Source organism: Jatrophihabitans sp. YIM 134969 (genome assembly GCF_054456675.1).
Window position 1 is genome coordinate 55,678 of sequence record NZ_JBTJEQ010000010.1, and the last position, 56,181, is coordinate 111,858.

The following is a 56,181-nucleotide window of genomic DNA, read 5'->3' on the forward strand; positions in this document are numbered from 1 at the left end:
CGCGGGCGCCGAGCACGTTGCCGAGGAAGTTGCCCGCGCCCGCGCCGACCACGACGCCGCCGAGCTCGAGCGCCGCCTGCGCCCCGTGCGCGGTGGTCTGCACGTAGAAGGCGAGGTACAGCGTGAGGAAACCCGTGAGGAACCGCAGCCCGCACGTCGCCTGCATCGCGATGGTCAACGCCGCGGAGAACCCACGCCCGGCCCAGGCGGCGAGCCGCTGGTTCCACGGCGGGCGCGGACCGCGCTGCGCGCGCGGCACCCGCTCGGCGCGGGGCGGCCGGATCGAGGAGACGGCGTCGACCTGGCGCGGCAACCGCAACGCGTAGTAGGCGCAGGCGCCGAACGCGAGCGCCGTGATCACCAGCGCGGCCTGGTACGAACCGGTGACCTTGATGACCGCGCCGACCAGACCACCGCCGACCAGGCTCGCGCCGAGCGCGAACAGCGAGAGTCTCGAGTTGGCCTCGACGAGCGTCATCCCGGCGGGGACCAGACGCGGCGCTGCGGCCGCGCGCACCACCGAGTAGGCCTTCGACAGCACCAGTGAACCCAGCGCGCACGGGAACAGCACCAGCAGGTTGGTGAAGTGGGTGGCCATGATCAACGCCAGCACCGCGCGACCGACACCGGTGGCCGCCATGGCGATGCGCCGGCCGTGCTGCAGCCGGTCCATGGCCGGGCCGATGACCGGGGCGATGAGCGCGAACGGCGCCATCGTCACCAGCAGGTACTCCAGGACGTTGCCGCGTTGGGCGTCGGCCGAGGCGCCGAAGAACACGGTGCCGGCGAGGGCCACCGTGATCATGGCGTCGGCGCCGAACGAGAGCACCTGGTTCCAGATCAACGCGGTGAGCCCGGACTCGCGCGCGCCGCGCGGCGCACTCGCGGTGATGAGCTTCGAGGCGACGTAGGAGATGCCCCGGGCCCCGCCGCGGGCTGCTCCCTTGCCGGCCGCCGCGGCGCCCCGTCCGGCGCGCCGCAGGTTCTCGTGCTGGGGCGGCGGACCGCCCGGGTGGGGCACCTGACCGTGGCCGGGCGGCGGGGGAGGTGGGGCCGGCGGCGGTGGCGGCGCGGCCGGATGCCACGACGCGTGAGGATCCGGCGCGGCCACGGGCCCATCCTGCCGCAGCGAAGCGGCCGTCGAACGCCCCGACGCGGCGGTCCGCACGCCCGTGACGGCAGAATGGCGGTGTGCCGAGCCCGTCGCCGTCCCGTTCCGCCAGCCGTGCCCCGCGTGTCGACGCCGCTCTGGCCGCCGCGGTCGAGCTCGCCCGCGAGGCCGCGGTCGAGACCGGAGGCGAATCGGTCGGCGAGCACCTCGGTGTCCGCGCCGAGGGGGAGCGGCTCGCGACCCACGCGTTCGCGGCCGACCTGCCGGGCTACCGGGGGTGGCACTGGTCGGTGACGCTCGCGCGGGCGCCCCGCGCCAAGGTCGTCACCGTCGACGAGGTCGTGCTGTTGCCGGGCGACGGCGCCGTCCTCGCGCCGGCGTGGGTGCCGTGGTCCGAGCGTGTGCAGGCGGGCGACCTTCGCCCCGGAGACCTGCTGCCCGCCGCTCCCGACGACCCCCGGCTGGTCCCGGCGTACGCCGAGGAGACCGGGCTGAACCGCCCCGAACCCGAGATCGCGCAGGAGCGCGAGGTCGCCTGGGAACTGGGCCTCGGCCGCGCCCGGGTGCTGTCGCGCTTCGGCCGCGAGGACGCCGCCGCCCGCTGGGCCGACGGCGACGGCGGTCCGGACACCCCGATGGCCAAGCAGGCACCGGGGCCGTGCGGGACCTGCGGCTTCTACCTACCGCTGTCCGGGTCGCTCGCGGTGATGGTCGGCGTGTGCGGCAACGAGGTCACCGACACCGACGGCCGGGTCGTCACCGCCGACCACGGCTGCGGCGCCCACTCCGAGGCGGCGGCCGCGGCGGAGGACCTCGCCCACCAGGCGGAGGTCGTGGCGGTCGTGTTCGACGACGGCGAGGTCATGGTCTGACCGCGCGGTAGGTGCCCCTGAAGTCTGCCCGCGCGGACGTTCTCCGGGGGGCCCCGGGCCAGTAGTCTGCCGCGGTGACCGCACCGGTGCTGCGTGTCGTCACCCCGACCTCCCCCACCCCGGGCGGCGCGGAACGACTGCTCACTCCCTCCCGCGCCTGGACCGTCGGGCGCGCCCCCGACGCCGACGTCGTCGTCGACGACGGCCTGGTCTCCCGCCACCACCTCGTCCTCGAACCCGCCGGCCCCGGCTGGACGGTCCGTGACGTCAGCTCCAACGGCAGCTGGCTGAACGGCGGCCGCATCCCACCCGCCGGGTACGGCGTGCCGCCGGGCGCCACGGCCGTCGTCCACCTCGGCGCACCGACCGGTCCGGCCATCACCCTCGGCGGTGCACCCGGGGGCTTCCCGGGCGACCGCACCGCCGGCCCGGCGTTCACCCCGGCCCGGCCGGCGCGCCGCCGTCGCCGGGGACTCCGCGGGCTCGTCATCGCGCTCGTCGTGCTGGCCGTGCTGCTGGTCGTCGGCGACCGGGTCGCCGCGGCGGTCGCCGGGGACCAGGCGGTGAAGCAGATCGTGCAGCAGAGCCAGGGGCTGACCTCCGAGCCGTCGGTCTCGTTCCGCGGCTTCCCGTTCCTCACCCAGGTCGCCAGCGGGACCTACTCCGACATCCGCGTACGGGTCAGGGACATCGCCGCGCCCGACGCCCCGCGCATCGCCTCGATCGAGGCCGACCTGCGCGGCGCGCACGTGCCGTTGTCGTCGGTGCTGGACAACACGCTGTCCTCGGTCCCCGTCGACCGGGTCGACGCCACCGTGCGGCTCGGCTTCGACGACCTCAACGCCTACCTCGCGGACCAGGTCGGCGGGTTGGTGCTGAAGCCGACGGGCAACGGCGCGATCGCGGTGTCCGGCACGGTCGACCTCGACGGCAGCACGGTGTCGATCACCGGCACGGCCACGGTCGGTGCCCGGGACGGCGGACTGCTCGTGACCCCTGGCGACGTGCAGGTCCAGGGCGGGGACCTCGGCCCGCTCGCCGACCTCGCCAGTGGCCTGGGCTCGCTGCTGCCGCCGATCCCCGTCCCGCTCGACGGTCTCCCGTTCGACCTCGCCGTCACCTCCGTCGACGTCGACGCGGACGGCATCACCGGCTCGGCGCAGGCGCGCGGCGTGACCCTGGAGGTGCCGCAGTGAGCGGAGACGGCGCGGCCGTGCGGGTGCGGGTGCTGTCGCTCGGCTGGGACGCGACCCCCGGCGCCGCCGGCGGTCAGGCGGTCGTGTCGGTCGACCGGCCCCGGGTGGTCGGACGGTCGTCGGTGTCCGACGTCGTCCTGGAGGATCCCCGGGTCTCGCGGCGGCACCTGGTCGTCGAGGACGACCGCGGCACCGTGCGGGTCCGCGACGTCAGCACCGGCGGCACGTGGCACCGCGGGGTGCCCCTGGACGCGAACGGCCTCGTGGTGCCGCCGGGCGCCGAGGTCCGGCTGCGGCTCGGCGCGCCCGACGGCCCCGACCTCGTCCTCACCGACCGCACCCCGGTCGTCGCCGCCGCCGCCCCGCCGCCGCTGGCCCCCGACATCGGCGCGACCGTGCTGCCGCACCGGCCGCTCGGGGAGGGGAACGCCGTGGCCGCCGGGGTGTCCAGCACCCACGTCGAGCAGCAGGCCCGCACGCGGCACCCGTTGTTCGCGGGCCGGATGACGATCGGGCGCGAGGTCGGCAACGACATCACGCTGCCCGACCTGCTGGTCTCCCGTCACCACGCCGAGTTGCGGATCGGCAGCCACGGCGCGGAGATCGTCGACCTCGACTCGCCCAACGGCACGTTCGTCAACGGGCGTCGGATCGACCGCGCCGACCTCTACCAGGGCGACGTGGTCGCGGTCGGTCACCACCTCCTGCAGGTCGACGGTTCGGCGCTGGTCGAGTACCTCGACTCGGGCGACGTCAGCTTCCAGGCCGAGGGCCTGTCGGTGTTCGCCGGCGACAAGCAACTCATGCACGACGTGGGTTTCCGTCTTCCGGCGCGCACGTTGCTCGCCGTGGTCGGGCCGTCGGGCGCGGGGAAGTCGACGCTGCTGGGCGCCCTCACCGGGTTCCGCCCGGCCGACCAGGGCACCGTGCGGTACGCCGGTCGCGACCTCTACACCGAGTACGACGAGCTGCGGCGGCGCATCGGGTACGTGCCGCAGGACGACCTGCTGCACACCTCGCTCACGGTGCGCAAGGCGCTCGACTACGGCGCGGAACTGCGTTTCCCGCCCGACGTCTCGGCCGCCGAGCGCCGGTCGCGGGTCGACGAGGTGCTCGCCACCCTCGGCCTCACCCAGCACGCCGACACGGTCGTGAGTCGGCTGTCCGGCGGCCAGCGGAAACGCACGAGCGTGGCGCTGGAACTGCTGACCAAACCGTCGTTGCTGTACCTCGACGAACCGACCTCGGGCCTCGACCCGGGGTTGGACAAGTCGGTGATGCACACGCTGCGCGAACTGGCCGACGACGGCCGCACGGTCGTGGTCGTCACCCACAGCGTGGCCAACCTCGACGTCTGCGACCTGGTGCTGATGCTCGCGCCGGGCGGGCACGTCGCCTACCTCGGCCCGCCGCGCGAGGCGCTCGGCTACTTCGGCAAGTCCGACTTCGCCGACGTGTTCCTCGCCCTGGAGTCCGAGCCGGGCGCCGAGTGGGGCCGTCGGTTCCGCGCGTCGCCGTTCTACGTGCCGGCCGCGGTCGGCGCACCGTCGGCCGCGCGGACGGCGGAAGACCTCCCCGACATCCGGCAGCAACCGGTGCGTTCGCAACTGTGGACGCTCGTGCGCCGGTACCTCAGTGTGATCGTGGCCGACCGGTCGTACCTGCGGCTGATCATCGCGTTCCCGTTGCTGCTCGGCATCATCCCGCGCGTCATCCCGGCCAAGAACGGGCTGTCGATCCTGCCCGAGCAACCCAACCGCGACGCCCCGACCGTGCTGCTGGTGCTGATCCTCTGCGCCTGCTTCATGGGGATGGCGAACTCGGTGCGCGAGGTCGTGAAGGAACGCACGATCTACCGCCGCGAACGGGCGATCGGGCTCTCGCTGCCGGCGTACCTCGGGTCGAAGGTCATCGTGCTGTCGGTGCTGACCGCGCCGCAGGCGGTGGTGTTCACCCTCATCGGGGTGCTGGGCCGCACCCCCGACCGCAGCGCGTTGCTCGGGTCGTCGCTGGTCGAGACGCTGATCGCGCTGGTGATGACGGCGCTGGCGTCGGTGATGCTCGGTCTGTTGGTGTCGACACTGGTCAACTCCGCCGACAAGACCATGCCGTTGCTGGTGCTGATCACCATGGCGCAGTTGGTGCTCTCGGGCGGGCTGATCCCGGTGGCGGGCAAGGTCGGCCTGGAACAGGTCGCGTGGCTGTCGCCGGCCCGGTGGGGGTACGCCGCGGTGTCGTCGTCGATCGACATGAACGCAGTCCTGAAGACCGACCAGCCCGCGTTCAAGACCGGCCCGCCCGACCCGCTCTGGGACCCCACCGCCGCCACCTACCTCACCGACCTCGGTGCCGGCGTGGCGTTGGGGGCGGCCGCGATCGTGATCTGCGCGCTGCTGTTGCGGCGCGGTGACCCGAAACCCCGGAGACTGCGCACGTGACCTCACAGGCACCGACCCCACCCGGCCGCCCGCTCGGGCCGCACGATCCCGTCGCGCTCGGCGAGTACGCGCTGATCAGCCGGCTCGGCGAGGGCGGCATGGGCGCGGTCTACCTCGGTCGGTCGCGCGCCGGCCGGATGGTGGCGGTCAAGGTCATCCGGCGCGAGTTCGCCCAGATCGACGAGTTCCGCGTGCGGTTCCAGCGCGAGACCGCGAACGCCCAGCGGGTGGCCCGGTTCTGCACCGCCGAGGTCCTCGACGTCGACGCCGAGGGCGAGATGCCCTACCTGGTCACCGAATTCGTCGAGGGCGAGACCCTCGCCGAGGTCGTCGCCGACTCCGGGCCGTTGTCCGCGGCCAACCTCGAACGGCTCGCGGTCGGCGTGGCCGCAGCGCTGACGGCGATCCACGGCGCCGGGGTCGTCCACCGCGACCTCAAGCCCGGCAACGTCATGCTGTCGCCGTTCGGGCCGCGGGTGATCGACTTCGGCATCGCACGGGCGTCCGACGCCGCGGCCGGCCTCACCCAGATCCGGGTGGGCACCCCCGCCTTCATGGCTCCGGAGCAGGTGCTCGGCGAGCCGCTGACCGCCGCGCTCGACGTGTTCGCGTGGGGCGCGGTCGTCGCGTTCGCCGGTACCGGGCGGCTGCCGTTCGGCGGGGAGATGCCGAGCATCTTCTACAAGATCGTCAACGAGCCGCCGGACCTGAACGGTCTGCAGGACAACGGTTTCCTCATGCCGATCATCGAACGGGCGATGAGCAAGAACCCCGCCGACCGGCCGGCGTCGAACGAGTTGCTGCTGAGCCTGCTCGGTGGCGCCGGCAGCGGCGCGAGCGTGCTGGGTGACCCCGAGGGGGCGGTGACGCGCGCGATGGTCGGTTGGTCCCCGCCGCTCGACGAGCCCGCGACGCAGTTGCCCGGACACTCCACGCGCACCGCAGCCGTGCCGCCGCCGATCGTCGCCTCGGCCCCGCCCGCGAAGCCCGCCACGACCGCGCCGGTTGCCGACCGGCGCGACGACCCGCAGCAGACGCCGTTCCACCCGCCGACCGCCGCGACCCGACTGCCGAACTGGCAGCAGCCGAGTGGCCCGGACCCGTACCGCCCACCGTCCGGTCACCTCGGCTGGGACGACCGCGCCCCCGCCGCGCCGCCGGTCCGCCGTGACGACGACGTGCCGCCGCCGTCGTGGGATCCGGGTGGCCCGCCCGCTCCGGACCGCGCGCGTGGACGTGGCCGCGGGGTGCTCGTCGCGGTCGTGGCGGCGGTCGTCGTGGCCGCACTCGTCGTCGGCGGGATCTTCCTGTTCGGTGGGAAGAAGGACGACGACAAGCCGGCCGCGGACGGGTCGAGCAGCAGCGGGCTCCCGAGTCCGTCGACCGCGCCCACCGTGGCGGTACCGGCCGCACTGCCGAAGTCGGCGACGCTTCCCGTGACGTCCATGGTGATCGAACTGACCGATGGGTCCGACCACCAGATCACCACGTTGGGCATCGATGGCACCGCCGGGCGGACCCTCGGACCGGGCCTGGTCAACGCGCAACCTCAGCTGTCACCCGACCGTCGCACGATCGCCTACACGGCTGACGGCGTCTGGCAGCTCATGGCGGTCGACGGTTCCGGCATCCGCCCCCTACTCGTCGGCGCGGCGGCCCGTCTGAAGCCTTGCCCGGGGCAACGCGTCGCCTGGAACCCGAGCGGGAGCGCGGTCGCGCTGTGCGCGAGCGGGTCGGGTGGCCAGGGTCTGTACGTGGTCGATCCCGTCGCGGGCACCGTGCAGGACCTCCCGTCGCAGGCGAAGGTGGGCGACGTGACCTGGACCCCCGATGGCGCCGACATCGTCTACTGGAGCGGGGATTCCGCCGACGGCGGGCCGCTGTTCGAACTCGCCGCCGACGGCGCGTCGCGACCCCGTCAGCTCACCGACGGCGTCGACTCGCAGCCGGTGTTCGCGCCGAACGGGCAGCACCTGACGTTCCGACGCAAGACCGCCGACGGCGGGTTCGACGTCGTGGGCACGCGGGCCGACGGCTCGGCGTCGTCGTTCTACGACTTCACCCAGGGGTCGGCGGCGGACGACGGCAACCCGTCGTACAAGCCGAACCAGTTCGGCGGCGAGACCATCGTGTTCGTCAGCGACCGCGACGGCGCCCCCCGGCTCTACACCTTCGATCCGGCCGGGCGTCCGCCCACACCGGTCGAGGTGCCGGGCCAGTCCGCGGGGGCCGCGAACGTCTCCTGGTCGACCGGTGCGGTCTTCTCGGCGTGAACCTCAGCTCGCCGCGGTCCAGCCGCTCATCTCGCGCTCGGTGACCTCGGTGGTCTGCTCGCCGAGCACCGGGTGCAGTTCGAGCGCGGGGGAGTAGCGGCTCGCGGGCGTCTCGCGTCCGAGGGCCTCGGCCATGGCCCGCACGTGGTGCGGCGCGCCACCGCAGCAGATCCCGACGTACCCCACGCCGGCGTCCGCCGCGGCCTTCGCGTAGTCGGCCATCTCGAAGCGGGTGTGGGCGACGCTCTCGAGCTGGATGGGGAACAGCCGCCGACCACTGGCGTCGGTGAGGGCCTCGAACGACGGGTTGGCGGCGTCGGTGCGGTACGGCACCGGTTGACCCGCGACCGCCACGCTGTCGTCGACGGTGGCCCGGAGCTCGGACAGCATCGGCAGCATCATGGCGGGGCCGCGGGAGCAGTTGAAGCCGACCACGGCGGCGCCGGCGTCGGCGACCCGGCGGGCGGCCTCGATGTAGCCGAAGCCGTCGTAGGTCCCGTGCGGCTGCACGCTCGCGAACGTCACCATCGCGGGCAGGCCGAGTTCCTGGCAGACCTTGAGGCCGATCAGGGCCTCGCCGAGGTAGTCGTTGGTCTCGCTGATGACGAAGTCGACGCCCTCCTCCTTCGCCCAGCCGAGCTGCTCGCGGTACTGCTCGCGGACGACCGCGCCGGACTCCACCGGGTTGGCCGGGTCGTAGCACCAGGTGTTGCAGATGTTGCCCGCGACCAGCGCGCCGCCCTCGGCGGCGATCTCGTTGGCGATGCGGACGGCCTGCCGGTTCATGGCCTCGAGGTCGCCGTCGCGGCCGACGTCACGCAGCTTCTCGCGGTGCGCGTAGTAGGTCAGCGCGACCATGACGTCGGCGCCGGCGCGCAGGAACTCGCGGTGCAACTGCCGGAGGGCGTCGGGGGCGTCGAGGATGACCTCGGGGACGTAAGGCCCGGCCTTGACGTAGCCGCGGCGTTCGAGTTCGAAGACGTACCCCTCGGCGCCGACGAGCGGGCCGTCGGCCAGCCGCTCGGCGAAGGTGCGCGTGGACGGTCGGCTCATGCGGTGGCCTCCTGGTCGTGGTGCGTGGGGTCCGCAACGACGGCGGTGCGGGTGAAGCGGGCGGGATCGAACCTGCTGATGTCGTCGGTGGTGGCTGCACCGGCGGCGAGTTCGGCCATCGTGCGGCCGACCCACGGGGAGAACTTGTAGCCGGTGCCGCGCCAGCCGACGCCGACGAACACCGTCGGGTGACCGGGCACGGCGCCCATGACGAAGTCGTCGTCGGCGACGAGGTCGTAGTCGCAGCCGTCGGTGTCACGGACGTCCTCGGACGGCACGCCCGAGAGCCCCGGCATGCACTGGGCGACGAAGTCGGCGATGTTCGCGACTCCGGTGCGGCCGCGGGGGATGTCCGGCGGGTTGTAGTAGCCGACCTTCACGTGGTCGACCACGCCCTCGACGATGGGGTGCACGTACACGCCGGTGTCGAGGTAGGCGATGACCGGCATGACGTCAGAGGTGAACAGGTGCCGGCGGTCGGCCGGTGGGTCGAAGTACTTGGCCTCGCTTGGCCGGTCGCGGCTGAGGGGGACCTCGAGGGCGCCGTCGTCGAGCAGCGCCAGCACGTCGTTGGTGCCGTGTCCGGCCGTCACCACCACGGTGTCGGCTCGGAACGAACCGTTGCTGGATGCAACGACGACGTGGTCGCCCTCGTCGGAGACGTCCGTGATCTCGACCTGCTCGTGCACGGCGACGCCGCGCTCGGCCAAGACCCGGGTGAGCGTGGCCGCCACCGTGCGCAGGTCGACCAGGCCCGCTTCCGGGTCGAGGTGGGCGACGTCGGCGGTGAGGTAGGGGAAACGCTCGGCGATGCCCGCGGTGTCGAACTTCTCCTCGACGAAACCGAGGGATTCGGTGACGTTCGTGGCGAGGCGCGCGTACGTCTGGTCCAGCTCGGGGGTGACGGCCGCGGTGGCGATGTTCATGCAGCCGCACCGCACCAGGGCCGTCGTGTCGGTCTCCTTCTCGAACTCGGTCCACAACGTCATCGCGGTGTCGGCGAGCCGGACGTACAGCGGGTCGAGGTAGTCACGCCGGTAGGAACGGGTGCGCCCGAACGAGGCCGTCATGGGATCGCCGATGCGCCCGCGTTCCAGCACCGTCACCGAACGCCCGGCGGCCGAGGCGTGGTAGGCGGTGAACAGCCCCATCACACCCCCGCCGATGACGAGCAGGTCGGTGGTCGCGGGTCCGGTCACGAGGCGCTCCCGCCGTCGGTGGTGGGGTCGAGCGGGCCCAATTCGAGCGGGCGCAGTTCGAGCGGGCGCAGTTCGTCGGCGTACGAGACCGACAGTCGGTGCAGGACGCCGACGGTGTCGACGGTGTACTGACCCATCCGCCACAACGGGGGTGAGTAGGCGTGCACGCTGACGCTCTCGGTCGCGTGGCCGGTGAGCCGGTGGATGTGGTCCGGACCGAAGCTGAAGACCCGGCCGTCGGGGACCTCGGTGGGGACGCCGCCCTCGCCGATGGCGAGCGCGTGCTCGACCAGTCGCCCGCTGACCACCGCGACGGCACCGGAGGAGACGTCGTGGTCGTGCCAGCCGGTGTCGTTGACCGGTGTCCAGCAGAGCAGCCAGACGTCGACGGCGGCATCGCGGTAGAGGCAGACGTAGTGCCGTTGCTCGTCGTCGAACGCGACGTGCTCCCGCCAGAGCTCCGGCTGCGCCGCGACCGAGGCCGCGAGTTCCAGCAGCTCGGGCTGGGTCAGCTCCCGGTCCGGGACGTCGGCGTAACCCATCCCGGAGGCGAGCTCGGCGATCGGGCGGGCCGCCCGGGCGGGGGCGCCGGTGGCCGCCGGGGTGGTGGGAGCGGTGGCCGCGTCCATCAGCTGCGTCCTTCCATGGTGCTGCCGTCCAGCAGTCGTCTCGGGTTCGTCACGGTGATCGCGCGGTGGGCCGCGTCGCCCAGGCAGGGATCGGGAGGTTCGGCGTAGGGCCGGTCGCTGCCCATCACCAGCACGTCGATGCCGAGCGCGCGGGCGAGGGCGTCGACCGCCTGCCGGCCGTAGGAGGAGATGTCGACGAAGACGTCGGGGTCGACCACGAACCGTTGCCCACCGCGCACTGCGAAGCGTTCGTGGTGCAACGGTGCGAGGCCCGCACCGGCGGCGAAACACACGCGCAGGTCGGGCAGCAGCGCGCGGCCGGCGGTGTGCCACGTCCACCACGCGGCCTGCAGTTGCGCGGGGTAGTCGACGACCGCGGGCCACCAGCCGGGCCCGGCGGTCGCGCCCGTGCCGGTGGGGCCGGGGTGGACCAGCACCGGCCGGTCGAGTTCCTCGCAGACGCGCAGGACCGCGGCGTGCGACTCCAGCAGCTCCGGGGTCGCCCAGGTCGTGGCCGAGACCTGGAGCCCGACGAAGTCGGTGGCGAGCAGCTTCGCGAGCGCGTCGAGGTCGGGGTCGACCTCGCTCACCGCGGCCCAGGCGCGGTAACCCGCCGGCAGGTCGACCGCGCCGGCGTGCCAGGCGTCGAGCAGCGGGGTCGCCTCGACCGCGGGCATGGCCTCGATCCCGAGCGGGGTCGACAGTGACACCAGGACCTGGGTGCCGGGCGTCTCCCGGTCGCGGCGGGCGACGGGGTCGTGGTCGTCCGGGCGGACGGGGTAGGGCGGTTCGCCCGCGGTGTGCAGGGTCCAGCCGTCGAGCCGCGGGACGCTCGAGCGGGTCCGCAGCGCCTCGAGCAGCGGGGTGGCCACAGGTGCTGGTGCACGTCGACCGGGCCCGCGAGCGGCACTGCGCACCCCCTCCGAACCGTGAGGTGAACCGCTTCACCCCGGTGAACCGGTTCACTGTAGCGGTTCACCGGCCCCGCACGGGAGTCGCGCACGTCAACTCCTCGTTACAGTCGTCGCGTGCGCGAGCGGCCGAAGCGGGTGACCCTGCGCGACGTCGCGCAGGAGTCCGGTCTCTCGACCGCCACCGTCTCCTACGCCCTGCGCGGCCTGCACGTCCCGACCGAGACCCAGGAACGGGTTCGCGACGTCGCCGACCGCCTCGGGTACCAGGTCGACCCGATCGCCCGCGCCCTGGCGTCCGGTCGGACCGGGTACGTCGGGGTGCTGTGCGGCTCGCTCGAGGACGGCTGGCAGCAGGGCGTCGCCGCCGCGCTCGGCCGCGGGCTGTTGGACGCCGGCCGGCACGCCCTCATCGTCGACGCGTCGAACGACCCCGGCCTGGAGGCCATGCTCGCCGCACAACTCGTCGACCAGCGGGTCGACGCCCTGATGGTGCTGTGGGTCGACCCGGGCGGGGCCCACTGGGCCGACCTCGCCGAGCGGACCGTGCTGGTCTCGATCGGCGACGGCCTCGCCGGCGCCGCCACGGCCGTGGAGGTCGTCTTCGACAACGACGCGGGAGCGGCCGCGGCGCTCGAGCAGTTGGCCGCCGCGGGTCACCGCCGGATCGCGATCCTCACGCCGTCGTCGCGCAGCACTCCCGAGCGTCCGGCCGAGATCGCCGCGCGGCGAGTGGCGGGCGAGCTGGGGCTGTCGTTGTCGTTCCACATGTCGCCGCACGACCTCGACGGCGCCGCGGACGTCGCGGCGCAGGTGCTCGAGGTCGACGACCCCCCGACGGCCGTGTTCTGCCTCGCCGACTCGATGGCCTACGGCGTGTACGCCGCGGCCCGGCGACTCGGACTGCGGATCCCCGACGACGTCTCCGTGCTCGGCTACGACGACCACCCGGTGTCGCGACTGCTCTCGCCGCCACTGTCGAACTACCGGTGGCCGGTCGACGCCCTGGTCTCGCACGCCGTGAGCCGCACCGTGCGGGCCATCGAGCAGGACACCCGGTCGCGTCGCAAACTGCTGACCCCGGTGGCGCAGGTGCGCGGTTCGGTCGGGCCCGCCCGCCGCTGACCGCGGAGGTCAGCGGGTGCGGCCCAGGCGCCGGTGACGCCCGACCAGCACCTGCCCGATGAGCCCGAGCACCACGCCCGCCAGGGCGATCCAGAGCCAGTCGGGGTGGTCACGGGTCCAGTCCGGGGCGCTGAAGCGCAGGACCAGCAACACGACGAACGCCACACCGAACGCGGCCGTGCCGGTGGTGACGATCCGGCCGGTGTCGGTCTCGACCGGGCGCAGGATCACCGGCTCCGGCTCCGGCTCACGGTGGTCGTCGGTCACGGGCGTCAGGCTAGTGGCGGACACGGCGGCGGCTACGCTCCCGGGCGTGCCAGCGGACGACGCGGCGGACGCGGACCACGACGCCGCCCTCGCCCACGACCTGCGCAGCGCCGTGCTCCGTCTCGCGCGCCGGATCCGGGCCAACCGGGTCGACACGTCGCTGTCGCTCTCGCAGCTGTCGGCGCTGGCGGTGCTCGCCGTGGCCGGGCCGATGAGCGCGGGTGACCTCGCCGCCGTCGAGTCGGTGCAGCCGCCGACCATGACCAAGGTGCTCGCGGCGCTCGTCGAGCGCGGCCTCATCACCCGCGAGGCCGACGCCTCGGACAAGCGGGCGGTCCGGCTCGCCGTCACCGAGGCCGGAGCCGCGGTGGTCGACGCCGAACGTCGCGCCCGCGACGCCTGGTTGTCGCAGGTGCTCGACCAACTCGACGCGGACCAACTCGCCGCGCTCACCGCGGCGCTGCCCGTCCTCGACCGGATGGCGACCCCGGACCCGTGGTGAGGAGTTCGGTGGCCGAACGGCCGTCGAAACCCCTGAGAGTGTGTCGTCCCACCCGTCACAACCCCGGTGCGGCGGCGCCCGAACCGATCTAGCCTTGTGCGATGAGCCTGTCCGGCTCCTGGTCACGGGGGCGGTTGCGCCGGTTCGCCGGCCGATCCGTCGATGCGTTGCGTCCGGTCGGACGCGCCCGCACCCTCACCGTCCGTCGGGTCACGCGCGACTTCGTGATGTGGGAAGCCGAGTGCGCCGGCCACGTCGCCACCCCGACCGCCACCATGACCACCGTCGTCGGCGCCACGGTCGTGCGGGTTCCGCTCGGCGGCCGCCCGATCCAGGAGGTCGCCCACCACCTGCGGCGGCTGCGGTCGGTCATCGACGCGATGTCCGACGACGTGTCGTTCGTGCGGTGGGAGGGCGTCATGCGCGCCTACGACGACTACCTGTTCACCGCCTGCCACGAACTCAGCGTGCCGACCGACCTGCTGACGATCGGGTTCGGTCGTCACCGCGACGAGGAGCGTTGCCGCCTCGAGCGGTTGCTGCACGAGGCGGGTCTGCCGGTCCGCTGACGCCGCGTGGTCCAGTGGTGTCATGCCGCTGATCCCGGTCACCGACCCCGCCGACCCCCGGTTGGCCGACTTCCGCGACCTCACCGACGCCGACGTCCGACCCGACCGCCGCGGGGTGGTCATCGCCGAGGGGTGGTCGACGGTCGAGCGGTTGCTCGACTCGCCGTACCAGCCGCGCGCGGTGTTCGGGGTGCCGTCACGGGTCGAGGCGCTCGCCCCGGTGCTGGAGCAGGTGCCGGACCTGCCGGTGTACGTCGCGGACAAGTGGCTGCTGTCGGAGGTCGTGGGGTTCCGCGTCACCCGTGGGGTGCTGGCCTCGGCCGACCGCGGGTTGCCGCTGGAACCGGCCGCGGTGCTGACGACGGCGCGGCGCGTCGTGGTGCTGGAGGGGCTCAACGACTTCGAGAACCTCGGCGCGGTGTTCCGCAACGCCGCGGCGTTCGGCCTCGACTCCGTGCTGCTCGATCCCACCTGCGCCGACCCGCTCTACCGCCGCAGCGTGCGGGTCTCGATGGGGCACGTGCTGCGGGTGCCGTTCGCCGTCGCCGACGACCCCGTCGCCACCGCCCGCGCCGCGGGCCTGACGACGGTCGCGCTGACGCCCCGCGCCGAGGCCGTCGCGATCCGTTCCTTCACCCCGCCCGCGCGGTGGGCGGTGGTGCTGGGGGCGGAGGGGCCGGGACTGCCGGACGCCAGCATCGACGCGGCCGACGTGGCGGTGCGGATCCCGATGGCACCGGGCGTGGACTCGCTGAACGTGGCGACGGCCGGGGCGGTGGCCTTCGCCATGCTGGCCCTTTGAACGTGTTCAAAACGCGCTACGGTGGGTCCCATGCGGATCGTCGTTCCCGGCGGCACCGGGCAGGTGGGTGGCATCCTGCGGCGCGCGTTCGCGGCGCAGGGCCACGACGTGGTGGTCCTGAGCCGGAGCCCGCGCCCGCTCGAACCCGGTGTCCGATCGGTGGCGTGGGACGCCCGCACGCTCGGTGACTGGCGCGACGAGGTCGACGGCGCCGACGTCGTGGTCAACCTCGCCGGCCGGTCGGTCAACTGCCGCTACACCGACGCCCACCTGCGGGAGATGATGTGGTCGCGGGTCGAGTCGACCCGGGTGGTCGGCGAGGCCATGGCCCGCGCGGCGCGTCCGCCCGCGGTGTGGCTGCAGGCGAGCACCGCGACGATCTACGCCGACAGCCGCGGCCGCGAGCAGGACGAGGCCACCGGGGTGATCGGCGGCGACGAGCCCGGGGTGCCGCTGTCGTGGGAGTACAGCGTGCGGATCGCCCGGCGGTGGGAGGCCGCGCTCCAGGCTCCGGACCTGCCGCACACCCGTCGGGTCGCGATGCGGACCGCGATCGTCATGAGCCCGGACCGCGGCGGGGCGTTCGACGCGCTGTCGATGCTGACCCGGGTCGGCGCCGGCGGCGCGGTGGCGGGCGGCGGGCAGTACGTGTCGTGGCTGCACGACCACGACCTGGTCCGCGCGGTCGACTTCCTCATCCACCACGACGACCTGGACGGGCCGGTCAACCTGACCGCGCCCGAACCGTTGCTGCAAGCAACGTTCCAGCGAGAGCTGCGGAGGGCGTGGGACGTGCGGCTCGGGCTCCCTGCGACGGCCGGAATGGTCCGGCTCGGCGCGTGGGCACTGCGCACCGAGCCCGAGTTGCTGCGCAAGAGCCGTCGGGTCGTGCCCGGTCGGCTGCTCGGGGCGGGCCTCGAGTTCGCGTTCCCGTCGTGGTCACTCGCCGTCGACGACCTGGTCGCCCGGACGCGGACGCGACCCGAGGGCACGGCGCTCATGCCGACGGTCCGCGCGATGGCCAACGTCTGAGGGCGGCCTCAGAAGTCGTCGGGCGGGGCGGACTGACTGACGGTGAACACCGCGCCCTGCGGGTCTCGCAACAGGGCCGTCCTGGTCCAGCCGTCCTCGGCCCGGCCGAGCACGTCCGCCCCGAGACCCTCGGCGCGGGCGGCGGTGTCGTCGCGGTCGACCACGGTGATCATGACGTTCCAGCGCTGTCCGCCGTCGGCGTTCGGGCCCTGCACCGCCGCGACGACGTCCTCGAAACCGTCGGGTGCGTTGGCCTGCCGCTCGAGGATGTCGGGGTCGACGGTGGTGCGCAGGTGTTCGCCGTGACCCGGCACCTGCAGCATCAGGCCGTCGTCGCCACCGAGCCGTCGCCACCCGAACACCGCCTCGTAGAACTCGAGCGCCGGATCGGCCGCGTGCAGGTTGCTGAAGTTCCACGCGTTCGGGACGTTCGTGACCTGCGCCCCGAGTCGTAGGCCGGCTTGCCAGGGTCGGAACGGCATGCCGGTCGGGTCGGTGCAACTCGCGCTGCGTCCGGCCGGCCCGGTGTCGTCCGGTCCGGACGTCACCGTGCCGCCCGCGGCCGTGACCGCCGCCGCTGACGCCTCGACGTCGTCGACCGCGACGTACGTGCTCCACCTCGCTTCACCGGCGTCGAGCCCCGCCGCGTCCGCGCCGTCGAGCCGGGCGATCGCGTACGGCGGCGCACCTGGCGGGGTGACGGTCTCGAAGATCCACCCGAACAGCCCGCCGTAGAACTTCTTCGCCGCCTCCGGGTAGGGCGCCTTCAGACCGCTCCAGCTCGGTACACCCTGCGGGTAGGTGTGGGGCACGTCAGCAATGCCGCGGGTGGTACCCGCCCCGGGTGTGGTCTGCTCCCATGAGGTGTCTGAGTGAGGGCGGCCGCGGGTTCGGTGCTGGTCTTCGAGGCGTTCGACCCGTTCGCCGAGGAGGATGCCACCACCGCATTCGACATCGCTGACATGTTCGCGGATGTCGCGCGCACCGCGATGCTCGTCGGACACCGGATGCTGCTGGTGCTGCGCCTGGACGACTGGTCGTTGGTTCGACCGGGTGGACGCAGGGCGTGACCGTTGGCGCCGGATCTTCACATCAGACGACTCGGCCGGCGACCAGGCCGACACACCGGCTCAGTGAACCCAACATCCTGACCAGGACCCGCTTCACCGACCGCCGTCGTCAGCACGGGCACCGATCCGGTGCACCCACCTACTGGTGGCTCATGCAACGATCGCGATGGAACTCGGAAGAGAGCTCGACAAGGGGCGACCGGGCAGCGGCGGCGATCTTGCGTTTCGCGATCCGTTCGACGCGTGACCGGCGTCGCCGTCGGCCGGGTGGTCGGGTCGGTGGGTTCTTGGTCGGCGCGGCCGCGTCGGGGATGCGGTCGGATTTGGTCTGGTTGCACCAGACACACATGCCGCGGGCGTTCGCGAGGCTGGTGGGTCCGCCGTGGGTGTGGGGTTGGTGGTGGTCGACGTGCCTGATGGGCGCGTCGCAGTAGGCGGTGGTGCAGGTGTCCTCGTCACGCAGTGCCACGAAGTCGGCCATGGCCTTGGTGAACTGACGGGACGCGGTCTCGGCGGTGATCAGCCGGCCGACGGGGTCGCAGAACAGTCGCCTGACGCGGTGCGCGACGTCGGTGTCGAGGACCATCGCCCGGGCCAGCGGTGCCGGGATCGGTGATCCGTCGGCCAGGCGGGCCGGAGCGTTGCTGGCACCGAGCAGGGTGCGGTCGGTGATGACCAGCTGGACGGCCAACGGGACTGCGGCGGCCGAGGTCTGTCCGGTGATCCGTTCGACGACGGTGTCGGCCATGATCTGGTCGCGGGCGCGTTGATCCCCGGCGGCCTGGGCGTCTCTGACGGCCTGCTCGAGCGCGGCACGGCAGGCCACGACCTGCACCATCGGGGCGAGCAGCGTCTGCCAGCCCATGGCGTCAGGTGCGGGGCGGGTGCTGACCCGCCGCTCGGTGGCAGCTTTGGCGGCGCGGGCGCAGGCGCCGGCGGGGTCGAGTTCCTGCACGGCGGCGCGGGTGCGGCGGGTCAGGGTCCGGTCGCCCCACCCGTGGAGGTTCGCCGCGATACCGGCGTCGACGATCTGCCGGTCGACCTGCTCCAACGGTGCGACCTGGTCGAACACGAGACGCGCCCGCCGCTCCGACAACTCCCCGCGCTCCAGCAGGGCGAACGTGCCAGGGGTGTCGGTAGGTGCTTCGACCGCCCACCGCAGGTACTGCCCGGCGTGCCACGGGCTCACCCTCAGCGCCTGCCCGAGTTCGGTGACCAGCTGCCGCCGGGCGTGCTCCCGCCGCCGCGCCCGACCCACACCGGGCTTCGGCACGGTCGCGATCTCCACCTCGATCGCGGCGCGCTGTTCGGACGCCAGCGCCGCGGTCTCCCGGGCGATCTCGGCGGCCAGTCGGCACCGTTGCGCGTCCAGCTCGGCGATCCGCGCGAGGCGGTCGACGGGCGGGGTGTTCATGCGTTCGATTCTACGGCTCAGAAGAGAAAAGTCAATGATTCACGGATGTTTCTCGGTAGCGACAGCCCCTGTGCTCCCGCCTCGCTGCAGCAGTGCTGCAGATGCGTCGCTCCGGCACCAGATCTGCAGCAGTGCTGCACGCGGGTGGCGGCGACACCACGGACCGCCCACCTCGAGGCGGTGGTCGGACGCGCCTAGGGTGACGACGTGACTGCTCCGGGCGTTCAGGTCGCCCCCTACGGTTCCTGGTCCTCGCCGATCTCCGCCGACGACGTCGCGGCGGGGTCGCACCCGGTCGGCGGCGGACGCTTCGTGGGCGACGAGATCTGGTGGTTGGAGCTGCGGCCGTCGCAAGCGGGGCGCTACGCGGTGCTGCGGCGCGACGCGGCGGGCAAGGTGCACGAGGTGTTGCCGGCGCCGTGGGACGCGCGGACCCGCGTGCACGAGTACGGCGGCGGCGCCTGGACGCTGACCGCGGCCAACGACCTCGTGTTCGCCGAGTTCAGCGACCAACGCCTGTACCTCCTGCACACTGGCGACAAACCGCAGGCGCTGACAGCCGCACCGCCCGAACCGGCGGCGTGGCGGTACGGCGAACTGCAGATCGTCGGCGACGAGGTGTGGTGCGTGCGCGAGGTGCACGACGCGGACGGCGTCCACCGCGACCTCGCGGCGGTGCCGCTCGACGGCTCGGCGGCCGACGACCCGTCGCGGGTGCGCTCGCTCGTCGGGGGTTCGCACTTCCTGGCCGGGGCACGGCTCTCGCCCGACGGCACGACGTTGGCCTGGATCGCATGGGAACACCCGCAGATGCCGTGGGACGGCACCGAGTTGCGCGTCGCGGAACTGCAGCAGGATGCAACGTTCGGTCCGGCGCGCACGCTCATGGGTTCCGCCGGCACCGACGTACCGCCGGAGTCGGTGCTGCAGCCGGAGTGGACGCCGGACGGACGGCTGTACGCCGTCGCCGACCGCACCGGGTTCTGGAACCTCCACGAGGTGCCCTTGGACGGCACGGAGCCGCGGAACCTGTACCCGGTCGAGGCCGAGGTCGGCGGCCCGCTCTGGACGCTCGGCCTGCGCTGGTACACCCTGCTCGACGACGGCACGGTGCTCGCCGTCCGCACGCTCGGCACCGACACCCTTGTGGTGATCGACCCGGCTAGTGGGACGGCGACCGACGTCGACCTACCGGGCGTGGCCGCGGTCGGTCTGCAGCAGGTCTCCGGCCGTCGGGCCCTGCTCGGGACCGGAGGATCCCGGCTGCCACGCGGCATCCGACTGCTCGACCTGGACTCCGGCGCGTTGTCCGACGTCCGCCTCGAGGTGGAGGACCTGCCGGACCCGAAGTGGTTCGCCGAAGCCCGCCTGATGACGTTCACCGGACCGGGCGGGCGCGACGTCCACGCCGTCGTCTACCCGCCCACGAACCCCGACGTCACCGCACCGGAGGGTGAGCTTCCCCCGTTCGTGGCGTGGGTCCACGGCGGCCCGACCAGTCGCGTGGCTCCGGCGATGTCACCCGCGGTGGCCTACTGGACGAGCCGGGGGATCGGGCTCGTCGACGTCAACTACGGCGGGTCGACCGGCTACGGCCGCGAGTACCGCGAGCGGCTGCGAGGCGGGTGGGGCGTGGTCGACGTCGAGGACACGGTGGCCGTCGTGCGTGGACTCGTCGACGCCGGTATGGCCGACACCGGCCGCCTCGCCATCGAGGGCGGATCGGCCGGCGGCTGGACCGTGCTGTCGTGCCTGACGCGCGCCGACGCGTTCGCCTGCGGCGTCTCGTACTTCGGCGTCACCGAGCTGATCCAGTTCGCCGCCGAGACCCACGACTTCGAATCCCGTTATCTCGACGGCCTCATCGGCCCGTTGCCCGAAGCACGGGAGCTGTACGACAGCCGCGCACCCGTCAACAACGTCGACGGCCTGACCGTGCCGGTCCTGGTGCTGCAGGGGCTCGACGACCCGATCGTGCCGCCGTCGCAGGCCGAACGCTTCGTCGAGGCCGTGCGGGCCCGGGGGGTCGCGTACGCCTACCGCACGTACGCGGGGGAGTCGCACGGTTTCCGTCGGCGCGAGACCGTCGTCGACGCCCTGGAGTCGTCGTTGGCCTTCTACGGTCAGGTCATGGGTTTCGACCCGCCCGGTGTGACGCCGCTGGAGCTGCAGCACGGCGGGTGACGGCGCGTTCGCTCCCGGCGGACCCGGTGATCGTGGGCCCGCCCGTCAGCCGTCCGCCGGGTCGTCGCGGTACAGCCGTTGGGTCTGCACCCCGAGCTGGTAGCGGGTGTGCGCCCCGAACTGGTCCATCAGCTCGCTGATGCGCCGCTGCACGGTGCGGTAGCCGACCTCGAGGTGCCGTCCGATCGCCTCGTCGGTGAGTCCGGCGTCGAGCAGGTCGAGGATCTCGCGCTGCAACGGGGTCAGCACCGACGACCAGCGCTGCGGGCCGGAGTCCACGTCGCGCAACGGGACGGCGCGCTCCCAGAACGACTCGAACAACGCCACCAGCGCCGACAGCAACGCCGACGGGTACACGACCACCGCGCTCTCGATGTCCGCGCTCTCGTGCAGGGGCGCGAGCGCCATCCGTTCGTCGGCGATGAACAACTTCATCGGCACGTTGTCGCCGATGCGGCAGACCTCGCCCGCCTCGCGCGAGACCTGGATGCGGTCGAGTTTGCCCGGCGCGGTGAGCGCGTCGCGGTCGTACACCGTGCGGTAGGAGACCCCCTGACGCAGGAGCACCGTCTCCGCCGGGTTCCCCGTGTACAGGTACGGCGGTTTGTCGAAGGCCCGCATCGAGGTCCGCGCGCTGTACTGCAGCTGCAACCACCGACGGTGGACGGCCTCGTCGCCCTTGACCACCTCGACCATCTCGCCCGACCCCTCGAGCCGGCTGGCGACCTCGTGTCGCTCGGCGAGCCCGGCCACCGTGCGCCGGACCTCGTCGAGGGCGTCCGCACGTTGCCGGACGAGGACGTCGAGCGCGGCTCCCGGTCCGACGGCGGACCAACGGTTGCCGCGTCCCTGTTCCCGCACGACCAGGCCGCGGTCCCGCAACCCGGACAGCACCCGGGTGACGGCCGGGGCCGACAGACCGCAGCGTGGTGCGAGCTGCGCGGCCGTCGACCCCGGCCGGTCGATCAGGGCGGTGTAGACGGACTCCTCGCGATCGGTGATCCCGACGTCGGCCAGCACACCCACCGATCGAGGATCGCTCGACCCGTCGTCCGACGACAAGGCGTCGAGCCCGGACTCACAGACCGCCGATCCCGTTGGGGGTCCCGACGCCCGTGGGGGCGTCGTAGCCCTTCACCGCGTTGCACAAGCGGTTCTGCGTGCTGCCGCAGTACCCGTTCGATCCCGAGGTGACGTCGTGGAACGCCGAGCGGTGCTGGTAGAGGTACCCCGGCCCGCCGACGGTGGCGGCGTTCCCGGCCAGCGCGTACACCGCGGCGATCAACGGCGCGGCGAGGCTGGTGCCACCGACCACGTACCAGCCGCCGCCGCTGGTGTAGGCGCTGTCGTAGATGCCGAGCCCGCTCGCCGGGTCGGCGTCGGCCGCGACGTCGGCCACCGTGCGCATGTGGCAGTTGGCGTCGGTCTGGTACGACGGCTTGGCGAAGTACGCCGAACAGCCGCTCCCGCCGTCGTTCCACGCCGTCTCGTCCCAACCACGTCCCACACCGGTGTCTGGTGTCAACCGGGTCCCGCCGACGGCGGTCACCTGCGGCACGCTCGCCGGGAACTGGGCGCCGCCCAGCGTGCCGTGGTAGCCGAAGCCGATGTCACCGGAGCTGACGACGATCGGCACACCGGGGTGCTGGTAGTCCTTCGCGAAACCCTTGACGGCGGGGTTCTCGTACAGCCCGTAGCTGTTCGACACGACGTCGGCACCGAGCCGGACCGCGGTGTCCACCGCCTGCCCGAGGTCGGGGATCGACGCGGAGTCGGCCACGACCAGCATGAGGTGGCACTTCGGACAGGCCGCCGACACGGCGTCGAGGTCCAGGGCCGTCTCCAGCCCCCAGCCGGGGTCGTACGACGGCGGCGACGGCGGTCCGTCACCGAGCTGGTCGGTGATCGTGAGGCAGCCGTTCGCGACCGTGCACGCCGGAAGTCCGTACTGCTTGCGGTAGACGGCCAGGTCCGCCGCGATGTTCGGGTCGCCCGGAGCGTCCACCAGTGCAACGGTCTGGCCGCCGCCCTGGGACACCGGGAGCTTGTAGGCGCTGGCGATGTCGGCCGGGCCGTACCCGGACGGTGGCGTCGTCAGCGTGGCGGCCTTCGTCATGAGCGGGGCGCCGTCGTCACCGGTGCGCACCAGGGCGTCGCAGGCCGCGGTCGTGGCGGTGGGGGCCGCGCACACCGCGGCCGACGTGCCGGCCGTGCCGGTGCCACGCGGGGTGCCGGCCGCCGGGTCGCCCACCCCGGTGCCGCGGCTCGCGGCGCTGCCGGCCAGCGTGAACGCGCGGACGACGGTCTGGCTGACCTCGCTGCCCTGGCTGTCGTCGTCGGAGATCTTGAGCGAGACGAAGCCGGTCACCGAGGTCGGGTCCGGCGTCTGGACGGTGACGCGGAACGTGCCGCCGCCCGCCGACTGCACCGCGCTGACCCGCTGCCACGAGGTGCCGTCGTCGTAGGACACCTGCACGCTCGGGTTCTGGATCGTGGCGGTGGTGGTGGCGCCGGGGAGGTGACGACCGCGGACGGTGAAGGTGACCGCGCCGGGGGCCGTCACACCGGTGTGCTCGTCCTGCGGGACCTGGTAGTCGAGCACGACCAGCGGCAACACCGAGCACGCGCCGGTGAGCGCACCGCAGGTGTAGCCCGCGGGCAGCGGGGTGGTGGTCGTCGACGGCGCCGAGCCGAAGGTCCACCGCGTCGTCGTCGACGTCGCCAGCGACGACCACGGCGCGTTGCGGTCGACCGTGTAGTCCAGCTCGTAGCTCCCGTACCCGGGGCTCGCCGGCAGGGTCGTGACGCCGGAGCCGAGGCTCGGGTCGGTCGCGGTCGTGGTGCTCGCGACCAGGGATCCGTTGACGATCTCGTCCAGTTCCTCGGTGTCGGTCAGCGACGGACCGCGGAACGGTGCCGTCACCAGCGCCGACGCCCGGTGGTCGTTGCTGCCGTCGACGTAGGGGGAGACGTCGAAGCCGATCGAGTTCGGCGTGCGGCACGCCGCGCAGGTCTCCGTCACACCGGCCGGGAGCGTCCCGGGATCCGCGACACCCGGCCGCTCCGGCCCGGCGAACCACTCGACCGGCGTCTGCCCGCCCGGCTGGAAGCGTTGGTAGGGCCCGGTGAAGATGTCCGCGTTGCGGTACTGCGGTTCGTCGATCGGGGTGGCGATCTCGCTCCACACGGTCGTGCGGTCGTGGCCGTCGGCGAGCACGTACCCGGTGATGTGCGCCGGTTCCACGACGGGCGCGGCCTCGCCGAGCCCGGTCGTCTCCCAGGGCTCGAGGCCGATCCGGACGTGCCAGCCCGTGCGGCCCGGGACCTCACTGGCGAACGTCTCCGGGATCGCGGCCAGCGCGGCTGTTCCCACCTTCGTGGGGAACGCCGGGGGCACGGAGCCGTCCGCGGACGGGTAGCGCAGGTTGTACGTGTGCCCGGTCGCGGGCGAGTCGAGCTCCTCCTCCTCGTAGAACCGCCGGTGGCCCTTGGTGACGGCGCCGGGTGACGGCGCGGCGAACAGTTCCGAGGCGATGACCCCGTGCGCGAGCAGGCTCGGCCCGCGCTCGACGGCGAAGGGCAGGTCGAGGCTGTCGTCGGTCGACGTGCGGTCGGTCATCAACTCGGCCACGGGGGTGCAACAGGCGTCGCTGGTCCGCCACCCGGCCGTCGTGTCCGCGTCGGGAGTGGCGATGAGCGGCACCGCGTTCGCCGTGCGGGCGTCGAAGGTCAACGTGGTGTCCTTCGTGACCGCGACCTGCGGCTGCCAGAGCAGCGACGTGCTGGTGTCCCAGACCGTGCTGACCGTGCCGTCGTCGAACCGGATCGTCTTCTGGAACCAGGTGCTCACCTGCGCGCGCACGTCGTAGGTTCCGGCGGGCACGCTCCACTTCTGCTTCGCGGTCGTCACCGGGATCTCGGCGTCGAAACCCGCCGGGTCGTCGAGGTCCGTGACGAGGAAGAACCCGTCGTTGCCGGCGAAGTCGGCGTTGGGCGCCTTGCCGTCACGTCCGATGGCCTTGAGACCGAGGGTCTCCATGACGAAGCCGGGGTCCTCCGCCGCCGCGCCGGTGCCGGCGACCGTGGGGTCGACGGGGTGCGCGGTGGCGCTGTCGAGGGCGATGGTGCGGATGCCCGCGAACGCATCAGGACCGGCGCTCGCCGGACGCGCTCCGCCGTGGGCGACAGCGACGTCGGCCTGCAGTCGCAGCGCCAGGCGGCGGCCGAACGTCGCAGCGCTCGCGACCGGTTCGCTGGCCGTGGACGCCGCGCTGACGTCGGTCCCGTGCGGCACCGCCGCGGGTCGTGCGGTCGACACGCTCGCTCCGGGGACGGCGGGTCGCGCGCCGGCGTCGTCGGCGACGACGGTGAGCGGGGTGGCGGCTCCGGAGACGGCTCCCGCCCGGACGAGCGCGCTGACGTCGAACAGCGACCAGTCCAGCAGCCCACCCAGGTAGGGAGCGGCGTCCGACGGCACGACGAAGGTGTCGCCGCGCAGGACGAACATCGAGAACCCCACGGGTGCGGTGGCGTCGCCCCGGTCGGCCGCGTGCGTGACCACCGACTGCCGGCCGCCCCGGTGCTCGACGGTGACCTGGTCACCCGTCACGAGCGTGATCGTGGCGTCGGGCAGCGCGGCGGTCGAGGGGGAGACCGGTGCGGGAGCGGGCGCTGCTGGCGGTGCCGCCGTCGCCGGCAGGGTGACGGTGACGAGCAGGCCGGCCGTGAGGGCGGGCACGGTCAGGAGAGAGCGGATGGTGCTGCTGCGCAAGGGAAACCTCCGACGACGACGCGGGTCGCCGTCAGTGTTCAGGCGCGTCGCGACCCTGTGGGCAGCCCGCTGGAGCGTCTTCGCGCCGGTGGCGCGAACCCGCCAGAGCCACGGCGAGCGCGGCGCGTTCGCGTCGTGTCAGGCGGACGTCGGTGCGACGCAAAGACCTCTAGGGCAGCACGCTGCGGCCCACCGGACCCGGGTTCCACGCGACCTCCCACCAGAACCCGGCGGGGTCGCAGAAGTAGCCGCTGTACCCGCCCCACTCGCGATCGGTGGCCGGCCGCACCTGCGACGCGCCGGCCGCGCGGGCCTGCGCCAGCGTCGTGTCGACCTCCTCGCGGGTGGCCACGTTGTGCGCCAGCGTCATCGGCGCCACCCCCTCGCCGCGGCGTACCGGCCCGACCTCGTCCTCGAACTCCGCCTCCGCCCACAACGAGAGCACCACCCTCGGCGCGACCGCGATCATCACGACGCTGTCGGCGATGTCGAGTTCGGCGGTCCAGCCGAGTCCGTCGAGGTAGAACTCCCGGACGCGGGCGAGGTCGGGAACGGCGAGCGTGATGAAGCTCAGGCGCTGGTCCACCCGCTCATCCTGGCCGAGCGCACACTCGGGGCGTGACCGACGCGCTGCCCTCCTGGTTCACGTCCCGCGACGACGACCGGCCGGACGGCGAGTTCTACCGGGCGCCGCGGCTGGTGACGCACATCGACGACGCCGCCATCGCCGCGGTGGGCGATCTCTACGCCGAACTGGCGGTCGACGGATCGGCGCCGCAGCCCCGACGCGTCCTCGACCTCATGTCGTCGTGGGTGTCGCACCTGCGCACGCCACCGGCCGAGCTCGTCGTCCTGGGCCTCAACGCGGTCGAACTCGACGCGAACCCCGTGGCCACCGAACGGATCGTGCACGACCTCAACGTCGATCCGCGGATCCCGCTGCCCGACGACGACGTCGACGCCGTCCTGTGCTGCGTGTCGATCGACTACCTCACCCGCCCGGTGGAGGTGCTGGCCGACGTGGCGCGGGTGCTGCGGCCCGGCGGCTCCGTCGTCATCACCTTCTCCAACCGGTGCTTCCCGACCAAGGCCGTGCACGGCTGGCTCTCGGCCGACGACGAGGGCCGCGCGGGCATCGTCGTGGACTACCTGCGCCGCGCCGGTGGCTTCACCCCGGCCCGGGCGTCGCTGCGGACGCCGGCCGACCGCTCCTACCGCGGCGACCCGCTGTGGGCCGTCGTCGCCGAGGCCCGGCCCCGCTGAGTCGCCGGCCGCGTTCTGTTCAGGGGACAATCTCTGCAGCGACAAGTGGACGAGGTCCCCAGCGGGGTGGAAACCTGCCGCGCGTGACCACGGCCGAGATGCTCGCGGCGCTCGACGACGTCGAACGCGGCGTCGTCCGGCTGGTCTACTTCGACGGTCTGACCGCCGCCGAGGCCGCAGGACGTCTCGGCCTCGAACGGCCGGTCGTCGCCCGGGCGCTCCGGTCGGCGTACCGACGGGTCGCGCGCCTCGTCCTGGACGACGCCGACCCCGAACCCACCTCGGTCCCGCTTCCACCGGCGGCGCTGGCCGGCTGAAGGCGGTCCACCCACGTCTCGGTCATCTGCGGAGACCCGTCCGGCATGAGGGTGGCGGTGAAGCACGGGCTCGCGGGTAGGTACCCGACATGGCCGATGACGACAAGCAGATCCGTGACGACTTCCACGAGGCCGTCAACATGACCGCGTCGGAGCTGGAGACGTGGTTGGACACCGACGAGTCGAAGTCCGTCGGACAGAAGAAGGGCGGCAGTGGTGAGAGCACCGGGCACGAGTCCGGACGACGCATCGTCGATCTGCTCACGACGAAGGTCGCCGACCTGACCGACGACGACCTCGCGCAGATGAAGCGCGTGCACGGGTACGTGTCGCGCCACCTCGAACAGAAGCCCGACACGTCGAGGTCGGAACTCGAGGAGACCCCGTGGCGGTACTCGTTGATGAACTGGGGCCACGACCCGTTGAAGTGACACACTCCGCTGCGTGTACGCACTCGTGGTCCGGTTCGACCTGCCCGACGCCGACGCCGCGGCGGCGTTCGACGACCTCGTGGCCGAGGTGGTGCCCACCATGGTGGAGTCCGAGCCGGGGACGCTGGTGTACACGACCCACACCGTGATCGACGCGCCGTGGTCGCGGATCTTCTACGAGGTGTACCGCGACCGCGACGCCCTCGACGAACACGAGGCCCGGCCGGCCACCGCCGCGTTCCTGGCCCGGGTCCGCGCGCTCGAGCCCGTCGTCCGCGTCGAGGCGGTCACGCCCGACCGCTCCTGACCGGCGCCACCTGCCGGGCCTGGTTCCGGAACTGGGCGGGTGACGAGCCGACGACACGGCGGAACGCGGTGCTGAAGGCACTCTCGGACCCGTAGCCCGTGGCGCGTGCGAGCTTCGAGATCGACACCGTCTCGCGGGCGAGGGCGTCACGGGCGAGGCTCATGCGCCACTGGCCGAGGTACTCCAGCGGCGGTACGCCGACGTGACGTTTGAACGTCTGCGCGAACGCGGAGCGCGACATGTGGCTGACCTGCGCGAGTTCCTGCAGGTTCCACGGGTGCGAGACGTCCGCGTGCATCGCGCGCAGGGCGGTGCCGACGCCGTCCTCGTTGAGCGCGCCGAGCCAGCCCGTCGGTCGGTCGGTCCGGCCCGCGTGGGCCCGCAGCATGTGCACGAGCAGGATCTGCGCGAGGTGGTTCTCCACCAGCGGACCGCCCGCGGCGGCGAGGCCGACCTCGGTGGCCAGCAGGTCGATCAGCTGCGCGAGCCGCGCGCCGTGGGGTTCGTCGGCGCGGACGACCACGACCGGTGGCAGCAGATCGGTCAGCAGCGCCGCGTTCTCGTCGTCGAAGCCGATGTGTCCGACGCAGAGGTACAGGTCGTCCTCGCGTTCGCGGCCGATCCGCACCAGCCCGTCGTGGGCGGCGGCGAACACCGGCTCGGCCGCCCGCGTCGGGGCGTCGGGAGCGCTGGCCAGCACGTAGGGCGGCGGGTTGCCCAGCAGGAACGTGTCGCCCTGCCGCAGGGGTACCGGCTCGTGCCCCTCGAGGACCAGCCAGCAACGGCCGCGCACCAGACCGCCGGTCCGGACGTGCGGGAAGGCCCGGAACCGGAGCCCCCACCGGCCGGTCGCCCGGACGCTCGGGCCGACCACCGTGCGCGGACGGAGCAGACCGATCGCGTCCGCCACCGGATCGCCGAACCCGAGCACGGCACCTCCTCTGGACGATGCGTAACGGATCGTGGACTGGACATGAGGCATCGTACGGCCGACATCCGCATGCTGGAGGTGTTCGCACGAACCGACGCACGAGACGGAGACACCTCATGGGACAGCTCGACGGGAAGACGGCGGTGGTGACCGGCGGCAGCAGCGGCATCGGGCTGGCCACCGCGGTCCGCCTGGCCGACGACGGCGCGCACGTGTTCATCACCGGCCGGCGGGAGGCGGAACTGCAGAGCGCGTTGGGTGCCGTCGGCCCCGGCCGCGCCACGGCGGTCGTCGGCGACATCTCGGAGCCGGCGGACCTCGACCGCCTGTACGACGCCGTCCGCGCACGGGGCCACGGCCTCGACGTGCTGGTGGCCAACGCCGGCGTCGCGGCTTTCGTGACGCTCGCGGACACCACGGCCGACCACCTCGACCAGACCTTCGGGGTCAACGTCCGCGGCACGGTGCTCACCGTGCAGAAGGCGCAGCCGCTGCTCAACGACGGCGCGTCGATCGTCCTGATCGGCTCGACCGCCGCCGACCGGGGCGTCGCGGCGTTCGGCGCCTACGCCGCGTCGAAGGCGGCCGTCCGGTCCTTCGCCCGGACGTGGGCGGTCGAGCTGAAGGATCGGGACATCCGCGTCAACGTGGTCTCACCCGCGTGGATCGAGACGCCGGGCGGGACGGCCGCGTTCGGCGACGAGGACGTCGCCCGGGCGGTCCGGGAGAACGTCGTGGCGACCGTGCCCCGCAAGCGGATGGGCCGACCGGAGGAGGCCGCGGCTGTCGTGGCCTTCCTGGCCTCGGACCAGAGCAGTTACGTCGACGGCGCGAACCTCTACGTGGACGGCGGGACCAACCAGATCTGACCCGGCGTCGACGGGATCAGACCAGCGAGTCCTTCCACGCCCCGTGCAGGGACGCGAAGCGGCCGTCGCCGGCGGCGATGAGGTCGGACGGGGTGCCGTCCTCGACGACCCGGCCGTCCTCGAGGACCAGGACGCGGTCGGCGATCTCGACCGTCGACAGCCGGTGGGCGATGATCAACGCGGTGCGCTGGTGCAGCACGGTGCGCAGCGCCCGCTGGACGAGACGTTCGGTCGGGACGTCCATGGACGACGTCGCTTCGTCGAGCACCAGCACCGCGGGGTCGGCGAGGAAGGCGCGGGCGAACGCGACGAGTTGGCGTTGCCCGGCCGAGAGCCGCCCGCCGCGCTTGCGCACGTCGGTGTCGTAGCCCTCGGGCAGCGCCGCCACGAACTCGTGGGCCCCGACGGCCCGGGCGGCCGCCTCGACCTCCTCGCGAGTCGCCTCGGGACGGCCGAAGGCGATGTTGTCGGCGACGGAGCCGGAGAACAGGAAGTTGTCCTGGGTGACCAGGACGACCGCCCGGCGCAGATCGGCCTCGGCGAGGTCGCGCAGGTCGACGCCGTCGAGGGCCACCCGCCCGGACGTGGGGTCGTAGAAGCGGGCGATGAGCTTGGCGATCGTCGACTTGCCGGCGCCGGTGGCGCCGACGAGCGCGACGGTCTGACCCGCGGGCACGTGCAGGTCGAGGTGGGGCAGGACGACCTTGGCGTCGTCACCGGTGCGGTAGGCGAAGTCGACGCCGTCGAGGTCGACGGCGCCCTCGACCGGGTCGGGCAGCGGGCGGGGCTCGCGGGTCTCCGGCACCGAGGGCTCCTCGGCGAGCAGACGCGAGATCTTCTCCAGTGCGGCCGTCGCGGACTGCAGCGACGTCCAGAACATCGACAGGTCCTCGAGCGGGTCGAAGAAGTACCGCACGTACAACAGGAAAGCCGTCAGCACGCCGAGTTCCAGGCTGCCGCCGGCCACCCGGAACGCGCCGACCACGAGGATCGCGACGAGCGCGATGCTGCCGACCAGGGTGGTGGTCGGGGTGAAGACCGCCTGCAACTTGTAGGTGACGTCGTTGGCGTCGCGGTAGGAGTTGTTCAGCGTGCCGAACAGCTTCTCGTTGCGGCGTTCGCGGCGGTAAGCCTGGCCGGCGCGGATGCCGTTGAACGTCTCGACGAAGTTGACGATGAGCACCGCGACGGTCTCGCGGGTGGCACGGAAGGCCGTCTTGGACCGGCTGGAGAACCACCGGAAGAGCAGGTACAGCGGCACGAACGCGGCGAAGGTGATGAGCGCGAGCTGCCAGTCGAGGACGACCAGCACGATCGCGATCCCGAACATCATCGCGAACGCCGCCAGCAGCTGGTCCAGCCCGGTGTCGAGCAGCTCGGTGAGGGTGTCGACGTCGGAGGTCAGCCGGGAGATGACCCGCCCGGAGGTGAACCGTTCGTGGAAGGAGACCGAGAGCTTCTGCGCGTGGTCGAACCCGCGCCGACGCAGCTCGTACAGGACGGCCTGACCGACCCGGCCGCCGATCTTGATGAACGCCCAGCGCAGGGCGCCCGCGGCCGTGCCGGTGACGACCAGCGCGATGCCGACGGTGAGCAGCGGCGTCCAGTCACCACGGCGGGCAGCGGGCAGCCCGGTGTCGATCGCGATACCGACCAGCCACGGCGCCGCGAGGAACGCAACGGTCTGCAGGGCCACGAGGGTGAAGGTCAGCGCCACCGCCCGCTTGTGGGGGCGCAGCAGGTCGCCGAGCAACCGACGGGCGTCGCGGTCCAGGCGCGCGCTCGCCGGGGCGAGCAGGGCGTCCTCGGCCTCGGCCGCGGCCGCGGCGTCTTCGGGCAGGCGGCCGCGCCAGTGGTCGACGTCGGTGTCGTCGCTCTCGCGGCCGATCGCGGTGCCGGTGTCGGTGCTCATCGCGCCGCCCCGGTGAGGTCGGACTCCTGGGCGAGCAGGTCGCGGTAGGCCGGCACGTCGCGCAGCAGGTCCTGGTGGGTGCCGACGGCGGTGATCCGGCCGCCCTGCAGCAGGGCCACGCGATCGGCGAGCGCGACGGTGGAGGGCCGGTGGGCCACGACCAGCGCCGTGCTGCTCGCGAGGACGCGGCGCAGTGCCGCCTCCACCAGTTCCTCGGTGTGGACGTCGAGAGCCGACAACGGGTCGTCGAGCACGAGCACCGGGGGACGGCCGAGCACGGCACGCGCCAGGGCGAGCCGCTGCCGTTGGCCGCCCGAGAGCGACAGACCCTGCTCGCCGATCCGGGTCTCGAGTCCGAACGGCAGGTCGAAGACGAACCCGGCCTGCGCGACCTCGACGGCCTCCGCGACGTCGGCGTCGGTGGCGTCGGGCCGGCCGAGCGTGACGTTCTCGCGCACGCTCGCCGAGAACAGCGTCGGTTCCTCGAACGCCGTGGCGACGCGGTGCCGCAGGTCGTCGAGGGAGAACTCGCGGACGTCGACCCCGCCGATCCGGATGGCGCCGCCCGAGACGTCGTGCAGCCGCGGCACGAGCGAGGTCAACGTCGTCTTGCCCGACCCGGTGGCGCCGACGAGCGCGACCGTCTCGCCGTCCTCGACGACCAGGTCGATGCCGGAGAGGACGTCGTGGTCGGCATCGGGGTAGCGGAACCGGACGCCGTCGAACTCGAGGCGGCCCGCGGGGACGCCGGTCGCCTCCGCGGGGACGGCCGCCGGAGCGGGATCGGCGATGGTGACCGGGGAGTCGAGCACCTCGAAGATGCGACGGGTGGCGCTGGCGGCTTCCTCCCCGAGGGCGAGGAACCAGCCGATCGAGATGATCGGCCACTGCAGCCGCAGGTACAGGGTGAGGAAGGCGACGAACGCGCCGAGGTCGAGGCTGCCGTGCACGACCGCGTACCCGCCGCCGACGACCACCACGCCGAGCACCACCTGCGGCACCGCTTCGAGGAAAGTCCAGAAGCCGGCGAGGGTGCGGATCTTGGTCAGCTCGGCACCGCGCAGCACCTCGGCCTGCCGACTGAACGACCGCAGCATCGTGGGGCGACGGCCGTAGGACTTGATGACGCGGATGCCCAGCGCCGACTCCTCGACCGCGGTCGCGAGGTCACCGGTGAGGTCCTGCGCGCGGCGGGCGTCGGCGCTGTAGCGGATCTCGAACGTGCGGGTCAGGTAGATGAGCGGGAGCAGCAGCACGACGACGGCGATGCCGAGCCACGGCTGCAGCCGGACCAGCAGCACGAAGATGACGCCGACGGTGAGCAGGTTCGCGACGAAGAAGATGGCGCCGAACCCCACGAAGCGGCGCACGGCCGACAGGTCGGAGGTCACGCGGGAGAGCAACTGACCCGAGGGCCACCGGTCGTGGAAGGAGACCGGCAGCCGTTGCAGGTGGGCGTGGACGTCGCGCCGGACATCGGTCTCGACGCCGAGGGCCACGGTGGCCATGGCCCAGCGGCGGCAGAAGAACAGCGCCGCCTCGAGCACGCCGAGCCCCATCGCCAGTCCGGCCAGGGCCCAGATGCCGTCGGTCTCGTGACGGGCGATCGGACCGTCGACCATCGCGCCGATGACCAGGGGCACGAACGACTGCGCGAGCATCGCCCCGGTGGCGGTCACGAACATGACGACGATGGCGCGCCGGTACGGACGCAGCCACGGGATCAACCGGCGCAGGCTCGCGAGGGTGCCGGCCGACGGTTCGGGAGCTGCCGTCGTGACCACGTCCGACACGGTACGTGCGGGGTCCGACAGTCTCGACTGCTTTACGCCTCCGGCGTGACCTTCGAGATCGAAATGTCGGAGGCCGGTGCCACGATCACGGCATGGCCACCGGACGTCCGAACCGCGTCGCACCCGACGGGTCCTTCCACGCCGTCCCCGAGCGCGGCGGCGTGTTCGGCAACCGGGGTCCACTGCTCGGCCGCGACGGCCGGGTGGCACGTCCGTTCCAGGTCACCCGGTGGATCGTCTGCGTGCTGGAGTTCGGGGGCCGGCGGCGGGAGCAGTGGCAGCCGGGCCGCTACACCGAGCTGTACTTCCTCGACGAGGCGACCGCGTTCGCCGCGGGCCACCGGCCGTGCGCGGAGTGCCGCCGCCCGGCGTTCGAGGCGTTCCGCGCGGCCTGGCAGCAGGCGTTCGGGCTCGACCACCTGCCGTCGGCGGGCGAGCTCGACGCGCGGCTGCACGCGGACCGGCTGGTCGACCGCGACCACCGCCGCACCTTCACGAGCCGGCTGGCGGAGCTGCCCGACGGCACGGTGGTGGAGGTCGACGGCGGGTGGTGGCTGGTCGCGGGGGCGCACCTGCGGCGGTGGTCGTTCGGTGGCTACCTCGAGGCGCGTGACCGCGCCGGGATCGACCGGCCGGTCACCGTGGTGACCCCGCGCGCCACGGTCGAGGTCCTGCGGGCGGGGTACCGCGCGGGACTCGACGGGTCGGCGGCCGAGCCGTGAGCAGGAGGAGGAGCGGTCGGTTCAGTCGGTACGGCGGCGGACGCCGAGCAGGATGTCGTCCCAGCTCGGGATCCGGGCGCGCGCCGCCTTGCCCTCGGCGGAGTCGGGATCGGCCTCGCCCTCGGCGTCGTGGCGGCCGCGGAACCGGCGGCCGGTGGGCGCGTTGGCGTCGGGCGCCTCGAAGGCGAACGGCAGCAGCGGCTCGGCCGGGTCGACGAGCTCGGCCGCGTCCACGGAGGCCGCGGGGACCGGCGCCTCGGCCCGGGTGGCCGTGTGCGCGGTCGGGCGGTCGAAGAACGAACCCAGGCCGCGCGGCGCGGGATCGGCCGGCCAGTCCGCCCCCACGAACGGGTCGGCGTGCGCCGCGGGCGGTGCGGGCTCGGGGGGTCCGTCGGGGCCGTCGAACACCGGCGGCGCGAGCCGCAGCCCGCCCGGGATCGGGCCGGTGGGGTGGCGCGGGTCGGCGAGCGTCGACTCGTCGTACGGTCCGCCGACCGTGGCCACGTCCTCGGGGTCGTCGTCCACGTCGACGCCGATCGGGCGCAGCGGACGGTCCGAGAGCAGGTCGCCCGCGGTCTCGTCGAGCGGGGTGATGACCCGGCTGGCCAGCGCGAACGTCCACTGGGCGAAGCGGTCGGTACCGGTGGCGCTCGGGCCCGCGCCGGTGTCGCGCCAGCCCGCCGTGACGGTCCACTGACCGTCGACGCGGCGGAAGGCGTCCCACGCGACGTCGGCGGGGTCGACCCCGTGCGCGGCGAGGCGGCCGTCGACGACCTCGCCGAACACCGCCATCTCGCCGGTCGGCGTGGTGCGCCGCGCGCGGGCGCGTCGGGCTTCGTCGGAGACCCGCACCCGCTCCTGCAGCACCGGGAAGGCGAAGCGCATCACCTTGTCCAGCGGGAGGCCCGCCTCCTCGGCGATGGCCTCGGGCGAGGCGCCGCCGCGCACCCGGGTCTGGATGTCGCGGGGCGACAACGTGACCGGGGCGTCGTCGGCACCGCCGGGCTTCGGCAGCTCCTGACGGGCCGCTGCCCGCAGGGCGTCGTCGAGCACGAGGGTGTACCGGTCGGAGCCGTCGAGCGCCTCGACGACGACATGCGCCGCGTCCTCACCGGGACCGGCGTACCGCAGCTGCCGCATGCCCGGAAACCCTAGGCGTGGGGCACCCCTCCGTCCGGTCACCACGCCGAGCGGACGGGGACCGACCCGATCGGACGGGGTCGGACGTCACTCCCAAGAGCACGCCGGACACCCTGCGGACACCGCGCCCCTCGGCCGGACCGTCACGGTCGGGTTGCCGCCGCACCCTTCCTGTGCTGAGCTGTGCCCGCTTCACTCCGAGCTCATCCGCATCCCTCGAGGCGGTCGCTGTGTCCCCATCCCCGTCAGCCGCGCTCGCCGCGGCGGACGCCCACCACCTGGGCGCCGTGCGCTCCGTCGTGTCGTCGGCCTGGCACGGCCTCTACGGCTTCGCGACCGGCAGCCCGTGGTTCGCGATCGTCGCGATGGTCCCCGCCGTCGCCCTGCTGGTCGGCTGCACCCGCCTCACGGTCCGCCGCCACTGACCCGGCCCGGCGCGCCACCGCCTCCGGTTGTCACACTCGGGAGGTGTCCGCACCGCTGCGACCCCGCTCGCCCCGCTGGTCGGTGCTCCTGCGTTTCGGCGTCGGGTTCACCGTCGCCGGGCTGTTCATCGCGCTGTTCAGCTACCAGGACCCGACGTTCGGCTTCGTGGTCCTCGCGGTCGGCGTGGCCTGCCTGCTCGCGTCGGTCGTGACGTACTTCCGGGAGTCCGCAGCGGAGCGTGAGCGGCTCAGAGGTGGTCGACCACCCAGTCGACGCAGCGAGTGAGGGCGCTGACGTCGTCCGGGTCGACGGCGGGATACATGCCGACGCGGAGTTGGTTGCGTCCGAGCCCGCGGTAGGGCTCGACGTCGACCACGCCGTTGGCACGCAGCACCTTCGCCACGGCCGCGGCGTCGACGTCCACGGCGTCGACCGTGCCGACCACCGGTGAGCGCCACCGCGGGTCCTCGACGAACGGCGTCCAGTGCTCCGAGCGCTCGGCCCAGTCGTAGAGCCGCGCGGACGAATCGTTGCACCGTGCAGCAGCGGCGCTGAGGCCGCCGTCCGCGAGCATCGCCTCGAGTTGCTCGACCAGCAACCACAGCGTGGCGATGGCCGGGGTGTTGTAGGTCTGGTCCTTGCGGGAGTTCTCGAGCGCGATGAGCAGGTCGAGCGAGGCGGGCAGCCACCGGCCGTCGTCGCGCCGCCGCACCTCGTGGAGTCGCTCGATCGCGGCCGGCGAGAACGTGGCCAGCCAGAGACCGCCGTCGGACGCGAAGACCTTCTGGGGCGCGAAGTAGTAGACGTCGGCCGCGCTGACGTCGACGTCGAGCGCGCCCGCGGCCGACGTGGCGTCGACGAGCGTGATCGCGTCCTCGGGCAGACCGTCCCGCGTGACCGGGAGGACCACGCCGGTCGAGGTCTCGTTCTGCGGCCAGCAGTAGGTGTCGACCCCGACCTCGGCGTTGCATCCTGCACCGGTTCCCGGTTCGGCCGCGAGGATCGAAGGCGGCGCGAGGAAGGGGGCGGCCGTGACCGCCGCGGCGAGCTTGGACGAGAACTCCCCGCACACGACCGTCTGCGCCTTGGCCAACACCAGGTTGGCCACCGCGGCGTCCCAGAAGGTGGTCGAACCGCCGTTGCCGAGCACCACCTCGTAGCCCTCGGGCAGGTGCAGCAGCGCCGCGATCCCGGCCTTCGCGCGCGCCACGAGGTCCTTGACCGGCGCCTGCCGGTGCGACGTGCCCATGACGGCCGCGCCGTCCGCCCCGAGGGAGGCGAGCGCCGCGGCCGGGACCTTCGACGGTCCGGAGCCGAAGCGGCCGTCGGCCGGCAGGAGGTCCGCCGGGATGCGGAGCGGGTCGGGGTGCGCGGGCGAGCTCACGCCGTGAGTCTGGCGTACGACTCGGGGTGGGCGCGCAGCCATTCCCCGGCCGACGTCGCCGGGTGCCCCGCGATCCGCTCGACGGTGTCGGTGACGGCGTCGAGTTCACCGGCGGCCACGGCGGCGTAGGTCGTGATCCAACCTTCGATCTCGAAGTCCGCGGCGTCGTAGGCCGCCCGGCGCGCGGCGCGGGCCTCGTCGAGACCTTCGTCGACGTAGGTGATCTCGCGCCCGGTCACCTCGGACAGCAGCGCGACGGTCTCGCCGATCGTGAGCGCCGCCGGTCCGGTGACGTCGTACACCTCGTCGGGCGGGGCCGCGACGAGCGCGCGGGCCGTGACGTCGCAGATGTCGTCGCGGGCGACCCACGACACCCGGCCGCCGTCGCGGTCACCCGCCGGGCCGCGCAGGACACCGTCGTCGCCGACCATCCCGGGCAGGAAGTCCACGTAGAGCGACGACCGGAGGAACGTGTGCTCCACGCCGGTCGAGCGGATGTGGACCTCGGTGGCGAAGTGGTCGCGGACGAAGGTGAACGTGGCGTCGGGGGAGGCGTGGACGAACGACGAGTAGACGATCCGCGACACCCCCGCGGCCCGGGCGGCGTCGACGGCGGACACGTGCAGGTCGACCCAGTGGGCGTCCTCCGCGGCCGACACCAGGTACAGCGTGTCGACGCCCTCGAGGGCGGCCGTCATCGCCGCGGCGTCGGCGTAGGTCGCCTCGCGGACGTCGTCGACGTCCGCGAGGGCACCCGTCAGCCGGGTCCGGTCACGTACGACCAGCCGCGGCGTCACCCCGGCGGTGAGCAGCCGCCGGGCCGCGCCGCCGCCGAGGTACCCCGTGGCGCCGGTGACCGCGATCAGACCGTTGCTCACTGGTGGGCGATGTCCGCCCAGCCCTCGACCTCGGAAGGCTTGCGGGGGTCCGGACCGATGTAGCGGGCGGACGGCCGGACCAGGCGGCCGGTCTTCTTCTGCTCCATGATGTGCGCGGCCCAGCCGGCCGTGCGGGCACAGGTGAACATGGCGGGCATCATGTGCGGCGGCACCTCGGCGAAGTCGAGGATGACGGCCGCCCAGAACTCGACGTTGGTCTCGATCGGGCGGTCCGGACGCCGCTCGCGCAGCTCGGCCAGCGCCGCCTGCTCCAGGGCGTTGGCCGCCTCGTAGCGGGGGGCGTCCAGCTCACGGCAGGTGCGGCGCAGCACGCGGGCGCGGGGGTCCTCGGCGCGGTACACGCGGTGGCCGAAGCCCATGAGCCGGTCGTGGCGGTCGAGGATGTCGGTGACGACCTTCTTGGCGTCGCCGGTCTTCTCGACGGCCTCGATCATCGGCAGGACGCGGGCGGGGGCGCCACCGTGCAGCGGGCCGCTCATCGCACCGACGGCGCCGGAGATCGCCGCGGCGACGTCCGCGCCGGTGGAGGCGATGACCCGCGCGGTGAAGGTCGAGGCGTTCATGCCGTGCTCGGCGGCCGAGACGAAGTAGGCGTCGACGGCCTGGACGTGCTTGGGGTCGGGCTCGCCGCGCCAGCGGACCATGAAGCGCTCGACGATGGTCTTGGACTTGTCGATCGTCGACTGCGGGACGGCCGGGGTCGACAGGCCGCGCGCGGACTGGGCCACGTAGCTCAGCGCCATGACCGAGGCGCGGGCCGCCTGGTCGCGGGCCTCGTCGTCGGAGATGTCGAGCAGCGGGCGGTAGCCCCAGATCGGCGAGAGCATGGCCAGCGCCGCCTGGACGTCGACGCGGACGTCGCCGGTGTGCACGGGGATCGGGAACGGCTCCGCCGGCGGCAGGCCCGGCCCGAACTTGCCGTCGACCAGCAGCGCCCAGACGTTGCCGAAGGTCACCGAACCGACCAGGTCCTCGATGTCGACGCCGCGGTACCGCAGTGAACCGCCGTCCTTGTCCGGCTCGGCGATCTCGGTCTCGAAGGCGATGACCCCTTCGAGGCCCGGGCTGTAGTCGCTGCTCGGCATCCTGATGTGCTCCGTTCCGGCGGTGGACTGGATCTGTGCGCTCGTACCCCATCATGCTCGGACGTCCGAGGGGGCTGCGAGGGGTCCACGTCACGGTGGCCCGCCGCCCGCGGCGGGCGTCGGCGCGGTGGGATGATGGCTCCCCGTGACGTCCCCGCCGCCCGACCCCGCGGCCATGCGTCGCACCTACGCCCGCGGTGAGCTCACCGAGGACGAACTCGCCCCCACGTGGTGGGCGCAGTTCGACGCCTGGTTCGCCACCGCCGCCGCCGATCCCGCGACCGTCGAGGCCAACGCCATGCAGGTCGCCACCGCCGACTCCTCCGGACGGCCGTCGGTCCGCACCGTGCTGTGCCGGGGCTACGGACCGACCGGGCTGACGTTCTTCACCAACCACGAGTCGGCCAAGGGCCAGGACCTCACCGCGAACCCGCGGGCGGCGGCGGTCTTCTCGTGGCTCGCCCAGGAGCGGCAGGTGCGCTTCGAGGGCCCGGTGGCGCCGGTGTCGCGCGAGGAGACCGAGGCCTACGTGGCGACCCGGCCGGCGGACTCGGTCGTCGGGTCGTGGGCGTCGCCGCAGTCGCAGGTCGTCGCCTCACGCGCGGAGCTCGACGAGCGGGTCGAGGCCGCCCGCGCCGCAGGCGTGCACGGCGCCCCGCCGTTCTGGGGCGGTTACCGCCTCACGCCGGTGACGGTCGAGTTCTGGCAGGGACGGCCCGACCGGCTGCACGACCGGCTGCGGTTCCGGGCGCTCGCCGACGGCGCGTGGGTCGTCGAGCGGTTGGCGCCGTGAGCGGATCCGCCGTCCCCGACCCCGAGGACGGTCTCGACCTCGAGGCCGACGCCGACATCGCCGGACCCGCCACCGCCGAACCCGCGACCGGGGTGCGGGCCTGGCTCGTGCGGCAGGGTGCCGACACGCGACCGCTCGCCGTCCCGCCGTTCCGTCGCCTCGCGATCGGTCAGGCCACCGCGTTCATCGGGTCGATGCTGACCCAGACGGCCGTCCCGGTGCAGGTGTACTCGCTCACCGACTCCTCGCTGCTGGTCGGCCTGGTCGGGTTCGCGGGCCTGGTGCCGATCGTGCTGTTCGGCCTCTACGGCGGGGCGATCGCCGACGCCGTCGACCGTCGCAAGCTCTACCTGATCAGCTCGCTCGGCACCTGGCTGGTGACCCTCGGTCTGCTCGCGCAGTCGCTGTTGCACGCCGACAGCGTCGTGCTGATCCTCGCGCTGGTCGTCGTGCAGTCCGGGGCGTTCGCGGTTGCGTCGGCCGCGCGCGGCGCGATCACCCCACGCATCGTGCCGACCGAACTGATCCCCGCGGCGAACACGCTGTCGTTCACGCTGGGCAACATCGGGCAGGTGATCGGCCCGCTCATCGCGGGCGTCCTGCTCGCGTTGTCCGGCGCGAAGGGCTTCGACCTCGCGTACGGCGTCGACGCGGTGCTGTTCACCGCCGCGCTGTACTCGGCGTTCCGGCTCCCGCCGATCCCGCCCGACGGCACGCTGGAGAAACCCGGTCTGCGCTCGGTGGTCGAGGGCCTGAAGTTCATCGCGACCCGACCGGTCCTGCTCATGAGCTTCGCGGTCGACATCTGCGCCATGGTGCTGGCCATGCCCCGCGCGCTGTTCCCCGCGGCCGCCGCCGACCGGTTCACCACCGGCAGCGTCGGGTGGCTGTACGCGGCGATCGCGCTCGGGGCGTTGGTGGCCGGCGTCTCGAGCGGGTGGATCGGGCGGATCCGACGCCAGGGACGGGCGTTGACGTTCGCGATCATCGCCTGGGGTCTCGCGGTCGCCGCCGCCGGACTGGTCGGCCAGCTGTGGCTGTGCGTGCTGTTGCTCGGGGTGGGCGGGGCCGCCGACCTCGTCAGCTCGGTGTACCGGCAGACGATCCTGCAGACCTACGCGCCGGACCAGATGCGCGGCCGCATGCAGGGCGTGTTCATCGCCGTGGTGGCGGGCGGTCCCCGCCTGGGCGACCTGCGCGCCGGGGTCACGGCCGACGTCACCAGCACGACGACGGCGTGGGTCGGCGGCGGGCTGGTGTGCGCCGCGGTGGTGGCCGTCCTCGGGTTCTCGGTGCGGTCGTTCTGGCGCTACACCCCGGACGACGCGCGCCTGGCCTCGGCGGAGCCTGCGACCCCGGTCTGACCTGCCCTCCCGGGTGAGGTGGCGGGCGAGGTTTCGGCGCGAGTTAGCGTGCGGTTAGGGCGACGACCGCGAATCTCATCACGCGTCGATCGACCCCCGGAGCGGGTCGAGGGCGCGGGAAAGCCCGAAGCCACCAGGAGATCCTCATGAACACCATCCGCACGCTCGGTGCCACCGCGGCCGTCGCCGCCGCCCTCGTCATCCCGGCCGTCGCGGCGGCACCGGCCCACGCCTCCGGCGGCCGCGACGGCGTCGAGGCCAGCGGCAGCTGCTCGGTCCGTGGCACCTGGGACCTCAAGGCCAAGACCGACGACGGCCGGCTCGAGGTCGAGTTCGAGGTCGACACGAACGTCCCCGGTCAGACCTTCACCGTCCGCGTCACCGACGGCCCGACCGTGGTGTTCGCGGGCTCCAAGACCACCGGGGCGCGCAGTGGCTCGTTCTCGGTCGAGCGCCGCACGGCCGACCGGGCGGGTGTCGACACCATCCGCGCCGTCGCGACGCGCGGCGGGAACACCTGCACCGGCGTCATCAAGATCTGATCCGGCGCCTCGGCAGATCCGTTGCAGGGTGCAACGGATCCGCCGAGCGGGTCAGGTGCTCGCCCCCACGCGGTGGGCGCGCAGCACCACGTCGTGGGTGTGGTGGGCACCGCCGCCTCCGTGGACCACCCGGGGGCGGGACGGCTCGAAGTGCACGTCCCACCCCTCGCCGAGCACGTCACGGACGTCGTCCGGGCTGACGTAGTCCGCGGGGTCGAAGCCGTGCGCGCGGGCGTGTTCGGGATCGGCGACGTGGTGCACCACGAGCAGCGTGCCGCCCGGCGCGACGGCGCGGGCCAGCGCGTGCTCGGCGTCGCGGCCGGGCGTGGCCCGCAGCGACGGGTACTGCGCCGACACCAGGTCGAACCCGCCCGCGGGCAGGTCGGCGTCGAGCAGGCCGTGGTGCAGCCAGGCGACCTCTGCGCCGACGTCCGCCGCGTGGCGGGCGGCGCGGTCCAGGGCCACCGACGACACGTCGAGCGCGGTCACCGCCCACCCGCGCCGGGCCAGCCAGACGGCGTCGGCACCCTCGCCGCACCCGACGTCGAGCGCGCGCCCGGGGGCGAGGTCCGCGACCTCCGCGACCAGCGCTCCGTTGGGGTCGCCGCTCCAGACCTGCTCGCGGCCGTACCGCTCGTTCCACTCGTCACTCTCGGACACCGGCACGCTCCCGCTCGTCACCGGTGCATCGTGGCCGACCGGCGCCGGTCGGCGCACGGAACCGTGCCGATCTGCAACCCCGGAGCCCGCCGTCGTCGGTACCGCCGCCTACCGTGCGGGGCGTGCGGTCCACGCCGTCGGTGCTCCACCTCGACATGGACGCCTTCTTCGCCGCGGTCGAGCAGCGCGACAAGCCGTCGCTGCGCGGCCGCCCGGTCATCGTCGGCGGCGTCGGCGGGCGCGGGGTGGTCTCGACCGCGTCGTACGAGGCCCGCCGGTTCGGGGCTCGCTCGGCCATGCCGACCGCGACCGCGCGGCGGTTGTGCCCGCCCGGCACCGCGTTCCTCTCGCCCCGGTTCCCGGCCTACCGCGCGGCCTCGGAGGTCGTGATGGGCCGACTGCGGGAGGTCTCGCCGCTGGTCGAACCGCTCTCGATCGACGAGGCCTACGTCGACCTCGCCGCGGGCGGTCACGACCTCGACGTCGGGGCGGTGACCACCCTCGCGGCCGAGCTCAAGGCCCGGCTGCTGGCCGAACTCGGGCTCACGGCGTCGATCGGGATCGGGTCGTCGAAGCTGGTGGCCAAGATCGGGTCCGACCTGCGCAAGCCCGACGGCCTGCTCGTGGTCCCCGCGGGCGAGGAGCTCACCACCCTCGCCGACCTGTCGGTCACGCGCATCCCCGGCGTCGGGCCGGCGACCGAGTCCCAGCTCCACCGCCGCGGGGTGAGCACGGTGGCCGAGCTGCGGGCGCTCGAGCAGACCGAGCTGGTCTCGATGTTCGGCACGGCCCACGGCACCGGCCTGTTCGCACTCGCCCGCGCCGAGGACGACCGCGCCGTGGTGCCGGACCGGGCCGCGAAGTCGGTCTCGGCGGAGGAGACGTTCGACGTCGACGTCACCTCCGTGCCCCGCCTGCACACCGAGATCGACCTGCTGGCCGCGCGGGTGGTGGCCCGTCTGAAGGCGTCCGGCACGCCCGGACGCACGGTCACCCTCAAGGTGCGCCGCTACGACTTCACCGGGCTCACCCGCTCGGCCACGCTGCCGCAGCCGACGGACGACCTCCGCACCGTGGTCGCCATCGCCCGACGGCTGCTGGCCGAACTCGACGTCACCGACGGCGTGCGCCTGGTCGGGGTCGGCGTCTCGAGCCTGGCGACGTACGTCCAGGACGACCTGTTCGCCGACGACGAGCACGAGGTGACGACGCCGACGGGTGACGCTCCGACTGTCGACGACGCACCGGAGGGCCCCGCCGAGCCGCCGGCCGCCCCCGCGCCGGAGTACCGGCCGGGGGCCGACGTCGTCCACGCCACCCGCGGGGCGGGGTGGGTCTGGGGATCGGGCCACGGCCGGGTGACCGTCCGGTTCGAGGGCCCGCACACGCCGCCCGGTCCGGTCCGGACGTTCGCCACCACCGACCCGGAGTTGCTCCCCGCCGACCCGCCCGTCTGGTGACGGTCCTGCCGGAGCCGCTCAGAGGGTGCACCGACGGAACGGTGCAAACTCCGAGCGCGCCGGACAGGAGTCCGACGAAGGCCGCGGAGGCGTCGCGGAGGCGTCGCGAGGGCTCGCGAGGCTCGCTAGTGCCGCGCCCGGCGCGGGCGCCCGAGCCCGACCGACACCGCTCCCGCACCGACCGCGACCGCGGCGATCGCGAGCAGCCACGACACCGGGACCTTCGTGCCGGTGTTCGCGAGCGGCTCCCCGCCCGCGGCGACGGTCGACGCGCCGCCCGTCGCGGTCGCCGGCGCGGTCGACGTCGGAGCGGGCGTGGTGGGCACGCCGGACGACGGCGGGGTCGAGGTCGGTGCGGTCGGGAACAGCGCCTGGACGACCGGGTCGAGCGCGTTCGCCATGGCCGTCGTCCCGGCGAGGTTCGGGTGCAGGGTGTTGGTCGCGCCCTGCGCCGCGGCGGCCGGGATGATCGGCTCGACCCAGCGCTCGGTCTCGGGCTGGCAGGCGGAGTGGGCCAGCGACGCGGGGTAGATGTCCGCGTACTGCGCGCCGTTGGCCGCCGCGACCTCGCCGATGCCGTCGTCGAGGCGCTGCTGCAACACCTGCAGGAACGGCACGTCGGTGTCGGTGAAGGGGAACGTCGAGCCGAGGCTGATCGGCAGCCCGGGCAGCGGGAACGGGGCCGGCAGCGCGTTGGCCGCGTAGCACCCCCCGGCCGGGGTGTTGGCGGCGTCGGGGGCGATGGCCGGGTAGGCGATGACGACGATCTTGCTGTTCGGCGCGGCGGCCTTCACGGCCTTGATGGCGCCGGCGACCTTCTTCAGGGTCGGGGCGATCCGGTTGTACGGGTTGATCCTGCTGTTCGCGGGCAACGACTCGAAGTACGCCTTGCACGAGTTGAAGGTCGGGTGGAAGAAGATCGGGCCGTTCGCGCTCGCCGCGAGGCACCCCGAGCCGATGCCGGAGAAGCCGAGGTCGTTGCCGCCGATCGTGATCGTGACCAGGTCGGGCTGGACGTCGGTGAACACGTCGAGCTGCGGGGGTGGGGGCGGTCCCGGCGTGACCTGCTGCGGGTTCGTGAAGTCGGCCGTGGTGGCACCGCTGCAGCTGACGTCCGTGAGGCCGAGGCCCAGGGAGCCGGCGAGCAGGTGCGGGTAGTCGCCGTCGGTCTGGTTGCACCCGGGCACCGGCTTCTCGGTGCGGGTGCCCTCGGACGGCGGGAGGCCGTAGCCCGCGGCGTAGGAGTCGCCCATGGCGACGTAGGTCTTGCCGGCGGTGCCCGCGGGCGGCTCGGCGGCCGCTCCCGCCGGGACGGCCAGCGCGACGCCGGCTCCGAGGGCGACGGCGGGGAGGACGACGAGCAGACGACGCAGCACGAGCACGCACCTTTGCGGCGGGATGGCGAGAGGGTGGACCGGACCTTAACCTGCGACGGCCGCCGCGCCAACGGGATCAGGAGATCCGTCTGCCCCGCTGTCGCTGCCGCTCCACCACGCCGAGCGCGAGCACCGCCGTCAGCCCGGCCGCCGGCGGCCACCGGGTCGCGGGCGCGCCGGCGGAGGCGGGGAGCGGGAAGTCCTCGAACGTCGGCGGCGTGCCGAGCGTCGTCCAGCGCGACACCGGCCAGGCGATGACCACGGCCTTGCCGAGGACGTCGTCCACGGGCACGGTCGACGACATCGCGACGGCCCTGCTGCCACCGCTGCACACTGCACCGGTCGAGGACGGCGCGTTCCCGCAGTGGTAGCGGGAATCCGCGGAGGCGTCGCGGTGGTCGCCCATCACCCACAACCGCCCGGCCGGCACGGTCACCGGGCCGAAGGGCACCTGCCCCGCCGACGGGTCACCGGTGGACAGGTAGGTGTAGCTGGCGTCGTCGAGGGAGCGGAACGTGCCGTCGGGCCCGTCGTTGCCGACCTGGACGTTGCCGGACGCGTCGCAGCACTTGACGGTCTGACCGCCGACCGCGATCACCCGCTTCACCAGGTCGTTCTCGTACGGCGGCACCAGCCCGATGAACTGCCCGACCCAGGCCAGGCCGTGCAGGACCGGGTTCGACGGCGGCGTGGGGACGGCGTCGGGATCCCATCCGCCCGGGTCGCGGAACACCACGATGTCACCGGGGTGGGGATCGCGGGCGACGCTGTAGACCGGCTTGAACGTGAGGATGCGGTCGCCCGAACAACCCGTGCACCCGTGCAGCGTGCGTTCCATCGACTCCGACGGGATGACGAACGGCTGCACCACGAACGTCTTCAGCAGCACCGCCACCGCGACGGCCGCGACCAGGAGGACGGGCAGTTCCCACCAGGCCGCCTTGCGCCGGGGACGGCCTCGACGCCGGCCGAACCGACCGCGGCTGCGGGTGTCCGCGGGTGACCCGTCGCGCTCGTCGTCGACCACGCCGGGAGTGTGCACCACCGTGCTGAGGCCGCGGACCGTACCGTCGTCGAGGTGCCCGAAGGCGACTCCGTGTACCGGCTGGCGCGACGTCTCGACGCCGCCCTCGCGGGACGGGTGCTGGCCGAGGGCCGGCTGCGGGTGGCGGCTCACGCCTCGGCGGACCTCGCCGGCGTGACCGTGCTCGGCCACGACACCCACGGCAAGCACCTGCTGACCCGGTTCGACAACGGCGACACCCTGCACACCCACCTGCGCATGCAGGGCTCCTGGAGTGTGGTGCGGCCCGGGCGCCGGTTGCCGCGCCACGTCTGGCCGAGCGTGCGGGTGGTGCTCGCGACCGTCGGGGGGCCGACGGCACACGGCCTCGACCTGCCGGTGGTCGACCTGGTCCGGACGGCCGACGAGGCGACCGTCGTCGGTCACCTCGGGCCGGACCCGCTGCGACCGGACTGGGACGCGGGGGAAGCCGCGCGGCGGCTGCGCCTCGAGCCGGACCGGCCGCTCGCCGCGGCGCTGCTCGACCAGCGGGTGGTGGCGGGCTTCGGCAACCTGTGGGTCAACGAGTTGTGCTTCCTGCGCGGGCACAGCCCGTGGACGCCGGTGGGGGAGGTCGACGTCGACCGGCTGCTGACCCTGGGCGCTCGGGCGCTGCGGCACTCGGCGTCGGTGCCGACGGCCTACCAGGTCACCACCGGTGTGGCCCGGCGCGGGGAGTCGCACTGGGTGGCCGGGCGGGCCGGGCAGCCGTGCCGCCGGTGCCGGACCCCGGTGCGGGTCGCCGCCGAGGTGCGCGAGGACCCGGAGCAACGTCGGACCTGGTGGTGCCCGTCGTGCCAGCCCGGTCCGGTGCCGCTGGGACGGGCGTCGTGAGCGAGCGCCGCACCGCCGCCGACCTGCGGGACGTGCCCGACCCGGCCTGGCCCGCGATCGCGGCCCGCATCCGCGAGGCGGGCGCGACGGTGCTGCCCGCGGCAGCCGACCGCCGCGACGCCGCCCTGGAGCAGCTGCAGGTGACGACCCGCAGTCCACTCGGCGCGATGACGGCCGAGACCGGTGCCGTCCGGGTCGACCACGGCTGGCTGACGCTGCTCGGGGCCGGCACCGCCGACCTGCCCGGTATCGCCGAGGCGAGCCCCCGGCGCGGCGACACCCCGCCGCCGTGGCTCGTCGTGGCGTTCGACGCCCTGGGCGGTCGGTTCGCGATCAACGGCGGCGGCCTCGACGCCGAGCCCGGCGAGGTCTGCCACTTCGGGGTCGACACCCTCGGCTGGGTGGGGATCGGCGGCGGCTACGGCGAGTTCGTCGAGTACGTGCTCACCGGCGGCCTCGCCGAGTTCGCCGCCGATCTGCGCTGGCCCGGCTGGGAGGAGGAGGTCGACGCGCTCGAACCGGGTCAGGGGATCGCGGTCTACCCGTTCCCGTTCACCGAGGAGGGCGCGGACGTCGGCGGCGCCGCACGTCGCCCGGTCCCGCTGCACGAACTGCACGAGGTGTACGCGGACCTCGCCCGGCAGCTGTCGATGGTCCCGGACGGCGGGACGTTCGACGTCGAGACGCGGTGACCGACGCCCCGGTGGCGGCTCAGTGGTCCGAGCCGTCCTCACCCGCGCGTTCCTGCAGTGTGAGCGTCACGAGGAAGCCCAGCAGCACCACGATGTGGTTGAGGTAGAGCAGGAACGTCAGCGCGGCCACGGCACCGGCGACGGCGTAGCCGCCGTACGGCGCCGCGAACCGGCTGACGTAGCGCAGGGTCAACACGTAGCCCAGCGACTGCCCGGCCAGCCAGGACCCGGCCGCCGCTGCCCCCACCAGGAGCGGCACCGGGCGCACCGCCGTACTGGTGAACAACCGGTAGACCAGGCACAGCACGGCGGTGATGCCCGGCCACAGCACGACGAAGGCGAGGAACACGCCCAGCAGCCGCGGGCCGGTGCCGGTGCCGAACGAGGCCTCGATGAGCGGACGCAGCACGGTCGCGGCGATCGCGACCCCGAGCGCCGCGACCACCACGATCGGCACGGTCAGCAGGCGGCCGCGCAGCGTGCGCGACGCGGTGTCGCGCGCCACGGAGAACCGTTCGAGACACCGGACCGTGCCCTCGGCGTAGAGCGAGACCGGTAGCACCGCGCCGAGCACCGCCCACCAACTCATGGTGCTGGCTCCTGCCGCGATCTCCGTGACGGCCCGGTCGATGCCGAGCGGCCCCGGCACGTAGGCGGCGAGGTCCCCGGCGAGGGACCGGACCTGGTCGGCGCCGAGCAGAGCGGCGGTGAAGCGGAAGGCCACGGCCAGCAGCGCGACCAGCCCGATCGCCGCGTACGCGGTCATGGCCGCGGCGACGACCATGAGATCGGAGCGGGCCGACCGTCGCCGCACCCCGCGGAGGAGCCGGCCCGGTCGGGCCAGCTTCACCAGATCGGTGTTCAGTGCAACACTCCGGCGGCGACGCGGAGGTCGTCGACGAGGGCCGCGTGCGCGGCGTCGGGATCGTCAGCGCGCAACACCGAGGACGGGTGCGCGGTGGCCAGGAACGGGGTGCCGTTCCAGTCCAGCAACTGCCCCCGCGAGGCGGTGATGCGGAACGCTGCACCCTGCAACGCCTTGGCGGCGGTCGCGCCCAGGGCGACGACCAGTTCCGGTTGCACGTCGGTGAGTTCTGCCTGCAGCCAGGGGAAGCAAGCCTTGACCTGGCCCGCGCTGGGGGTCTTGTGCAGGCGGAACGACGACGATCCGCGCCGCTCGAACCGGAAGTGCTTCACGGCGTTCGTGACGTACACCTGGGTGCGGTCGATCCCGGCCTCGACGAGCGCCCGGTCCAGTTCCCGACCCGCCGGGCCGACGAACGGCTGACCGGCCCGGTCCTCCTTGTCGCCCGGCTGTTCGCCGACCATCACCACGCGGGCGCGTTCCGGCCCCTCGCCGAACACGGTCTGGGTGGCGTCGGCGTACAGCTCGCACGCCTGGCAGTGGGCCGCGGCAGCCGCCAACTCGCCGAGCGTGGCGTCGGCAGGGGGCTGGGCGACTTCGGCAGCTGGTCGTCTCCTGGAGGGGGGCACCTCTTGCCCATACCCGCTCAGAGGTCCTTGACCTTCTGGTAGTTCTCGAGGGCGTGGGCCCGCTCCGCGGCGTGGTCGACGACCTGCGCCGGGTACCCCGCGGGTGGGTCGGCCAGTTCCCAGGGGCGGTGGATCTTCTTGCCGGCGAGGCCGTCGACGTCGCGGAGCTCCGGCACCCACCGTCGCACGTACTCGCCGTCGGGATCGAACTTCTCGCCCTGGGTGACGGGGTTGAAGACGCGGAAGTAGGGCGAGGCGTCGGTGCCGGTGCCGGCGACCCACTGCCAGCCGTGGTTGTTGCTCGCGAGGTCGCCGTCGACCAGGTGCTGCATGAAGTACCGCGCGCCGCGGGTCCACTCGATGTGCAGGTCCTTGGTGAGGAAGGACCCGGTGATCATGCGGAGCCGGTTGTGCATCCAGCCGGTGGCGAGCAGCTGCCGCATCCCGGCGTCGACGATCGGGTAACCGGTCGTGCCGGTCGCCCAGGCCTCGAAGTGCTCGTCGGCCTCCTTGCCGGTGGCGTACGGCATCTTGGCCATCTTCGGGATGTAGTACTCGCGGGCGGACTCCGGGAAGACGTGCAGCACGGTCGCGTAGAACTCGCGCCACGCGAGCTCCTTGCGGTAGGTCTCGGCGCCGACACCCTGCCGGCCCTCGAGATCGGCGAGCAGCGTGCGCGGGTGGACGAGCCCGTACTTCAGGTACACCGACATGCGCGAGGTCGCGGGCTTGTCGGGGCGGTTGCGCTGCTCGTCGTAGTCGTCGAGCCAGTCGTCGAGGAACGCCTTCCACGCCTTCCGGGCCGCGTCCTCGGACGCCTCGGGCAGCTCGTCGACCTCCAGGTGCGGGTCGGCCGGGATGTCGGTGGAGTCGACCGCGTCGGCCCAGGTCGTGCGTCCCAGCTGCATGCGGGTCGGCGGGTCCCAGCCGTGCTTGCGCCAGGCCCGGTAGTACGGCGAGTAGACCTTGAACAGCTCGCCGTCGTCCTTCATCACCGTGCCGGGCGCGTTGGCGTACGGCGAGCTCACCCGCACCAGTTCGACGCCGTCGGGCAGCGCCTGCTCGACCCGTTCGTCGCGGGCCTTGCCGTAGGGGCCGAAGTCGCCGGTGACGTAGACGCTGTGGGCGCCGGTCTCGGCCACGACCGTCGGGACGACGTTCTCGGGCTTGCCGCGCCGCACCGTCAGCCGACCGCCGTGGCTCTCGAGCTCCGCGGCGAGCGAGCGCAACGCGCGGTAGAGGAACGCCAACCGCGGCGCACCCGACGGGCGCCGCAGTGACTCGTCGAGCACGAACAGCACGGTGAGGGGGCCGTCCTGCGCCGCCTGCTGCAGGGCCGGGTGGTCACGCACCCGCAGGTCGCGTCGCAGCCACAACACCGATCCGCCGTCCGTCACCGTCGACTCCTACCCAGCGCGGGCCGGGATGCACACCACGGAGGCGCGGTGGTTGAGTGGAGGCATGAGTGCTCCCATCGGATCCGGTGACGAAGCGGACGCCGTCTACGGCGACGAGGTCTACGCCGACGGCGTCTCCGACACCGACGACGTCGACGAGAACGAGACCCTGACCGGCGGCTACCAGGGTGAGCTGGCCGACACCGGCTACTCGCCTCCCGACCGCGACCCCGGCACCGACCGGTGGGGAACCACCGCGTTCGAGGAGAGCCAGGGCGAGTCGCTCGACCAGCTGCTCTCCGAGGAGGAGCCGGACGTCTTCGACCGCGAGGCGCCGCTCGACGACGCCGACCCGCGGGCGGGGCGGCTCGTCGCCGAGAACGAGGGCATCGGCCCGGACGACGAGAAGGACGAGGTGGCCTCCGACGTCGGTCTGGCGGGCTCGGCGTCCAGCGCCGAGGAGGCGGCGGTCCACGTCGTCGACGAGGACGACGCCCCGACCTCGGACGAGGGGAGCGACTACTCCTCGTGACGACGCTGACCAAGTGGACGCACTCGTGCGTCACGTTCGAGAAGGACGGCGGCAAGCTCGTCATCGACCCGGGCGCGTTCTCGGAGACCGACGCCGCCCTGGCCGGGGCGTCGGCGGTGCTCGTCACCCACGAACACGCCGACCACCTGCAGGCGGACGCCCTGCGGGCGGCGCTGAGCGCCGATGACGCCCTGACCCTGCACGCGCCGGAGTCGGTCGCGGCGCAGTTCCGCGAGTTCGGGGACCGGGTGAGTGTGGTCGCGGGCGGCGCGGCGTTCGACGTCGCGGGCTTCTCGATCCGCGCGTTCGGTGACCAGCACGCGCTCATCCACCCGCGCATCCCGATGATCGCCAACGTCGGCTACCTGGTCGACGGCGAGGTGTTCCACCCCGGCGACAGCTTCACCGTGCCCGAGGCGCCCGTGTCGACGCTGCTGCTGCCGGTGTCCGCGCCGTGGGCCAAGGTGTCCGAGGTGGTCGACTACGCCGTGGCCGTCCGGGCGGCGCGGACCCACCCGATCCACGAAGCGGTGTACAGCGACTTCGCCCGGGCCATGGCCAACGGACTGGTCGAGCAGACGCTCGGCGGCTTCGGGTGCGCGTACGACGTCATCGACGCCGGGGCGTCCGTCGAGGTCTAGACGGACACCCCGATCCGCGCCGCACACGTGCCGCCGTCGAACCGGGGAGCGGCCCCGCGATTGCGGGCCTGGTGACACGGTGTGACACTGCCGGGGTGGCGGACGTCCGGGACGTGGCGCTGCGCCGGGATCTGGCCGACCGGGTCTTCCGTGCCGTCAGGGACCTGGGCGCGGCCACCTCGCTCGACGACGCCCTGCAACGGATCACCGACGACGTCGTCGGGCTGCTCGCGTTCAGCGGCGCGGTGATGAACGTCCTCGACGACGACGGTCACCTCGTGGTCCGCGCGGTGTCGGGCCCCGCCGGGTTGGGCGGACTGCTCGGCTCCCGTGCCAGTCAGGCGCAGTGGCTCGCACTGCTGGCCCGGTGCGAGCCGACCGGGCGGCTGCTGTTCCTCGACCACCGGCGGCTGTCCGATCCCGAGGTCGAGGCCGTCCCGGGGTGGTACGAGGAGGACACGGTCGGCGACGTCCCCGAGGGCACCTGGCACGCGGGCGACACCATGATCGCCCCGCTGTACGACGGCGCCTCCGACCTGGTCGGCGCGCTGTCGGTGGACCTGCCGGCCGGTGAGGTGCAGGACACCGACCAACGCACGTCGTTGGAGTTGTTCGCGGCCGAGGCCGGGTCCGCCCTGCTCGAGTGGGCCGCTCGCGGCGAGAGCGAGCGCAAGCGCGCCGACGCCGAGAGCCGCTTCCGGATGGTGTGGGACAGCGGCTTGGTCGCCGCCGCCGTCCTCGACGAGTTCGGCATCGTGCTCGAGGTCAACGACCAGGGCGCGGCGATGCTCGGCTACGCGCACAGCGACCTGGTCGGGCGGAGGTTCCTCGACGTCGTCCCGGCCGCGAACCACGACGCGGCGCTGGGCCGGTTCGAGGACCTGGTGTCCCGTGCCGGGTCGTGGGTGCAGGAGCGGGAGCTGCAGACGCGTGACGGCCGGGTCCTCGTCACCGCGATGCACGCCGCCGTGACGTTGGAGGGGGAACCCCGCCGGCCGTCGCTGATCGTGCAGTGGACCGACATCACCGAGCAGCGGCGGGTCAAGGAGCGGCTCGAGCACCAGCTCGAGCACGACCCGCTCACCGACCTGCCCAACCGGCGGGTGCTGGAACGGCGGATCGCGGCCCTGTTCGACGAGCACGTGCCGTTCGGGCTGCTGTACGGCGACGTGGACGGCTTCAAGGGCGTCATCGACGCCCTGGGCCACACCGCGGGCGACGCCCTCCTGCTCCAGATCGCCGCGCGGCTGCGTCGGTTCCTGCCGCCGGAGGCGACGCTGGTGCGGCTCGCCGGTGACGAGTTCGTCGCGCTGCTCGAGGGGGAGTCCGACCCGGAGGTCCTCGCCGAGCTCGCCGACTCCCTGCTGGGGTCGTTCCACGAGCCGTTCGACCTCGACGGCGTCCCGACCGTCGTGCAGTTCAGCGTGGGCGTGAGCGGGACGCGCGACTGGCACAGCCACCCGGTCGACGTCCTGCGGGAGGCCGACGAGGCGCTCGCGCGCGCCAAGCGGCGCGGCCGGGCCCGCGTCGAGCTCTTCGACCCCAGCCAGGACCGTCCGGTCACGCGTGCCGACCTCGAACTCGAGCAGGACCTCCGCACGGCGCTGGACTCCCGGACCGCGCTCGAACCGCACTTCCAGTCGGTCATCTCGCTGGCGAGCGGCGGCACGGTCGGCTACGAGTCGCTGCTGCGGTGGCGCCACCCACGGCTCGGTGTCCTGCTGCCCGACCGGTTCATGCCGGTGGCCGACCGGGCCGGACTCGGCGCCGCGCTGGGGTGGCGGGTGCTCGACCTGGTCGCCGAGCGGGTGCGGCGCGGGGTCGCGGGTGTCGAGCGCCCCTGGATCGCGGTCAACGTGTCGGCGGCGCAGCTGGGGCGGGGGGTGCTGCTCGACGCCCTGCGGCGCGTCATCGACTCGACGTTCCGCGAGGAGCCCGCCGGCCTGCACCTGGAGATCACCGAGAACTCGTTGCTCGACGCCTCACCCGCCGTGGTCGACGAGCTGTACGCCGCGGTCGAACTCGGCGCGCGCCTCTCACTCGACGACTTCGGGACCGGCTACTCGTCCCTGACGCTGCTGCGGGACCTGCCGGTGACCTCGATCAAGATCGACCGCAGCTTCATCGCGCCGATCGCGGTCGACATCCGGGCGCGCACGATCGTCCAGCACACCATCGAGCTGTGCCAGGGCCTCGGCATGACCACCATCGCCGAGGGCATCGAGACCCACGAGCAGCTGGCCTGGTTGCAGACGCTCGGGTGCGAGTACGGACAGGGGTTCCTCATCGACCGGCCCAACCCGTGGCCGGTGCTCGACGACATCCCGCCGACCGAGCGTCGCCGGTTCGAGTTCTGAGGGCTGGCCGATCGAACACCTGTTCGGTAGGGTCGAGGCATGACGGCCACGGTGGGGTTCCAGGCCTCGCTGTTCGACAGCGACCGGCCGGTCGAGGTCGGTCCGCTCGGCGCGACGGTGTCACGCCAGGCGCTCGGCGAGGGTGCGTGGGTCGACACCCGTCCGGGCTGGGTCACCGGCGCGGACGACGTGTTCGACCGCCTGCGCGAGGCTGTGCCCTGGTACGCCGAGCGGCGGCAGATGTACGAGCGGGTCGTCGACGTCCCCCGGCTGTTGAAGTTCTACGAGGAGGGCGAGGACCTGCCCGATCCGGTGCTGGTCCGGGTCCGGGAGGCCCTCGACGCGCACTACGCCACCGAACTCGGCGAGCGGTTCCGCACCGTCGGCATGTGCCTCTACCGCGACGGCCGCGACAGCGTGGCCTGGCACGGGGACCGGATCGGCCGCGGCTCGACCCACGACACGATGGTCGCGATCGTCTCGCTCGGTGCGCCCCGCACGCTCGCCCTGCGCCCGCGGGGCGGCGGCGGCCCGGTGCACCGCCTGCCGCTCGGCCACGGCGACCTGGTGGTGATGGGCGGCTCGTGCCAGCGCACCTGGGAACACGCCGTGCCGAAGACCGCCCGGCCGGTCGGGCCGCGCATCAGCGTCCAGTACCGCCCGCGCGGCGTGCGCTGAGGGCGGTGCGCGCTGCGGCGCCCGATACCCTGCGAGTCGTCCCGCTGCCCTCATAGCTCAGGGGATAGAGCGCCGCACTCCTAAGGCGGGCGTCGCAGGTTCGAATCCTGCTGGGGGCACCGCACTGACGTCGGGGGACCGGACGTGGGAAGGCCCGCCGCGGGCCCGACCAGGGAGGGGATCCCGGTCGGAACCGCGACGGGCCGGTTCAGGGGCTTCGGAGTGGTACCCACGGTATCGGGCCGGCCGGGACAGCTCAACGGTGCGCCGGGCGCACTTGCTGCACGTACACAAGCTGCGACTTCGCGCCTCCGTAGGCTCGCGGCCATGGACTCCGGCGCTCCCGAGGGCGGACTCACCCACGTCGACGAGCACGGCGCGGCGCGGATGGTCGACGTGACGGCCAAGGACGTCACCGTGCGCGAGGCGACGGCCCGCGGCCGGCTGGAGACCACGGCCGAGGTCGTGGCCCTGCTCGCCCGTGACGGCCTGCCCAAGGGTGACGCCCTCGCGGTCGCCCGCATCGCGGGGATCGGGGCGGCCAAGAAGACCTCCGAGCTCATCCCGCTCTGCCACCCGGTGCCCCTGCACGGCGTGACCGTCGACCTCGCGCTCGGCGACGCCGACGTCACCATCACCGCCACGGTGCGCACCGCCGACCGCACCGGTGTCGAGATGGAGGCGCTCACCGCCGTCGCCGGGGCGGCGCTCGCGCTCTACGACATGGTGAAGGCGGTCGACCGCTCGTCGCGCATCACCGACGTCGAACTGCTCCACAAGGCCGGTGGCCGTCGCGGTGAGTGGACCCGCGGTGCCTGACGCCGCGCCGGTCGCGGTCGTGACCTGCTCCAACCGCTCGGCGGCGGGGGAGCGGGAGGACACCTCCGGCGCCCTGCTGACGGCCCTGCTCACCGACGCCGGGTTCGAGGTGGTGAGCCGCGAGGTCGTCCCCGACGAGATCGAGGCGATCCGCACGGCCGTGCGCTCGGCACTGGCCCGGGGGGTCCGGGCGGTGATCAGCACCGGTGGCACCGGCATCACCCCGACCGACGTCACCCCCGAGGCGGTGGAACCGCTCCTCGAGCGCACGCTGCCGGGCATCGCCGAGGCCGTCCGGGCGGTGTCGTGCGACGCCGTGCCGACCTCGGTGCTCTCGCGCGGGGTCGCCGGGACGATCGGCGCGGCCGTGGTCGTGACGCTGCCGGGATCCAACGGTGGTGTCCGCGACGGCATGCGGGTGCTCGCACCGGTGCTGGCCCACGCCATCGACCAGCTCGGGGGCGGCGACCACTAGGTGTACTGACCACGGACGTTGGTGACGGCGTGGCGAGCTGACACGGCGAAGACCTCCGGGTGAAGTGCGAGCTGTCGAGGAACGCACACACACCGGAGGTCTTCGTG

The 56,181-nt window shown here is 73.3% G+C and carries 55 protein-coding genes and 1 tRNA gene (1 of these 56 only partly in view); 32 read left to right on the forward strand and 24 right to left on the reverse strand.

The annotated features are described in order from the left end of the window. Window positions 1-1,111, reverse strand: partial view of an MFS transporter gene (locus ACXR2U_RS07650; protein WP_458824371.1) — the 5' portion only. 407 nt of this gene lie to the left of the window's left edge; only the first 1,111 of its 1,518 coding nucleotides appear in the window; its start codon is at window positions 1,109-1,111; its stop codon lies beyond the left edge, outside the window. 80 nt (window positions 1,112-1,191) lie between these two features. Here ACXR2U_RS07650 and ACXR2U_RS07655 point away from each other — a divergent pair, with 80 nt between their 5' ends. From ACXR2U_RS07655 to ACXR2U_RS07670, 4 genes are all read left to right on the forward strand, one after another. Further along, the gene (locus ACXR2U_RS07655) at window positions 1,192-1,983 is read left to right on the forward strand and encodes a DUF3027 domain-containing protein (RefSeq protein WP_458824372.1); all 792 of its coding nucleotides are present in this window, start codon (window positions 1,192-1,194) and stop codon (window positions 1,981-1,983) included. 74 nt (window positions 1,984-2,057) lie between these two features. Beyond that, a complete protein-coding gene (locus ACXR2U_RS07660; RefSeq protein WP_458824373.1) occupies window positions 2,058-3,179 on the forward strand; it encodes an LmeA family phospholipid-binding protein in 1,122 nt (373 codons plus the stop codon). Window positions 3,180-3,262: 83 nt separating this feature from the next. Then, window positions 3,263-5,617, forward strand: a complete 2,355-nt coding sequence (locus ACXR2U_RS07665; RefSeq protein WP_458824426.1) for an ATP-binding cassette domain-containing protein — start codon at window positions 3,263-3,265, stop codon at window positions 5,615-5,617. Beyond that, on the forward strand, window positions 5,614-7,890 hold the full coding sequence (locus ACXR2U_RS07670) for a protein kinase domain-containing protein (protein WP_458824374.1): 2,277 nt from the start codon (window positions 5,614-5,616) through the stop codon (window positions 7,888-7,890). The genes ACXR2U_RS07665 and ACXR2U_RS07670 overlap by 4 nt, the downstream gene beginning before the upstream one ends. A 3-nt stretch (window positions 7,891-7,893) precedes the next feature. Here the strand turns inward: ACXR2U_RS07670 and ACXR2U_RS07675 are convergent, their stop codons facing one another. Genes ACXR2U_RS07675 through ACXR2U_RS07690 form a run of 4 tightly spaced genes read right to left on the reverse strand, consistent with a single transcriptional unit; the run spans window position 7,894 to window position 11,643 of the window. Next, window positions 7,894-8,943, reverse strand: coding sequence for a homocysteine S-methyltransferase family protein (locus ACXR2U_RS07675; protein ID WP_458824375.1), 1,050 nt, complete (start codon window positions 8,941-8,943; stop codon window positions 7,894-7,896). Continuing rightward, window positions 8,940-10,142 carry an NAD(P)/FAD-dependent oxidoreductase gene (locus tag ACXR2U_RS07680; RefSeq protein ID WP_458824376.1) on the reverse strand — a complete coding sequence of 401 codons (1,203 nt, stop codon included), beginning with the start codon at window positions 10,140-10,142 and terminating at the stop codon, window positions 8,940-8,942. The genes ACXR2U_RS07675 and ACXR2U_RS07680 overlap by 4 nt, the downstream gene beginning before the upstream one ends. Continuing rightward, window positions 10,139-10,771, reverse strand: coding sequence for a cysteine dioxygenase (locus ACXR2U_RS07685; RefSeq protein ID WP_458824377.1), 633 nt, complete (start codon window positions 10,769-10,771; stop codon window positions 10,139-10,141). The genes ACXR2U_RS07680 and ACXR2U_RS07685 overlap by 4 nt, the downstream gene beginning before the upstream one ends. After that, entirely contained in the window at window positions 10,771-11,643 is an 873-nt protein-coding gene (locus ACXR2U_RS07690) for an amidohydrolase family protein (protein ID WP_458824378.1), read from the reverse strand. The genes ACXR2U_RS07685 and ACXR2U_RS07690 overlap by 1 nt, the downstream gene beginning before the upstream one ends. Window positions 11,644-11,799: 156 nt before the next feature. Between ACXR2U_RS07690 and ACXR2U_RS07695 the strand changes: the two genes are divergently transcribed. After that, window positions 11,800-12,807, forward strand: a complete 1,008-nt coding sequence (locus ACXR2U_RS07695) for a LacI family DNA-binding transcriptional regulator (protein ID WP_458824379.1) — start codon at window positions 11,800-11,802, stop codon at window positions 12,805-12,807. A gap of 9 nt (window positions 12,808-12,816) precedes the next feature. On the opposite strand, the gene ACXR2U_RS07700 is transcribed toward ACXR2U_RS07695, so the two are convergent. Beyond that, window positions 12,817-13,074 carry a DUF2530 domain-containing protein gene (locus tag ACXR2U_RS07700; RefSeq protein ID WP_458824380.1) on the reverse strand — a complete coding sequence of 86 codons (258 nt, stop codon included), beginning with the start codon at window positions 13,072-13,074 and terminating at the stop codon, window positions 12,817-12,819. 46 nt (window positions 13,075-13,120) lie between these two features. Between ACXR2U_RS07700 and ACXR2U_RS07705 the strand changes: the two genes are divergently transcribed. The 4 genes from ACXR2U_RS07705 (at window position 13,121) to ACXR2U_RS07720 (ending at window position 15,979) form a co-directional block, all read left to right on the forward strand. Continuing rightward, the gene (locus ACXR2U_RS07705) at window positions 13,121-13,576 is read left to right on the forward strand and encodes a MarR family winged helix-turn-helix transcriptional regulator (protein WP_458824381.1); all 456 of its coding nucleotides are present in this window, start codon (window positions 13,121-13,123) and stop codon (window positions 13,574-13,576) included. A 101-nt stretch (window positions 13,577-13,677) separates the two neighbouring features. Beyond that, entirely contained in the window at window positions 13,678-14,145 is a 468-nt protein-coding gene (locus tag ACXR2U_RS07710; protein ID WP_458824382.1) for a hypothetical protein, read from the forward strand. 22 nt (window positions 14,146-14,167) lie between these two features. Beyond that, window positions 14,168-14,947 (forward strand): TrmH family RNA methyltransferase, encoded by a 780-nt coding sequence (locus ACXR2U_RS07715; RefSeq protein ID WP_458824383.1) that lies wholly within the window; start codon window positions 14,168-14,170, stop codon window positions 14,945-14,947. A gap of 30 nt (window positions 14,948-14,977) precedes the next feature. Then, window positions 14,978-15,979, forward strand: a complete 1,002-nt coding sequence (locus tag ACXR2U_RS07720) for an epimerase (RefSeq protein WP_458824384.1) — start codon at window positions 14,978-14,980, stop codon at window positions 15,977-15,979. A gap of 8 nt (window positions 15,980-15,987) precedes the next feature. Here ACXR2U_RS07720 and ACXR2U_RS07725 read toward each other — a convergent pair whose 3' ends face one another. Then, window positions 15,988-16,791, reverse strand: coding sequence for a VOC family protein (locus ACXR2U_RS07725; protein WP_458824385.1), 804 nt, complete (start codon window positions 16,789-16,791; stop codon window positions 15,988-15,990). A gap of 81 nt (window positions 16,792-16,872) precedes the next feature. Here ACXR2U_RS07725 and ACXR2U_RS07730 point away from each other — a divergent pair, with 81 nt between their 5' ends. Then, window positions 16,873-17,049, forward strand: coding sequence for a hypothetical protein (locus ACXR2U_RS07730; protein WP_458824386.1), 177 nt, complete (start codon window positions 16,873-16,875; stop codon window positions 17,047-17,049). A 139-nt stretch (window positions 17,050-17,188) separates the two neighbouring features. Here ACXR2U_RS07730 and ACXR2U_RS07735 read toward each other — a convergent pair whose 3' ends face one another. After that, a complete protein-coding gene (locus tag ACXR2U_RS07735; protein ID WP_458824387.1) occupies window positions 17,189-18,463 on the reverse strand; it encodes an HNH endonuclease in 1,275 nt (424 codons plus the stop codon). A 207-nt stretch (window positions 18,464-18,670) separates the two neighbouring features. Between ACXR2U_RS07735 and ACXR2U_RS07740 the strand changes: the two genes are divergently transcribed. Further along, the gene (locus ACXR2U_RS07740; RefSeq protein WP_458824388.1) at window positions 18,671-20,647 is read left to right on the forward strand and encodes a S9 family peptidase; all 1,977 of its coding nucleotides are present in this window, start codon (window positions 18,671-18,673) and stop codon (window positions 20,645-20,647) included. Window positions 20,648-20,692: 45 nt separating this feature from the next. Here the strand turns inward: ACXR2U_RS07740 and ACXR2U_RS07745 are convergent, their stop codons facing one another. The 3 genes from ACXR2U_RS07745 to ACXR2U_RS07755 all read right to left on the reverse strand — a co-directional run bounded on the left by ACXR2U_RS07745 (window position 20,693) and on the right by ACXR2U_RS07755 (window position 26,004). Next, window positions 20,693-21,673, reverse strand: a complete 981-nt coding sequence (locus ACXR2U_RS07745; RefSeq protein WP_458824389.1) for a helix-turn-helix domain-containing protein — start codon at window positions 21,671-21,673, stop codon at window positions 20,693-20,695. Window positions 21,674-21,725: 52 nt separating this feature from the next. Next, window positions 21,726-25,418, reverse strand: a complete 3,693-nt coding sequence (locus ACXR2U_RS07750; RefSeq protein WP_458824390.1) for a S53 family peptidase — start codon at window positions 25,416-25,418, stop codon at window positions 21,726-21,728. A gap of 169 nt (window positions 25,419-25,587) precedes the next feature. After that, window positions 25,588-26,004, reverse strand: a complete 417-nt coding sequence (locus tag ACXR2U_RS07755) for a VOC family protein (protein WP_458824391.1) — start codon at window positions 26,002-26,004, stop codon at window positions 25,588-25,590. Between the two features lie 32 nt (window positions 26,005-26,036). Between ACXR2U_RS07755 and ACXR2U_RS07760 the strand changes: the two genes are divergently transcribed. The 4 genes from ACXR2U_RS07760 to ACXR2U_RS07775 all read left to right on the forward strand — a co-directional run bounded on the left by ACXR2U_RS07760 (window position 26,037) and on the right by ACXR2U_RS07775 (window position 27,736). Further along, window positions 26,037-26,681: a class I SAM-dependent methyltransferase gene (locus ACXR2U_RS07760; RefSeq protein ID WP_458824392.1), complete on the forward strand. Its 645-nt coding sequence runs from the start codon at window positions 26,037-26,039 to the stop codon at window positions 26,679-26,681. A gap of 83 nt (window positions 26,682-26,764) precedes the next feature. Continuing rightward, entirely contained in the window at window positions 26,765-26,998 is a 234-nt protein-coding gene (locus ACXR2U_RS07765) for a sigma factor-like helix-turn-helix DNA-binding protein (protein ID WP_458824393.1), read from the forward strand. Window positions 26,999-27,087: 89 nt separating this feature from the next. Next, window positions 27,088-27,429, forward strand: a complete 342-nt coding sequence (locus ACXR2U_RS07770; protein ID WP_458824394.1) for a DUF3140 domain-containing protein — start codon at window positions 27,088-27,090, stop codon at window positions 27,427-27,429. Between the two features lie 13 nt (window positions 27,430-27,442). Beyond that, the gene (locus ACXR2U_RS07775; protein ID WP_458824395.1) at window positions 27,443-27,736 is read left to right on the forward strand and encodes a putative quinol monooxygenase; all 294 of its coding nucleotides are present in this window, start codon (window positions 27,443-27,445) and stop codon (window positions 27,734-27,736) included. Here the strand turns inward: ACXR2U_RS07775 and ACXR2U_RS07780 are convergent. Then, complete coding sequence (locus ACXR2U_RS07780) at window positions 27,717-28,667, reverse strand: AraC family transcriptional regulator (RefSeq protein ID WP_458824396.1); 951 nt, start codon at window positions 28,665-28,667, stop codon at window positions 27,717-27,719. The two genes, ACXR2U_RS07775 and ACXR2U_RS07780, sit on opposite strands and share 20 nt — an antisense overlap. A 116-nt stretch (window positions 28,668-28,783) precedes the next feature. On the opposite strand from ACXR2U_RS07780, the gene ACXR2U_RS07785 reads away from it, so the two are divergent. After that, window positions 28,784-29,536, forward strand: a complete 753-nt coding sequence (locus ACXR2U_RS07785; RefSeq protein WP_458824397.1) for an SDR family NAD(P)-dependent oxidoreductase — start codon at window positions 28,784-28,786, stop codon at window positions 29,534-29,536. Between the two features lie 16 nt (window positions 29,537-29,552). Here ACXR2U_RS07785 and ACXR2U_RS07790 read toward each other — a convergent pair whose 3' ends face one another. Further along, complete coding sequence (locus ACXR2U_RS07790; protein WP_458824398.1) at window positions 29,553-31,448, reverse strand: ABC transporter ATP-binding protein; 1,896 nt, start codon at window positions 31,446-31,448, stop codon at window positions 29,553-29,555. Then, window positions 31,445-33,232 carry an ABC transporter ATP-binding protein gene (locus tag ACXR2U_RS07795; RefSeq protein WP_458824399.1) on the reverse strand — a complete coding sequence of 596 codons (1,788 nt, stop codon included), beginning with the start codon at window positions 33,230-33,232 and terminating at the stop codon, window positions 31,445-31,447. Before ACXR2U_RS07795 ends, ACXR2U_RS07790 begins: the two co-directional genes overlap by 4 nt. Window positions 33,233-33,333: 101 nt before the next feature. Between ACXR2U_RS07795 and ACXR2U_RS07800 the strand changes: the two genes are divergently transcribed. Beyond that, window positions 33,334-33,963, forward strand: coding sequence for a hypothetical protein (locus tag ACXR2U_RS07800; protein ID WP_458824400.1), 630 nt, complete (start codon window positions 33,334-33,336; stop codon window positions 33,961-33,963). A 21-nt stretch (window positions 33,964-33,984) separates the two neighbouring features. Here ACXR2U_RS07800 and sepH read toward each other — a convergent pair whose 3' ends face one another. Next, window positions 33,985-35,103 carry a septation protein SepH gene (sepH, locus tag ACXR2U_RS07805; protein WP_458824401.1) on the reverse strand — a complete coding sequence of 373 codons (1,119 nt, stop codon included), beginning with the start codon at window positions 35,101-35,103 and terminating at the stop codon, window positions 33,985-33,987. Between the two features lie 230 nt (window positions 35,104-35,333). Here sepH and ACXR2U_RS07810 point away from each other — a divergent pair, with 230 nt between their 5' ends. Then, on the forward strand, window positions 35,334-35,528 hold the full coding sequence (locus ACXR2U_RS07810) for a hypothetical protein (protein WP_458824402.1): 195 nt from the start codon (window positions 35,334-35,336) through the stop codon (window positions 35,526-35,528). 43 nt (window positions 35,529-35,571) lie between these two features. Further along, window positions 35,572-35,814: a hypothetical protein gene (locus ACXR2U_RS07815; protein WP_458824403.1), complete on the forward strand. Its 243-nt coding sequence runs from the start codon at window positions 35,572-35,574 to the stop codon at window positions 35,812-35,814. Here the strand turns inward: ACXR2U_RS07815 and serC are convergent. The 3 genes from serC to ACXR2U_RS07830 are packed head-to-tail and all read right to left on the reverse strand — an operon-like array spanning window position 35,777 to window position 38,897. After that, window positions 35,777-36,913: a phosphoserine transaminase gene (serC, locus tag ACXR2U_RS07820; protein WP_458824404.1), complete on the reverse strand. Its 1,137-nt coding sequence runs from the start codon at window positions 36,911-36,913 to the stop codon at window positions 35,777-35,779. The two genes, ACXR2U_RS07815 and serC, sit on opposite strands and share 38 nt — an antisense overlap. Next, window positions 36,910-37,791: an NmrA family NAD(P)-binding protein gene (locus tag ACXR2U_RS07825; protein WP_458824405.1), complete on the reverse strand. Its 882-nt coding sequence runs from the start codon at window positions 37,789-37,791 to the stop codon at window positions 36,910-36,912. The genes serC and ACXR2U_RS07825 overlap by 4 nt, the downstream gene beginning before the upstream one ends. Further along, complete coding sequence (locus tag ACXR2U_RS07830; protein ID WP_458824406.1) at window positions 37,788-38,897, reverse strand: citrate synthase 2; 1,110 nt, start codon at window positions 38,895-38,897, stop codon at window positions 37,788-37,790. Before ACXR2U_RS07830 ends, ACXR2U_RS07825 begins: the two co-directional genes overlap by 4 nt. 175 nt (window positions 38,898-39,072) lie before the next feature. On the opposite strand from ACXR2U_RS07830, the gene pdxH reads away from it, so the two are divergent. From pdxH to ACXR2U_RS07845, 3 genes are all read left to right on the forward strand, one after another. Next, window positions 39,073-39,690: a pyridoxamine 5'-phosphate oxidase gene (pdxH, locus tag ACXR2U_RS07835; protein ID WP_458824427.1), complete on the forward strand. Its 618-nt coding sequence runs from the start codon at window positions 39,073-39,075 to the stop codon at window positions 39,688-39,690. Continuing rightward, a complete protein-coding gene (locus ACXR2U_RS07840) occupies window positions 39,687-41,054 on the forward strand; it encodes an MFS transporter (protein WP_458824407.1) in 1,368 nt (455 codons plus the stop codon). The genes pdxH and ACXR2U_RS07840 overlap by 4 nt, the downstream gene beginning before the upstream one ends. Window positions 41,055-41,200: 146 nt before the next feature. Then, on the forward strand, window positions 41,201-41,596 hold the full coding sequence (locus ACXR2U_RS07845; RefSeq protein WP_458824408.1) for a hypothetical protein: 396 nt from the start codon (window positions 41,201-41,203) through the stop codon (window positions 41,594-41,596). Window positions 41,597-41,647: 51 nt separating this feature from the next. Here the strand turns inward: ACXR2U_RS07845 and ACXR2U_RS07850 are convergent, their stop codons facing one another. Further along, window positions 41,648-42,277: a class I SAM-dependent methyltransferase gene (locus tag ACXR2U_RS07850; RefSeq protein ID WP_458824409.1), complete on the reverse strand. Its 630-nt coding sequence runs from the start codon at window positions 42,275-42,277 to the stop codon at window positions 41,648-41,650. A 101-nt stretch (window positions 42,278-42,378) separates the two neighbouring features. On the opposite strand from ACXR2U_RS07850, the gene ACXR2U_RS07855 reads away from it, so the two are divergent. Further along, on the forward strand, window positions 42,379-43,716 hold the full coding sequence (locus ACXR2U_RS07855) for a DNA polymerase IV (RefSeq protein WP_458824410.1): 1,338 nt from the start codon (window positions 42,379-42,381) through the stop codon (window positions 43,714-43,716). A gap of 125 nt (window positions 43,717-43,841) precedes the next feature. On the opposite strand, the gene ACXR2U_RS07860 is transcribed toward ACXR2U_RS07855, so the two are convergent. After that, window positions 43,842-45,092, reverse strand: a complete 1,251-nt coding sequence (locus tag ACXR2U_RS07860) for an SGNH/GDSL hydrolase family protein (RefSeq protein WP_458824411.1) — start codon at window positions 45,090-45,092, stop codon at window positions 43,842-43,844. Window positions 45,093-45,168: 76 nt separating this feature from the next. Then, on the reverse strand, window positions 45,169-46,119 hold the full coding sequence (lepB, locus tag ACXR2U_RS07865) for a signal peptidase I (RefSeq protein ID WP_458824412.1): 951 nt from the start codon (window positions 46,117-46,119) through the stop codon (window positions 45,169-45,171). 51 nt (window positions 46,120-46,170) lie between these two features. On the opposite strand from lepB, the gene ACXR2U_RS07870 reads away from it, so the two are divergent. Together ACXR2U_RS07870 and ACXR2U_RS07875 are read left to right on the forward strand one after the other, a co-directional pair. Then, window positions 46,171-46,989, forward strand: a complete 819-nt coding sequence (locus tag ACXR2U_RS07870; protein WP_458824413.1) for an Fpg/Nei family DNA glycosylase — start codon at window positions 46,171-46,173, stop codon at window positions 46,987-46,989. Continuing rightward, entirely contained in the window at window positions 46,986-47,681 is a 696-nt protein-coding gene (locus tag ACXR2U_RS07875; RefSeq protein WP_458824414.1) for a DUF2625 family protein, read from the forward strand. The genes ACXR2U_RS07870 and ACXR2U_RS07875 overlap by 4 nt, the downstream gene beginning before the upstream one ends. A 19-nt stretch (window positions 47,682-47,700) precedes the next feature. Here the strand turns inward: ACXR2U_RS07875 and ACXR2U_RS07880 are convergent, their stop codons facing one another. The 3 genes from ACXR2U_RS07880 to ACXR2U_RS07890 are packed head-to-tail and all read right to left on the reverse strand — an operon-like array spanning window position 47,701 to window position 50,572. After that, a complete protein-coding gene (locus ACXR2U_RS07880; protein WP_458824415.1) occupies window positions 47,701-48,531 on the reverse strand; it encodes a YhjD/YihY/BrkB family envelope integrity protein in 831 nt (276 codons plus the stop codon). 11 nt (window positions 48,532-48,542) lie between these two features. After that, window positions 48,543-49,175 (reverse strand): UdgX family uracil-DNA binding protein, encoded by a 633-nt coding sequence (locus ACXR2U_RS07885; protein ID WP_458824416.1) that lies wholly within the window; start codon window positions 49,173-49,175, stop codon window positions 48,543-48,545. Between the two features lie 17 nt (window positions 49,176-49,192). Beyond that, entirely contained in the window at window positions 49,193-50,572 is a 1,380-nt protein-coding gene (locus ACXR2U_RS07890; protein WP_458824417.1) for a cryptochrome/photolyase family protein, read from the reverse strand. Window positions 50,573-50,636: 64 nt separating this feature from the next. Between ACXR2U_RS07890 and ACXR2U_RS07895 the strand changes: the two genes are divergently transcribed. The 7 genes from ACXR2U_RS07895 (at window position 50,637) to ACXR2U_RS07925 (ending at window position 56,074) form a co-directional block, all read left to right on the forward strand. After that, window positions 50,637-51,104, forward strand: coding sequence for a DUF5709 domain-containing protein (locus ACXR2U_RS07895; protein WP_458824418.1), 468 nt, complete (start codon window positions 50,637-50,639; stop codon window positions 51,102-51,104). After that, window positions 51,101-51,745, forward strand: a complete 645-nt coding sequence (locus ACXR2U_RS07900; protein WP_458824419.1) for an MBL fold metallo-hydrolase — start codon at window positions 51,101-51,103, stop codon at window positions 51,743-51,745. Before ACXR2U_RS07895 ends, ACXR2U_RS07900 begins: the two co-directional genes overlap by 4 nt. Before the next feature lie 95 nt (window positions 51,746-51,840). Further along, window positions 51,841-54,102, forward strand: a complete 2,262-nt coding sequence (locus ACXR2U_RS07905) for a putative bifunctional diguanylate cyclase/phosphodiesterase (protein WP_458824420.1) — start codon at window positions 51,841-51,843, stop codon at window positions 54,100-54,102. Window positions 54,103-54,141: 39 nt separating this feature from the next. Beyond that, window positions 54,142-54,780, forward strand: a complete 639-nt coding sequence (locus ACXR2U_RS07910; RefSeq protein ID WP_458824421.1) for an alpha-ketoglutarate-dependent dioxygenase AlkB — start codon at window positions 54,142-54,144, stop codon at window positions 54,778-54,780. 46 nt (window positions 54,781-54,826) lie between these two features. Beyond that, window positions 54,827-54,899: transfer RNA gene (locus tag ACXR2U_RS07915), tRNA-Arg, on the forward strand. 208 nt (window positions 54,900-55,107) lie between these two features. Beyond that, window positions 55,108-55,599, forward strand: coding sequence for a cyclic pyranopterin monophosphate synthase MoaC (gene moaC / locus ACXR2U_RS07920; RefSeq protein ID WP_458824422.1), 492 nt, complete (start codon window positions 55,108-55,110; stop codon window positions 55,597-55,599). Continuing rightward, window positions 55,592-56,074, forward strand: coding sequence for a MogA/MoaB family molybdenum cofactor biosynthesis protein (locus tag ACXR2U_RS07925; RefSeq protein WP_458824423.1), 483 nt, complete (start codon window positions 55,592-55,594; stop codon window positions 56,072-56,074). Before moaC ends, ACXR2U_RS07925 begins: the two co-directional genes overlap by 8 nt. Window positions 56,075-56,181 lie beyond the last annotated feature (107 nt).

Coding starts and splice junctions, on each gene's coding strand:
- ACXR2U_RS07675 (WP_458824375.1), bottom strand. CDS start 8,943: ATGAGCCGACCGTCCACGCGCACCTTCGCCGAGCGGCTGGCCGACGGC.
- ACXR2U_RS07685 (WP_458824377.1), bottom strand. CDS start 10,771: ATGGACGCGGCCACCGCTCCCACCACCCCGGCGGCCACCGGCGCCCCC.
- ACXR2U_RS07710 (WP_458824382.1), top strand. CDS start 13,678: ATGAGCCTGTCCGGCTCCTGGTCACGGGGGCGGTTGCGCCGGTTCGCC.
- ACXR2U_RS07715 (WP_458824383.1), top strand. CDS start 14,168: ATGCCGCTGATCCCGGTCACCGACCCCGCCGACCCCCGGTTGGCCGAC.
- ACXR2U_RS07720 (WP_458824384.1), top strand. CDS start 14,978: ATGCGGATCGTCGTTCCCGGCGGCACCGGGCAGGTGGGTGGCATCCTG.
- ACXR2U_RS07735 (WP_458824387.1), bottom strand. CDS start 18,463: ATGAACACCCCGCCCGTCGACCGCCTCGCGCGGATCGCCGAGCTGGAC.
- ACXR2U_RS07770 (WP_458824394.1), top strand. CDS start 27,088: ATGGCCGATGACGACAAGCAGATCCGTGACGACTTCCACGAGGCCGTC.
- ACXR2U_RS07785 (WP_458824397.1), top strand. CDS start 28,784: ATGGGACAGCTCGACGGGAAGACGGCGGTGGTGACCGGCGGCAGCAGC.
- ACXR2U_RS07790 (WP_458824398.1), bottom strand. CDS start 31,448: ATGAGCACCGACACCGGCACCGCGATCGGCCGCGAGAGCGACGACACC.
- ACXR2U_RS07800 (WP_458824400.1), top strand. CDS start 33,334: ATGGCCACCGGACGTCCGAACCGCGTCGCACCCGACGGGTCCTTCCAC.
- sepH (WP_458824401.1), bottom strand. CDS start 35,103: ATGCGGCAGCTGCGGTACGCCGGTCCCGGTGAGGACGCGGCGCATGTC.
- ACXR2U_RS07830 (WP_458824406.1), bottom strand. CDS start 38,897: ATGCCGAGCAGCGACTACAGCCCGGGCCTCGAAGGGGTCATCGCCTTC.
- pdxH (WP_458824427.1), top strand. CDS start 39,073: ATGCGTCGCACCTACGCCCGCGGTGAGCTCACCGAGGACGAACTCGCC.
- ACXR2U_RS07845 (WP_458824408.1), top strand. CDS start 41,201: ATGAACACCATCCGCACGCTCGGTGCCACCGCGGCCGTCGCCGCCGCC.
- ACXR2U_RS07895 (WP_458824418.1), top strand. CDS start 50,637: ATGAGTGCTCCCATCGGATCCGGTGACGAAGCGGACGCCGTCTACGGC.
- ACXR2U_RS07910 (WP_458824421.1), top strand. CDS start 54,142: ATGACGGCCACGGTGGGGTTCCAGGCCTCGCTGTTCGACAGCGACCGG.
- moaC (WP_458824422.1), top strand. CDS start 55,108: ATGGACTCCGGCGCTCCCGAGGGCGGACTCACCCACGTCGACGAGCAC.